Origin of the sequence: Streptomyces sp. NPDC052301, assembly GCF_044593395.1 — a bacterium.
GTDB lineage: Bacteria > Actinomycetota > Actinomycetes > Streptomycetales > Streptomycetaceae > Streptomyces.
Map to the genome: position 1 here is coordinate 658,761 of NZ_JBIUBE010000005.1, position 49,569 is coordinate 708,329.

Below are 49,569 nucleotides of genomic sequence, written 5' to 3' on the forward strand. Positions count from 1 at the left end.
GGCACCCGCAGGACGGTGGCAGCGCTGTTCCTGCTGCCCGCCCTGGTCCTGCTCGGCGCGCTCGTGGTCTACCCGATCGGGTACTCGCTGGTCCGCAGCTTCTACAACGCCTCCGGTGACGGCTTCGCCGGGGTCGACAACTACAAGACGCTCTTCACCGACGACGGCATCCGTACGGCGCTGAAGAACAACGTCATCTGGGTGGTGTTCGCGCCGACGGTCTCCACCGCGCTCGGCCTGATCTTCGCGGTGCTGACCGAACGGGTGCGCTGGGGAACGGCGTTCAAGCTGGTCGTCTTCATGCCGATGGCGATCTCGATGCTGGCGGCCGGGATCATCTTCCGGCTGGTGTACGACCAGGACCCGGACAAGGGGGTCGCGAACGCGGTGTGGGTGGGCGTGCACGACACGTTCGCGCAGTCGTCGGCGTTCCCGAAGGCCCACCCCGGCCGCGAGTCGCCGCTCGCGGCCGAGGGCGGCGGCTTTGTCACCGAGGGCACCGTGCACGCGGGGCAGCCGGTCGCGCTGCCCCTGGTCGGGGTCGCCCCCGACCAGATGCCGGACGGTGCGAAGAAGGCCGTGGCCGCACAGCCGGAGCCGGGGAAGATCACCGGCACCACCTGGCAGGACTTCACACGCGGCAAAGGTGTGGGCAGGCTGGGCGCGCCCGACCCGTCCGAGCTGGGCTATGCCGGGATGCGGATCGAGGCGGTGAAGGACGGCACGGTGGTCGCCTCCACCGAGGCGGCCGGCGACGGCACCTTCACCCTGCCCGCGTCCGCCGACGGGGCACGGCTGCGGCTTCCGGCGAGCAACTTCAAGGAGCCGTACAACGGGCTCGAGTGGCTCGGCCCGGCGCTGGTCACCCCGGCGGTCATCGGGGCGTACGTGTGGATGTGGGCGGGGTTCGCGATGGTGCTGATCGCGGCCGGGCTCGCGGGCGTGCCGAGGGAGCTGCTGGAGGCGGCGCGGGTGGACGGCGCCAACGAGTGGCAGGTGTTCCGCAAGGTGACCGTGCCGCTGCTCGCGCCGGTCCTCGCGGTCGTCGTGGTCACCCTGATGATCAACGTGCTCAAGGTGTTCGACCTCGTCTACATCATCGCCCCCGGCTCGTCCCAGGACGACGCGAACGTGCTCGCCCTGGAGCTGTACCGCAAGGGCTTCGCGGAGAGCCAGCCGGGCGTCGCGAGCGCGATCGCGGTGCTGCTGCTGGTGCTGGTGATCCCGGTGATGCTCTTCAATGTGCGTCGGCTCAGGCGGGAGGTGCGGCGATGACGGCGGCAGCCGGAAGTGTCACGAAGGCCGGCCCGGTCCGGACGGTGAAGGCCCGGCAGTCGCTCGGTGCGACGATCGCAGAGCGGCTGAGCGGCGGACTGGTCCGCTTCTTCCTCGTCGTCGTGGGCCTGTTCTGGCTGGTGCCGACCGTCGGCCTGCTCATCTCCTCGCTGCGCCCGCCCGAGGACATGAGCGCGAGCGGCTGGTGGACGGTGTTCAGCAAGCCGTCCCAGCTCACCTTCGACAGCTACGAGAAGCTGCTGGAGAACGGCGACATCACCCACTCCCTGCTGAACACCGTGCTGATCACGGTCCCGGCGACGCTCCTGGTCGTCGTGGTCGGCGCGCTCGCGGGCTACGCGTTCGCGTGGATGGAGTTCCCGGGCCGGGACTGGTGGTTCCTGGGCGTGGTGAGCCTGCTGGTGGTGCCGGTACAGGTGGCACTGATCCCGATCGCCGAACTCTTCGGCAAGATCGGCCTGTTCGGCACGATCCTCGGTGTGATCCTGTTCCACACGGGCTTCGGTCTGCCGTTCGCGGTGTTCCTGCTGCGCAACTTCTTCGCGGAGATCCCGCGGGAGCTGCTGGAGGCGGCCCGCCTCGACGGCGCCGGTGAACTGCGGCTGTTCGCACGGGTGGTGCTGCCGCTCGGCGGGCCGGCGATCGCGAGCCTCGGCATCTTCCAGTTCCTGTGGGTGTGGAACGACATGCTGGTCGCGCTGGTGTTCACCAAGTCGGGCACCCAGCCGATCACGGTCGCGCTGCAGACACAGGTACGGCAGTTCGGCAACAACATCGACGTGCTGGCGCCGGGCGCGTTCATCTCGATGGTGATCCCGCTGGCCGTGTTCTTCGCGTTCCAGCGGCAGTTCGTGTCCGGGGTGATGGCAGGCGCGGTCAAATAGCCGCAGACGGGACACTCTTGGAGGGGCGGGTCTTCAACGGCCCGCCCCTTCGCGTTCATCCGTTGTCCCCCACAAGAGGTACGGGGCCGTAACCAATTCACTCCATCGGCCGTTCCCGGGCAGAAGGCCCGCGCCGACCGACCCATGGATGTCCCTTGCCCAGGTTCAGCGTCATCGTCCCCGCGTACAAGGTCCAGGCGTACCTCTCCGAGTGCCTGGACTCGGTGCTCTCGCAGTCGTATCCCGATCTCGAACTGATCGCCGTGGACGACTGCTCCCCGGACGCCTGCGGCGCGATCATCGACGAGTACGCGGCCCGGGACACCCGGGTGCGGGCCGTACACCTGGCGGAGAACCAGGGGCTGGGCCGGGCCCGGAACGCGGGGATGGCCGAGGCGACCGGGGACTACCTGGTGTTCCTGGACAGCGACGACACCCTCACCCCGGACGCGCTGCTGGCGGTCGCCGACCGGATCAAGGAGACCGGCGAGCCGGACGTCCTGGTCCTCGACTACGCGCGCACGTACTGGGACGGCCGCACGGTCCGCAACCAGCTCTCCGGTCAGCTCACCCACCAGGGCCCCGCCCCGTTCCGGCTGTCGGACCGGCCGGGGCTGCTCAGGGTGCTGATGGTGGCCTGGAACAAGGTGTGCCGGCGGGAGTTCGTCGCAGCGCACGGCTTCACCTTCCCGCCGGGCTACTACGAGGACACCCCCTGGACCTTCCCGGTGCTGATGGCGGCGGAGTCGATCGCCACCCTGGACCGGGTGTGCGTGCACTACCGGCAGCGCCGGCAGGGCAGCATCCTCGGCACCACGAGCCGCAAGCACTTCGACCTGTTCGAGCAGTACGACCGGGTGTTCGCGTACGTCGAGGAGCGCCCCGAACTCGCGGTGTGGCGGCCTGAGTTGTTCCGGCGGATGATCGACCACTACGCGACGGTGTTCACCCGGCGGGGCCGGCTGCCGCGCGGCAGTCACGGCGAGTTCCTGCGCCGGGCCCGCGCCCACTACCGCCGCCACCGGGTGCCCGGAGCGCGCCTCCCGCTGCGGCACGCGCTGGTCCGCTACGGCCTGCACCGCACGTTCCGGGCGCTCCAGCTGGCCTCGGCCGTCCGCCGGCGCGCCGGGAAGTCCGCGGTGAAGCTGGCCCGCGCCGCGCGCTGCGGGGTGCTCCAGCTGCACTACCGGATCCAGCTGCGACTGCCGTTGCGCTCCGACCGGGCCGTGTTCGCCGCCTCCTCGGGGCGCTCGGACCCGGGGGCGCTGGAGGAGGCGTTCCGTACGCACGCCCCGCACATCCGCACCGCGTGGATCGCCCGACCCGAACAGGAGCCCGCGCTCCCGCCGGGCCCGCGCCGGCTCCGCCCCGGCACGGCCGCGTACTGGACGGCGCTGGCCCGCTCCCGGTACCTGGTCACGAACACGCAGCTCGAGCGGCGGATGCGCAAGCGGCGCGGGCAGGTGCTCGTGCAGACCCAGCAGGGCACGCCCCTGAAGCACATGGGCCTCGATCTGCGGGAGCACCCGGCGGCGGCCGGGGACACGGACTTCGGGGAGCTGCTGCGGGACGTCGACCGGTGGGACCACGTCCTGTCCGGCAACCGGCACGCGACCGTGACCTGGGAGCGGGTCTTCCCGGGCGGCTACACCACCCTGGAGTACGGCGCCCCGCGCAACGACGTCCTGCTGCGGGCGACCTCCGTGGACGTGTCCCGGCTGCGCGAGTCGCTGGGCATCCCCGAGGGCGCGGTCGCGATCCTGTACGCGCCCACCTACCGCGACCACCGGCGCACCCAGCTCCCGCTGCTGGACCTGGAGCGGATCGCGCGCCGCCTCGGCCCGCGCTTCGTGATCCTGGCCCGCCCCCATCCCGTGCACGGCGGACCGCTCGGCGAGGGCACCCGGATCATCGACGTCGGCGGGCATCCGAGTGTGGAGTCCCTCTGTCTGGCCTCGGACGTGCTGGTCACCGACTATGCGTCGCTCATGTTCGACTACGCCGTTCTGGACCGGCCGATCGTGGTGCACACCGAGGACTGGGAGGCGTACGACGCGGCCCGCGGCACCTACTTCGACCTGCGCGCCTTCCCGCCGGGCGCGGTGGCGCGCAGCGAGGACGAGCTGATCGACATCTTCGCGACCGGCCACTGGCGCGGCTCGCGCTCGGCCCAGCTGCGGGCGGCGTTCCGGGAGCGGTTCTGCCCGTGGGACGACGGACGCGCCGCCGAACGGGTCGTACGGCACGTGGTGCTGGGCGAGACGGAGCTGCCGCCGGTGGTTCCGCTCGCGGACCGCAAGCCGGTGCCGTCGGCCTGTGCGCGTTCACCGCTGGCCACCGTGCCGCAGCCTTCCGGTCGGCTCCCCGTCACCGAGAGCCACTGAACACCGTTGGTCCTACCGGGAGTTCCCATGCCCCTCGGTTCGACGCGGCCCACCCCGAGCCGGCCGTCCACCTGGCGTCCTGCGGGGCGGCCCGGCCGCGTCCGCAAGACAACAGAAAGCGGACACGGTGGTGCTGTACACGCCGACCCGCCGGGACTACCGCAGGGGCGGACACGTGGACCGGCTCGACCTGGCGCGGTTCGCGGCGGACCTGGGCGCGGGACACACCCTCGTGGTCCGGCTGCATCCGTCCCTGGCGGACGGCCCCGCGCGGGGCTTGGGCCTCGCCGAGCTGGCCCGGCGCGGGATCGTGGTCGACGCGACCGGCGAGCCGCGCGTCGAGGACGCCCTGCTCGCGGCGGACGTGCTGGTCACGGACTACTCGGCCGGGATGTTCGACTACGCCAACGTGGACCGGCCGATCGTGGTGTTCGCCGACGACTGGCCCGCGTACACCGCGAGCCGGGGCACGTACGTCGACATCACCGCCGAACCGCCCGGCCATGTCGCGCGCTCCTACCGGGAGCTGGCCCGGCTGTTCACGTCGGGCTCGTGGCGGGACGAGGAGTCGGCGCGGCTGCGGGCGGGCTTCCGGGCCCGGTTCTGCGAGTACGACGACGGGCGTGCCGCCGAGCGGGTGGTACGGACCCTGCTGCTGGGCGCGCCGATGACCGGGCCCGGCGCGGTGCGGTGCGGATCCCGGGGCAGGCCGTCGGGCACGACGCGCTGAGGTCGGCGTGGAGGGGGTGACCGGGGTGCCGGCCGCCGCTCAGGGCCGGCACCCCGGTGTTCGTGGGCCTACTCGATGACGAGGTCGACCTCGATGTTGCCGCGGGTGGCGTTGGAGTAGGGGCAGACCTGGTGGGCGGTCTCGACCAGCTTGCGGCCGGTCTCCTGGTCCACGGTGTCGGGCAGCTCCACGCGGAGGATCACCTTCAGCCCGAAGCCCTCGCCCTGCTTGCCGATGCCGACCTCGGCGGTCACCGCCGCCTCGCTGACGTCGACCTTCGCCTGCCGGCCGACGAGGCCGAGGGCGCTGCCGAAGCAGGCGGCGTAACCGGCGGCGAAGAGCTGCTCCGGGTTGGTGCCCTCGCCGTTGCCGCCCAGCTCCACCGGCGGGGCCAGCTTGAGGTCGATCTTGCCGTCGGAGGAGACGGCACGGCCTTCACGGCCGTGGGTGGCGGTGGCGACAGCGGTGTACAGCGCGTCCATGAGAACCATCCCTGGTGAAATCGGGTCCGGCGGCCCCTGTCCTGACCGCCTCACGACCACAAGTAGAGCACACAATTCAGTTGTGCACAACTAAATGGCTCGTAAGAGCTACCCTGGAGGCATGACCGACACGGAGTGGCTGCGCCTGGACCGCCAGATCTGTTTCTCGCTGCAGGCGGCGTCCCGCGCCTTCAACGGGGTGTACCGGGTGGTCCTCAAGGACCTCGGGCTCACCTACCCCCAGTACCTGGTGATGCTGGTGCTGTGGGAGCAGGGCGATCTGCCCGTCAAGAAGCTCGGCGAGCAGCTGAGGCTCGACTCCGGCACGCTGTCGCCGCTGGTCAAGCGGTTGGAGGGGGCCGGTCTCGTGCGGCGCGAGCGCAGCGTCGAGGACGAGCGGTCGGTGTGGGTGCGGCTCACCGAGGAGGGCACGGCCCTGCGCGAGCGGGCCCTGGAGGTACCGCGCCGGATCGGCCGGGCGACCGGGTTCGACCTGGCGGAGATCGCCGAGCTGCGCGATCGGCTCGACCGGCTCACGACCGCGCTGGACGCGGCGGCGCTGTCGGAGGCGGAGTACGCGGACCAGTCCGGCCGTCCGGCGCACTCCGACTGATCCGGCGCACGTAGAGCCGTACGACCGTGCCGTCCCGGACGAACTGGGCGCGCGGCACGAAGTCCTGGGCCAGCACGGCGAGTTCGGCCCGCTCGGTGGGGCTGCGCGGCGCCCACCGGCCGGCGAACAGATTGCGGTCCCCCACGACCCACACCCGCGTCAACCGCCCCACCCTCCGCCGCACCTCCCCGGGCCCGGCCTCGATCCCGTACAGGGTCCCCGACTCGGCCGCCCCCGCCCCGAGGGCCACGTCCCGCGTCTTCCGGAAGGCCCCGGGATAGCCGAGAGCCACGTTGCGCGCACTGACGGGCAGGTACAGCACCGCGTCCCCGGCTTCCGTCTCCCGCGCGACCACGCGGGACACGGCCCCGAGATCATCGGCGCGGCTCGCGGGGGTCCGGTCGGCGCGCAGGAGGGGGAGCTGGTGGAGGAAGGCCAGGGTGACGGCCAGAACACCGACGAGGGTGACGAGAGCGGACCGCGACGGAGGGTGCGATCCCCGCCGGCGGGCGGCCCACAGCAGTCCCACCGCCCCCGCCACCCACTCGGCCCCCGCCGCCACCACCAAGGGCGCCCCGCTCAGCGCGTACAGCACATACCTGTCGACGTAGAGCGGCGACACCTGGGACACCAGCATCAGCACCCCCGGCGGCACCAGGGCCAACGACACCCCCACTCCCGCGCAGGTGAGTTCCCCCCGCCGTCCCGCCACCCCCACGACCGCCACCCCCACCAGCACCAGGCAGACCGGGAACACCACCTCGCCCGGCCCCACGAACGCCCGCAGCAACCCCTCCGCCACACCCGCCGTGGGCCGCCGCAGCCAGGCCACCTGAGCCGCCTGCGACCGCGAGACCCACACCATCGGCAGCAGTGACACCACCACCGCCCCGGCCGCGCACCCCCACCCCCGCCACACCCGCGCCCCCGCGCGGGCCAGCGCCAGCGACACCGCGTGGGCGAGCAGCAGCAGGACCGCGAACTCGTGCAGCCAGCACGTCAGGCCGAGGACGGCGCCGTACGCCGGCCAGGAACCGCCCTGCACGGCCCGCACGAACAGCAGCGTCGCCAACGTGGCCCCGGCGGCCACCAGGGCGTACGAGCGGCCCTCCTGCGCGTAGTGACCGGCCATCGGCGAGACGGCGTACAGCAGCCCAGCCCACAGCCCCACCCGCGGCCGGACCAGCCGGGCGCCGAGCGCGGCCACCAGCCCCGCCGTGACGGCCGCCGCGCACACCGACGGCAGCCGCAGCACGACCTCGTCGGCACGGACCGCGAGGACGGCGTGCATGAGGAGGTAGTACAGGCCGTGCACCGCGTCCACACCGTGCAGCAGCCGCCAGATCTGCGGCACCGTACGGCGCGCGACCTGGAGGCTGACGGCCTCGTCCCGCCACATCCCGCCGCGGTCGAGCCCCCAGAGCCCGACGGCGAGCATGACCAGCGCCGGCACGCCCACGACGGCTCCGCGAGCGACCCGCGCCCGGAGTCCACGCGGCGCGCGCCCCGCCGTACCGGTCGCCGCGCGGACCGGCGTCGCACCCGCCCCGCGCGGCTGCGGTCCCACAGGAAGCCCGACGTTCACCACGGCCCGATCTTTTGCGATTAACCAATCTTTTTCCGGTATTGACGGCGTATCAGCGCAGATACACCATGCATACCGCTTAGGCTCCCATGTGATGAACCGTCTCCGTGTCACCCCCGGCCCGGTCCTCGCGCTCACCGCCCTCTGGGCCGCCACGCGCGGCCTGATGCTGTGGGTGCTGGTCCACGACGGCGCCCCGCTGCTGGGCCGGGGTTCGGTGGCCCGGGAGGTGCGGCGGCTGTACTTCCACTGGTACGGAGTTCTCGCGCACGGCGCCTTCCCGGCGCACGACACGCTGTGGCAGTACCCGCCGGGCGCGGGCGCGGTACTGCTCGCTCCGGGCCTGCTGCCGTGGTTGACGTACTTTCAGGCGTTCGTGGTACTGACCCTGGCCGCGGACGCGCTGGTGGCCGCGGTGCTGGTCCGCACGGGCAGGCGCCCCGGGCGCAGCCTGCTCGGCGCGGCGGTGTGGACGGGCGGGCTACCGCTGCTGCTGCATCTGCCGCTCGCCCGGTACGACGTCGAGGTCACCGCCCTGGCCGTGCTCTCCCTGCTGGCGTTGCCGCGCTCCCCGCGCGCGTGCGGCGTGTTCGGGGCGCTGGGGGCGCTGGTGAAGGTGTGGCCGGCGCTGGTGCTGCTGGGCACGCCCCGGGAGCGGGTGACGCGTACGGCGTGGGGGTGGGCGGGGGCCGCCGGGGGCGCGTTGCTGGGCCTGCTCGCCGTGTTGTTCGACAACCCGCTCTCCTTCCTGCGGCAGCAGGGCGGTCGCGGGGTGCAGATCGAGTCGCTGGGCGGCACGGCGCTCGATCTCGCGCGGCACGCCGGCTGGTCCGGCCGGACCCGCTACCAGTACGGCGCCGTCGAGCTGGTCGGCCCGCACGTGCGCGCCGTCGCCGCCACCTCCCTCGTGCTGACGGCCGTCGCCCTCGGACTGCTGGTGCTGTGGCGGACGCGGGCGCGGCGGTGGACCGAGGCCACACCGTACGACGCGGCGCTGAGCGCGGTGCTGCTGTTCACGGTCACCAGCCGGGTGATCAGCCCGCAGTACATGATCTGGCTGGTGGGCCTGGCGGCCGTGTGCCTGACCTCGCGGCACACCAGCCAGCGTCCGGTGGCCGTGCTGATCCTGACGGCGGCCGCGCTGAGCACGGTGGTGTTCCCGATGTTCTACCGCGAGGTCGTCGCCGGCTCCTGGGCCGGCTGTCTGCTGCTGCTCGCCCGGAACGGGGCGCTGACGGCCGCCGCCGTGCTGTCCTTCGTCCGGCTGTGGCGGGACGCGCGGCCTCCGTTTGGAAAGAGCGGGCAAACAACGGAACCCCGACCCGATTCCGACCGTCTTCCGGAACGAGCTCTAAGCATCTCTTAACAGGGTATTACTGAACATTTCTACGCTCCCGGCCTGTGGACGTCATGCACCGAGATCTGCCAGACCCGCACGACCCCGCCGAGCCCGCGTGCGCGGCGCAGGTCGCTGTGGTCGTCATCGGCTACGACGACCGCGCCCACGTGGGCGACGCGGTGCGCTCGGCCCTCGCCCAGGGGGACGCGGTGGCCGAGGTCGTCGCCGTGGACGACTGCTCCACGGACGGCAGCGCCGAGCTGCTGGAGCGGCTGGCCGCCGACGAGCCCCGGCTGCGAGTGGTGCGCCGGGCCACGAACAGCGGCGGCTGCGGCAGCCCGCGCAACACCGGGATCGACGCGGTGACGGCGCCTTACGTGATGTTCCTGGACAGCGACGACGTGCTGCCGCCCGGCGCGGTGGACGCGCTGCTGACGGCGGCGGCGCAGGCGCGGGCGGAGGTGGCGAGCGGCCTGTGCGTGCGCCGGGAGCTGCCCGCCGGGCGCGACCAGCCCTGGCAGGCGTCCCTCTACACGGCGCACACCGTCCTCACACACCCCTCCCAGCGCCCCCGCCTGGTCCACGACACCCTGTGCGTCAACAAGCTGTACCGCACCGACTTCCTGCGCGAGCACGGCATCCGCTTCCCCGAGGGCCGCTTCCTCTACGAGGACATCGTCTTCACCGCGCGCGTGCTGGCCGCGAGCCCGCGGATCGCGCTCGTCCCGGACAGGGTCTACGTCTGGCACGTGCGCCGGTCGGCCGAGCAGCTGTCACTGTCGCTGGACCGGGAGCGCATCGGCAACTGGAAGGCGCGGGTCGAGGCCTGCGCGCTGGCGTACGACATCCTGCTCGGCGGCGGGCAGAAGGAGCTGGCGCGGGCGGCGCGGGCCAAGTTCCTCGACCACGAGGTGCGCATGTACGCGCGCGAGCTCGGGTTGCGTGACGTGGAGTACCGGCGCGCGTGGTGGGCGCGGACCCAGGAGTACCTCGCGCGCTACGACGCCGCCGACTGGGAGCTGAACCCGGCCGCGCCCGGCCGGCTGCTCGGGCGGGTCGTGCTGGAGTCGCCCGAGCCCCGTGACCTGCCCCGGCTGCGCGAGCTCGCCGCCCGGCCGGCGCGGCTGCTGCCGCCGTACGCCCGCACGCCCGACGGCGTCCCCGTCTGGTCCACGGACCTGCCCCGGGTCACGCTGATCCCGCTGCTCACCCACCCCGTACCGCTGCTGCCGCTCGCGGTGGACGCGGAACTGTCCCCGCGCGCGCGTGCCGCACGGCTGCACCTCAGGCTGCACGAGCTCTACGGCAGGGTGGCCGAGGCGGGTCCGTGCGAGGTGGACGTCGCGTGGCACGCCCGCGACGACGACCGCACGGCGTGGCGCGCGACGACCGCCCTCACCCCGTCCGGCCCGGACACCTGGTCGGCCGAGCTGCCCGTCGACCTGGCGGCGCTCGGATCGGGCACCTGGGACCTGCGCCTGACCGTGCGCTTCTCGGACGGCGCACAGCGCGATGTCACGGCGCACGCTCTGACGGGCGCCGGCCGACTGCGCCGACGCGCCGTGCCGAGCGCCCGGTACGGCGTGCTCCTGGTGCAGCCGTACGCCACGCATTCCGGCACGCTGGCGCTGCGCGTGGCGACGGGGGTGCGCGGGGTCTGGCAGGTGGCCCGCGGCAGGCTCCGCCGCCTGCTTCACTGAGACCGACCGGCCGCGACAGGCCACAGGATGAGGGGACGGCCCATGACCTGGCTGATCACCGGCGGCGCCGGCTACATCGGGGCGCACGTCGTACGCGCGATGACCGAGGCGGGCGAGCGCACGGTCGTCTACGACGACCTGTCCACGGGCGTCGCCGAGCGCGTGCCGGCGGAGGTCCCGCTGGTGCGCGGCTCCGTCCTGGACGCGGACCGGGTGGCCCGCGTCCTCGCCGAGCACGCCGTCACCGGGGTCGTGCATCTGGCTGCGAAGAAGCAGGTGGGCGAGTCGGTGGACCGCCCGCTGCACTACTACCGGGAGAACGTGGAGGGCCTGCGCGTCCTCCTGGAGGCCGTGACGGCGGCGCGGATCCCGTCCTTCCTCCTCTCCTCCTCGGCGGCGGTCTACGGCATGCCGGACGTGGATCTGGTCACGGAGGAGACCCCCTGCCGCCCCCTGTCCCCCTACGGCGAGACGAAGCTGGCCGGCGAATGGCTGGTGCGGGCCACCGGCCGCGCGACCGGTCTCGCGACCGCCTCCCTGCGCTACTTCAACGTGGCGGGCGCCGCCACCCCCGAACTCGCCGACACCGGCGTGTTCAACCTGATCCCGATGGTCTTCGAGAAGCTCACCGAGGGCGCGCCGCCGCGCGTCTTCGGCGACGACTACCCCACCCCCGACGGCACCTGTGTCCGCGACTACATCCACGTGGTCGACCTGGCCGAGGCGCATGTGACGGTGGCCCGCGCCCTGCGCTCCTCCCCCGGCGCCGACCTCACCTTCAACATCGGCCGCGGCGAGGGCGTGTCCGTCCGCGAGATGATCGACCGCATCAACGCGGTCACCGGTTACGACCGTCCCCCGACCGTCACCCCGCGCCGCCCCGGGGACCCCGCGCGCGTGGTGGCCTCCGCCGACCGCATCGGCACGGAACTGGGCTGGCAGGCCAAGTACGACGTGCAGGACATGATCACCTCGGCGTGGGAGGGCTGGGTCCGGCTCCACCCGGAGGCGGCGCGGTCGTAGGCTGTGCGGGTGACCGGCCCGGCCGATGCCCTGCTCGTGGAACGCGCCGTGGGCGCCGTGGTCGGATCGGCCGTCGGCGACGCCCTGGGCGCGCCGTTCGAGTTCGGCCCCGAGGGCGCCTTCTCCGCTCGCTTCCCGCGCCCCGGACACGGCGGCGAGATGTGCGGCGGCGGGGGCTGGGACCCGGGCGAGGCGACCGACGACACGCAGCTGGCGGTGCTCACCGGGGAGTCACTGCTGGAGCGCGGCGGCCTGGACCTGCCGGACGTCTTCCGCCGCTTCCGGCGCTGGGCGGCGTCCGACCCCAAGGACGTCGGCCTCCAGACGGAAGCGGTCCTGACCGGCGGCGACCCGTGGGACACCGCGGCGGCCCGGCACTTCGAGACGAACCAGCGGGCGGCCGGAAACGGCGCCCTGATGCGGGCAGCACCCTCGGCGGTGCACTTCGCCCGCTCCGGCCGCGAGGCCACCCTGGACGCCGCCCGCCGCCTCTCCGCGCTCACCCACGGCGACCCCGCGGCCTGGGAGGGCACGGCGGTTGTGCACGAGCTGATCCGTCTCGCCCTGTTCGGAGAGGACCCGCTCACGGCCGTGCCGGAGACCCTGGCCGCCCTCCGCCCCGGCCACCGCGACCGGTACGCCGTCGTCCTCGCCCCGGACTGGCACCCCGACCTGGCCACGGAGTTCAACGGCGCGGTGTGGCCCTGTCTCGGCTCGGCGGTGTGGGCTCTGCGGACCACGGCGTCGTACGAGGAGGCGGTGCGCGCGGCGATAGACCTGGGCGGCGACACGGACACGGTGGCGGCGGTCACCGGGGCGCTGGCGGGCGCGGTGTACGGGGCCGGCGCGATCCCGCGACGCTGGCTGGAGCCCCTGCACGTGCCGCTGCCGGGGTTCGGCGGGCGGGTGCTGCGGGCGCCGGAGCTGAGGGCCCTGGCGGAGCGGCTGTCCGGCCTCACAACGCCTTGAGCGCCCCCGCCGTGGCCCGGGCCAGCTTCTCCAGGTACCCCTTCGGCAGCTTCGGGGAGCGGATCACCACCGCCCTCCAGTACAGCGGCCCGGAGATCAGGTCCAGCGCCAGGTCGGCGTCCACACCGGCCCGCACCTCCCCCCTCTCCTCCGCGGCCGCCACGATCTTGCTGGCCACACCCTCCTGACCGTCCCGCAGCGCCTTCTGGAAGGCCTCCGCGAGGTCGGGGTTGCGGGCCGCCTCCGCCTGGAGGTCGGGGATGATCTGCGAGGCGACCGGGTGGCGCAGCGCACGGGAGGTGACCTCGTACAGCAGGCGCAGGTCGCCCTCCAGAGAGCCCGTGTCCGGGACGGGGAATCCCAGCACCGCCATCGCGGAGACCACGTCCAGCACCAGGTGCAGCTTGGAACGCCAGCGCCGGTACACCGCCGTCTTGCCGACCCCCGCCCGCCGCGCGATCCCCTCGATGGACATGCGCGCGTACCCGACCGCCGCCAGCTCCTCGAAGACGGCCGCCCGGATGGCCTCGGTCACGTCCTCCCGGAGCACGGCGGCCCCGGCGGGGGACCGGCGGCGCGGACGCTTCGGGGCCTCGTCGGCGTTCGTCGTCATGTCGCACAGCATAGGGCGTTACGACGAAACGGTTGCGTTCCGACGTCGGTTGGTTCTACGCTCACGTTGCGACGATACGGTCCCGTCCCGACGTAAGAGAACGTGAAGAGAAACGTAAGGAAACGCCGGACGGCGACACAGACCGGCGCAGCCGGACGCACCCCCCTCCCCCGAGCGAAAGCAGCGGATGTGAGCCAGGTCCTCCACACACCGCCCCCGACCCAGGCGCCCGCCGACGATGACCTCACGGCACTCGCCGCCCGGCACGGCCTCACGGTCAGCGGCGCCCGCCCCTCCCTGCCGGAGTACGTCCGCCAGCTGTGGGCCCGGCGCCACTTCATCACCGCCTTCGCCACCGCCAAGCTCACCGCGCAGTACAGCCAGGCGAAGCTCGGCCAGATCTGGCAGGTCATGAACCCGCTGCTGAACGCGGCGGTCTACTACTTCATCTTCGGCGTGCTGCTCGGCACCAGCAAGGGCGTGCCGGACTACATCCCGTTCCTGGTGACGGGCGTGTTCATCTGGACGTTCACGCAGAGCTCGATCATGGCGGGCACCCGCGCGATCTCCGGCAACCTCGGCCTGGTCCGCGCCCTGCACTTCCCGCGCGCCTCCCTGCCGATCTCCTTCTGCCTCCAGCAGCTCCAGCAGCTGCTGTTCTCGATGACCGCGCTCGTCGTGATCATCCTGTCCTTCGGCATCCCGATCACCCCGCGCTGGCTGCTCGCGATCCCCGCGCTGGTCCTGCAGTCCGTCTTCAACGCGGGCGTTTCGATGATCATGGCCCGGTGGGGCGCCAAGACCCCGGACATCGCCCAGCTGATGCCGTTCGTGCTGCGCACCTGGATGTACGTGTCCGGCGTGATGTGGAGCATCAGCAAGCTCACCAAGAAGGACCACCTGCCGCACATCGTCACGGTGCTGCTGGAGACCAACCCGGCCGCGGTCTACATCGACCTCATGCGGTACGCGCTGATCCACAGCTTCCACGGCTCGCAGCTGCCCCCGCACGTGTGGGTGGCGGCCACCGGCTGGGCCCTGGCCGCGGGCATCGGCGGCTTCATCTACTTCTGGAAGGCTGAGGAGACGTACGGCCGTGGCTGAGCACACCGAAGCGAAGATCCCCACCGTCATCGCCGACAGCGTCGACATCGTCTACCGCGTCAACGGCACCGGCGCGGGCCGCGGCACCGCCACCGCCGCCCTCAACCGCATCATGCGCCGCAAGCAGACCGAGAAGGCGGCGGGCGTGCGCCGGGTCCACGCGGTGAAGAAGGTGTCGTTCGTCACCTACAAGGGCGAGGCCGTCGGCCTGATCGGCACCAACGGATCCGGCAAGTCCACCCTGCTCAAGGCGGTCGCCGGGCTGCTCCCGGTGGAGAACGGCCACATCTACACCGACGGCCAGCCCTCCCTGCTGGGCGTCAACGCGGCCCTGATGAACGACCTCACCGGCGAACGCAACGTCCATCTCGGCGGGCTCGCCATGGGCATGTCCCGGGAGCAGGTCAAGGAGCGGTATCAGGACATCGTCGAGTTCTCCGGGATCAACGAGAAGGGCGACTTCATCACCCTTCCGATGCGCACCTACTCCTCCGGCATGGCGGCCCGGCTCCGGTTCTCCATCGCCGCCGCCAAGGACCACGACGTCCTGCTGATCGACGAGGCCCTGGCCACCGGTGACCGCAAGTTCCAGGTGCGCTCCGAGCAGCGGATCCGCGAGCTGCGCGAGCGCGCGGGCACGGTGTTCCTGGTCAGCCACAACAACAAGTCGATCCGCGACACCTGCGAGCGGGTCCTGTGGCTGGAGCGCGGCGAGCTGCGCATGGACGGGCCGACGGAGGAGGTCATGAAGGAGTACGAGGCCTTCACCGGCGACAAGAGCGACAAGACGGCGAAGAAGCCGGCCGCCAAGAAGGCGGCGTGACCGGTCCGGCGGCCTGAAGGGAAAGACGGCGCAAAAGGCAGCGTGACCAAGAAGGCGGCGTGAAAGTTACCGGAACAGAAACCCGGGGACGCGGAACGCCGTCTTCCTGCCTGAGCCGGCTCTCACCCTCGCCACGGTTATCCCTTTCATCCGCTTAGTGACAGTATGTTATGAAGGGTCGACCGAGCCACCGTACCGAAGGAGTCCACTGCGATGCCCCAACTCAGCGTCATCGTCTACGGACCGAACGCACAGGGGCACCTGACAGAACTGTTGGACTCCTTGGAGGCCCGCCCCCTGCCGGACGCCGAGGTGATCGTCGCCGCGGTCGGCGACTGGGCCCGGGAGACGGCCGAGGGCCATGCCCCCGAGACGGTCGTCGTCCCGCTGCCCGAGGGCACCGGTGACGCGGCGGCCCGGGCCGCCGGTGCCGCCCGCGCGTCCGGCCGCTGGCTGCACTTCGTGCACGCCAAGGACGGCCTGCCGGCCGGCGCGTCCCGCCTGGTCGCCGAGCGGACCGCCGAACTGGACGCCACCGGCACCCCGGTCGACGTACTGCTGTTCGACCACGTCACCACCACGTGGCAGACCGCCGCCACCCCCTCCCGAGACGGCCGCTTCCTCGCCGCCGTCGGCCGCGACAGCCTCCCCCTCGACGAGGCCGCCGACCTGCTGCGTCTCACCCCGCTGCTCGGCAACCGCGCCCTGCGCGCCGCGTACTGGCGGGCGCACGAGCCGCAGTTCACCACCGACGACGAGCGGCGCGCCGCACACACGGCCCTGCTGCACGCCGGCCGGGTCGCCTGCCTGAACCAGGCGGCGTACGACAACCGTGAACTGCGCCCCGAGAGCCTGCCGCCGCTCGCCCCCGAGGACCGGTTCGCCCTCATCGAGCGCTACGAGTCGCTGCTGCCGCTCACCCGAGACCGCCGCGCCGCCCGCGCGGTGCTGTACGACCTGATGATGCGCGACCTGGTGCGCACCTTCGCCGGTGAGAACCTGCCCGACGCGGTGGCCCGCGAGTTCTTCCGCCGCGCCTCCCTCGCGGCCGTCCGCTGGCGCCCCGAGAACCACGAACGCCCGGCAGGCGTCGAGGGCGTGCGGCACGCGCTGCTGGAGGAGGGCGCGTACACCAAGTACCGCGCGTTCCAGGCCGCCAACCGCGCCCGCCGCGCCGCCAAGAAGACCGTACGGACCCGTAAGCGCCAGGTCGGCGCCAAGCTCCGCGACCAGCAGTACCGCCGTGCCCTGAACCGCCCGGTCGACCCCGACCTGGCCGTGTTCGCGGCCTACTGGGAGCGCGGTGTGTCCTGCAACCCGGCCGCGATCGCCGCGAAGCTCGCCGAACTCGCCCCGCACATCCGCCGGGTGTGGGTGGTGTCGAAGGAGAACGCGGCCCTGCTGCCGCCCGGCACGGACCACGTGGTCCCCGGCACCCGTCGCTACTGGGAGACCCTGGCCACCGCCAAGTACCTGGTCAACAACGTCAACTTCCCTAACGCGGTGGTCAAGCGGCCCGACGCGGTCCATCTGCAGACCCATCACGGCACCCCGCTCAAGCGCATGGGCCTGGACCAGATGGAGCACCCGGCCGCCGCCAAGGGCCTGGACTTCGCCGCCCTGTTGGGCCGCATCGACAAGTGGGACTACAGCGTCAGCGCCAACAGCCACTCGACCCGCATGTGGGAGCGCGCCTACCCGGCCCGCTACACCTCCCTGGACCACGGCTACCCGCGCAACGACGTCTTCTACACCGCCACGGCCGCCGACGTCCGCGCCGCCCGCGCGCGCCTCGGCATCGCCCCGGGCAGGAGGGCTGTCCTGTACGCCCCCACCCACCGCGACTACGAGGCGGGCTTCACCCCGCGCCTCGACCTGGCCGCCTTCGCCGACCGCCTCGGCGAGGACACGGTCCTCCTCGTCCGCGCCCACTACTTCTACGGCGGCGCGGCCTCGCCGCTGACCGGTCTGCGCCGCTCCGGCCGGATCATCGACGTCTCCTCCTACGACCCCGTGGAGGAGCTGTGCCTGGCCGCCGACGCGCTGGTCACGGACTACTCGTCGATCATGTTCGACTACGCCAACCTGGACCGCCCGATCGTCGTCTACGCCGACGACTGGGAGACGTACCGGACCACCCGGGGCGTCTACTTCGACCTGATGGCGGAACACCCCGGCCGGGTCGCGCGCACCCAGGAGGAGCTGGCAGAGATCTTCGCCTCCGGCGCCTGGCGCGACGAGAGCGCGGTGAAGGCCCGGGCCGCGTTCCGCCGCCGGTTCTGCGAGTACGACGACGGACGCGCCGCCGAGCGGGTCGTACGACGGGTGTTCCTGGGCGAGCCGGAGGAGTCTCTGCCCCCGGTGATCCCGCTCGAGGAACGCACCCCCGCCCCGACCCCCGAGGAGGCCTCGGCATGACCACCCCCGACGTGACGGTGACGGTCATCGTCTTCAACGACGCCGCCCGCCTCCCCCGGGCGGTCGCGTCCCTGCGCGCGCAGACGCACGCGAACATCGAGATCATCATCAGCGACGACCACTCCACGGACGAGACGCCCACGGTGGCGCGCCGGTTGGAGGCGCAGGACGACCGGATCCGCTACCTCCGCCTGCCGGAGAACAGCGGCGGCTGCAGCGCCCCGCGCAACCGGGCCATCGAGATCGCCCGGGCGCCGTACCTGATGTTCCTCGACAGCGACGACGAACTCCCGCCCCGCGCGGTCGAGTCGCTGCTCGCCGCCCACCGGGAGCGCGCGGTGGACTTCACCATGGGCGCGGTACGGCGGGTCCGTGTGGACAACGGCCACCGTACGACGTGGATGCCGCACCTGGTCACGGAGCGCCGCACGGTGGAAGGCATCGAGGCGGACCCGCGTCTGCTCTTCGAGCACCTGTCCACGAGCAAGATGTACGCCCGCTCCTTCCTGGACCGCCACGACCTCCGCTTCCCCGAGGGCATCCACTACGAGGACCAGTTGTTCTCGGCACGGGCGTACTGCCTGGCGAAGGCGTTCACGATCGTCCCGGAGCCGGTGTACACCTGGTACATCGACCCGTTCGCCGCGGCGGACTCGGCGTCCATCTCCAACCAGCGGCACAAGGTCACGAACGTCCGCGACCGGGTCCATGTCCAGCGCCTGATCGACGACTTCCTGGTGGAGAGCGGGCACGCGGGGCTGCGGGAGGACAAGGACTTCAAGTTCCTCAAGCACGACTTCCGCATGTACGCGGGCGACCTGCCGTACCGGGACACCGAGTGGCTGGAGTCCTTCGCCGAGATCATGAACCCGTACCTGGAGACCCTGTCCCCCGGTGCGTACGCCCGGCTGCCGCGTGCGGAGCGGGTGGTGCTGGAGCTGCTGCGGGCGGGCCGCCTGGCCGACACCCGGCTGGCGGCGCGCGGACTGGGGCAGGGGGTGGCACCCCGCGAGGTCACGACCGACGAGGCGGGGGTGCCGTACTGGGGCGACAGCGTCCCCGACTCCGAGCGGGGACGCCGCGAACTGGACCTGTCCGACCTGGAGCTGGACACGCGCCCGTTCCCGACCGCCCAGTTCCGCCACGAGATCACCGAGCTGACCCGCGGGAGCGGGGCCTGTGTGACCCTGGCGATCCGCACGTACGACCCCGGTCTGCGCCTTCCGGTCGGCCCTCAGCGCGCCGGCCTGCTGCTGGCCCCCGGCGGCCGCCGGATGACGGTCCCCTTCCGCCTGGACCCGGTCCGCCCCGGAGTCTTCGAGGGCACCGTCCGCCTGGATCTCGCCGCCGCCTCGATCCCCCTCCAGGGCTTCCAGGGGATCCGTCACCCCCTGGTCCGCCTGAACCAGCAGGGCCTGTCGAACTCCGGCCTGCTGCTGGCCCCCCTCGACTTCCCCAGGGCCACGGCCCGCATCGACTACCACTCCGGCGCGACCCCGCACGAGGTCACCATCGAGCCGGAGAACCGCAACCCCGGCCGCCTCCAGATCCGCTGGCGCCCGGTGGGCGTGACGGCACGGGTGATCCGCCCGGCGATCAAGAAGATCGCCCGCCCCCGGGTCCGCAGGGCGGCGAAGCTGGCGGCGAGTCTGCTGAGGTGAGGGGGCGCGCCCGGGCGTCGTCGAGCCGCAGGTGAGGGGGCGTACGCGGGTCCGCTGCGGCGGGTCGTACGGTGCCCCGCGCGGGCAGTCGTGCCGCTGGGGCGGCACGGGTGGGCGCTGGGGGTGCCCCCTCCGGGAGAGGCACCCTGTCGGCGCGGGTGGGCGACCCCCGCCGCGGCCCCCGGCAGCTCAGGGCACCACTCGGTACAGGACCTGCCCGCCCGGACCGGCGGTCACCTTCCGCAGGCCGGGGCCGGCCAAACCCCCCGGTCCCACGACCCACCGCGCCCCGTACTCCCGCAGGATCCCCCGCCGCTCGTCGGAAGGCGTCCCCGCCGCGAAGTACCGCGTCACCGCGGCCTCTCTCCGCGGCGCGTCCGGCAGGAACACGTCCGGGTATCCCGGCGCCACCGTGTACGGCCCGTACGCCGGAATCTGCCGCGCCGGGAACGTCCGCGCCATCACCACGTCCCCGTACTTCACCCACGGCGTGATCCACTGGTAACCGACCCACGGCGTCCGGTACTTCGCCGCCACCGCCCCCGGCAGCGCGTCCCGCCCGGCCACGTACCCGAGCGTCCCGACCTGCGTCCACGCCCCCACGGCCAGCGCGGCGCCCAGCACGCACGCCCACGCGCCCCGCACCGCCCGCCGCCCGGCCGACACGACCTCCAGCGCGGCGGCGAGCTGGGCCGGGATCAGCGCGGCGGGCAGGGCCCGGCCCCAGGAGTAGTGCCCGCTCAGGCCGCCCGCCGCGAACACCACCGCACCGAGCGCGAAGAACAGCACCAGAGGATCCCGGCGGTCCCGCCGCCACCGCAGCACCAGCGCCGCCACCCCCAGCAGCACCAGCCCGAACCGCCCGGCGAGGTCCTCGTACAGCGGCCGGTGGATCGCCTCCAGATCCGCGCCCGCGGAGAACAGCGAGAAGAAGTCGTAGTACGGCCACAGCCACAGCAGCACCGCCCCGAGCCCCAGCCCGGCACCGAGCCGCACCAGCCCCGCCCGGCCCGGCCGCACGGCGATCACCGCGGCCAGCCCGCCCAGCGACGCCACGACCCCCGTGAACTGGTGACACAGCAGGATCAGCGCCCACAGCACCCCGAGCCCCAGCCACACCCCCCACGCGGCCTCCCCGCGCAGCGCCCGCGTCAGCCACGCCCAGAAGTGGAAGGCGAGCCCGAGCGCGAGGACGCTCGGGTACGACACCGTCAGCGCCAGGGAGTTCAGGCCCAGGAAGCCGCTCCAGTTGAACAGCGTCGGCCCCCACAGGAGGAGCAGGCTCAGCAGCGCCAGCGCCGGTGCCGCACGGTGGGCGCTCAGCGTGCGCACGTACCGCCACACCCCGGTGACCAGCAGCCCGAGCCCGACCAGCGCGCCGATCCGCAGCACGACGAACACCGACAGACCGGTCAGCCTGGCGACGCAGCCCAGCACCAGCATCCACGGCGAGTAGTACGGGCTCGGCGTGTCCGTGTCGACCAGCGGGTTGCCGGGATCCAGCAGGCTGTGCCGCAGCCGCTGGATCGTGGCCGCGTGCATACCGAGGTCGCCCGCCCAGGGCAGCCGGACGACGACCAGGAGGAGCAGGACGAGGACGAGCGCGGCGGCGGCCTGCGGCAGGGCCCGGCCGGCCCGCGCGGCAGCGGTCGGCGGTGCCGGGCGGCTCACCCGTTCGATGTCAGAGGTGGCGTGCATCCTGCTGGAACACCCAGGTGCGGTAGACGAGGAATCGGAACGCGGAGGCGAGCACGATCGACAGCGCTTTCGCCATGTTCGATTCCAGCACGCTGTGCAGACCGAGACCGTGGTAGCCGACCCAGAACAGGCCGATTTCCATGACGACACCGAGGCCGCTGAAGACGAAGAACAGGATGATCTGGCTGCGGGTGCGCGAGGCGCGGTCGCGATAGGCGAAATAGCGGAAGCCGAGGTAATTGGTCGCCATCGCGATACAGCTGGCCAGGACGGTCGCGGTCATCGCCTGCCAACGCAGGCCGTGCAGCAACAGGTTGAAGACCAGGAAATTGACCAGGACACCGCTGCCGCCGACGATCCCGAATTTCACGACCTCCAGCACGACGCGCGTGACCGGCCGGGCCGGAGTCGGCGCGAGGGGCGCCGCCGGACGGGTCTCGGTGAGGTTCACTGTCACACCGCAGACCCTATCCGAAACACACCGATAAGCAGGAAACGGTAAATTCGCCGCACGTTTTTCGCTAAGGACCGGCAAGAAACGGAACGCCCCGGGCCGATCCCACGTCGGCCCGGGGCGTTCTCACCGTCGTACGGCTACGAGTGCGTGCGCAGCAGCGTCCGCATCGTCCGCATCGCCACCGACAGGTTGGCGAGGTCGAAGGAGTCCGAGCTGCGGATCTCCTCCAGGGTGGTGCGCGCCCGGCTCAGGATGGGGGCGTTCTTCTGCTCCCACGCCTTGAACCGCTGCTCCGGCGTCGAGGTGCCGTTGCCGACCGAGAGGATGTCCGCGGTGAGCGCCGCGTGGGCCGCGTACAGGTCCTCGCGGATGGAGGCGCGGGCCATGGACTGCCAACGGTCGTTGCGGGGCAGCTCGCTGATGCGGTCCATCAGCTGCGTGATGTCGAGCCGGTCGGCGAGGTCGTAGTACACCTCGGCGACGTCCAGCGGCTCCTTGCCGGTACGGTCGGCCACCGACACGATGTCGAGCGCCGGGAAGGCGGAGGAGAACCCGGCCACGCGGGTGGCGACCTCGTCCGGGACGCCGGCCTCGGACAGCTCGTCGTACACGTGCTGGTACCACTCCAGGTCCGTGCCCTTGAGCAGCTTCGGCAGCTCCTGCCAGACCCGCTCGACCCGCTCGGCGAAGAACTCGACCGTCTCCGCGAGCTGGAGCGGCTGCGGCCGGTTGTTCAGCAGCCAGCGGGTGCCGCGCTCGACGAGCCGGCGGGAGTGCAGCCGGATCCGGGTCTGGACGTCCGCGTCGACCCGGTTGTCCAGTGCCTCCACCGCGTCCCACACCGGCGCCGAGCGGAAGATCGCGCGGGCCGCGGTCTGCGCCCGGACGATCTCCTCCAGGGAGGCGCCGGTCTCCTCGCGCAGCCGGTGCAGATACGTCGTACCGCCCGTGTTCACCGTGTCGTTGACCAGCACCGTCGTGGTGATCTCGCGGCGCAGCGGGTGGCTGTCGATCGCGTCGGCGAACCGCTCGCGCAGCGCCGTCGGGAAGTAGGCGTGCAGCAGGCCGCGCAGGTACGGGTCGTCCGGCAGGGAGGTGGCCAGCAGCTCCTCGGCGACCGTGATCTTCGTGTACGCCAGGACGACGGCGGTCTCCGGGCTGGTCAGGCCGTGCCCCTGGCCGAGGCGCTCGCGGATCTGGCGGTCGGTGGGCAGGAACTCCAGCGCCCGGTCCAGGTGGCCCTCGCGCACCAGGTGGCGCAGGAAGCGCTGCTGGGCGTGGAGCATGTCCTTGGCCTGGAACAGGGCGTTGGCCAGGGCGGTGTTCTGCGCGTAGTTGTTGCGCAGGACCAGCGCGCCGACCTCGTCGGTCATCTCGGCGAGCAGCTTGTTGCGCTGCTTGACGGTCATGTCGCCGTCCGCGACCAGGCCGTTCAGCAGGATCTTGATGTTCACCTCGTGGTCGGAGGTGTCCACGCCGGCGCTGTTGTCGATCGCGTCGGTGTTGATCTTGCCGCCGTGCGTGGCGAACTCGATCCGGCCGAGCTGGGTCAGGCCCAGGTTGCCGCCCTCGCCGACCACCTTGACCCGGAGGTCATTGCCGTCGACCCGGATGGCGTCGTTGGCCTTGTCGCCGACGTCCGTGTTCGACTCGACGGACGACTTCACGTACGTGCCGATGCCGCCGTTCCACAGGAGGTCGACCGGCGACTGCAGGATCGCCTTCATCAGGTCGGCCGGGGTCATCTTGGTGACCTTGTCGGCGATGCCCAGGGCCTCACGGATGTGGGCGTTGATCGGGATCGACTTGGCGCTGCGCGGGAAGATCCCGCCACCCGCCGACAGCAGCTCGGTGTTGTAGTCGGCCCAGCTGGAGCGGGGCAGCTCGAACAGGCGGCGGCGCTCGGCGTACGACGTCTCCGCGACCGGGGTCGGGTCGATGAAGATGTGCCGGTGGTCGAAGGCCGCGACCAGACGGATGCGCTCGGAGAGCAGCATGCCGTTGCCGAACACGTCACCGGACATGTCACCGATGCCGACGACCGTGAAGTCCTCGGTCTGCGTGTCCACGCCCAGCTCACGGAAGTGCCGCTTGACGGACTCCCAGGCGCCGCGCGCGGTGATGCCCATGCCCTTGTGGTCGTAGCCCGCGCTGCCGCCGGAGGCGAAGGCGTCGCCGAGCCAGAAGTTGTACTGCTCGGCGACCCCGTTGGCGATGTCGGAGAAGGTCGCGGTGCCCTTGTCGGCGGCGACGACGAGGTAGGTGTCGTCCTCGTCGTGCCGGACCACGTCGGCCGGCGGCACGACCTCGCCCGCGACCATGTTGTCGGTGATGTCGAGCAGCGCCGAGATGAACGTCTTGTAGCTGGCGATGCCCTCGGCCAGCCAGGCGTCGCGGTCCACGCCGGGGTCCGGCAGCTGCTTGGCGACGAAGCCGCCCTTGGCGCCGACCGGCACGATGACGGTGTTCTTCACCATCTGCGCCTTGACCAGGCCGAGGATCTCGGTACGGAAGTCCTCACGCCGGTCGGACCAGCGCAGGCCACCACGCGCGACCTTGCCGAAGCGCAGGTGCACGCCCTCGACCCGCGGCGAGTACACCCAGATCTCGTACGCCGGGCGCGGCGCGGGCAGGTCCGGGATGGCCTGCGGGTCGAACTTCATGGAGACGTAGTCGTGCGGCTTGCCGCCGACCGCGTGCTGGAAGAAGTTCGTGCGCAGGGTCGCCTTGATGACGGTCAGGAAGGACCTGAGGATCCGGTCCTCGTCCAGGCTCGCCACCTGGTCCAGCGCCGCGTCGACCTCCTCGAGGAGGGCGTCGATCAGTTCCAGGCCGGCCTTCTGCCGGTCCGGGGACATCCGCGCCTCGAACAGGGACACGAGGAGGCGGGTGGTGTGGACGTTGTTACGGAGGGTGTCCTCCATGTAGTCCTGCGAGAACGTCGAACCGGCCTGCCGCAGGTACTTGGCGTAGGCGCGCAGCACCATCGCCTGCCGCCAGGTCAGCCCGGCGCTCAGCACCAGCGCGTTGAAGCCGTCGTTCTCCGCCTTGCCGGTCCACGTCGCGGCGAAGGCCTCCTGGAAGCGCTCGCGGGCGTCGTCGCCGAGGTAGTCACCGCCGGCCGCCTTCGGCATCCGCAGACCGAAGTCGTAGATCCAGGCGGTCGTGCGGTCCACGCAGCGCAGCTCGTACGGCCGCTCGTCGGTGACCTCGACGCCGAGGCGGCTGAGCACCGGCAGCACCTTCGAGAGGGAGACGGTGCCGCCCTTCTGGTAGATCTTGAACCGGCGCTCCTCGGGACCGGCGCCCACCGGCTCGTACAGGCTCAGGCTGAACGTCTTGTCCTCGCTCAGCTGCTCCAGATGGACCAGGTCGGCGACCGCGGCACGCGGGGTGTGGTCGGCCTTGTAGCCCTCGGGGAAGGCGTTGTTGTAGCGGCGCAGCACCTCGGCCGCGCGCTCCTCGCCGCACTCGGCGGTCAGCGCCTCGGCGAACGCGTCGGCCCAGGAACGGGCGGCCTCGACCAGGCGGGCCTCGATGCGCTCCTTGTCGGAGTCGGACAGCTCGGGCAGCTCGGTGCCCTGCGGGACCCGGACGACGAAGTGCAGCCGGGAGAGGATCGACTCCGTGTTCCAGGCGGTGAAGTCGACGCTGATGCCGCCGAGCTCCTCCTTCAGGATGTCGATGATCCGCAGCCGGACACCGGTGGTGTAGCGGTCGCGCGGGAGGTAGACCAGCGCCGAGTAGTAGCGCCCGTACTCGTCCTGGCGCAGGTAGAGCCTGAGCCGACGGCGCTCCTGCAGGTACAGCACGGACGTGACGATGGACTGCAGCTCGGCGGCGGGCGTCTGGAACAGCTCGTCGCGCGGGTAGGTCTCCATGATCTGCAGCAGGTCACGGCCGTCGTGGCTGTGGGGCGAGAACCCGGCGAGAGCCAGCACCTCGTCGACCTTGCGGCGGATGACGGGGACGCGACGGACGGACTCGGTGTACGCGGCCGACGAGAACAGACCGAGGAAGCGCCGCTCACCGACGACGTTGCCGTCCGCGTCGAACTTCTTGACGCCGATGTAGTCCAGGTACGACGGCCGGTGGACGGTGGCGCGGCTGTTGGCCTTGGTCAGCACGAGCAGCTTGTGCTCGCGGGCCTTGGCGCGGGCGTCGGCCGGGAGCCGCTCGAAGGAGGGGCTGACCGGGTGGGCGTCGTCCTTGGCGTGGTGCGGGTCCGAGCGCAGTATGCCGAGACCGGTGCCGGGCACGGCGGCGAGCGTGTCGTCGTCGCGCAGCTGGTACTCGCGGAAGCCGAGGAAGGTGAAGTGGTCGTCGGCGAGCCAGCGCAGCAGCTCACGGGCCTCGTCGACCTCGGGCTTCGCCAGGTCGCCCGGGACGGGCTCGCTCTGCAGGTCGTCGGCGATCCGGGCCGCCGCGTCCCGCATCTTCTCCCAGTCCTCGACGGCCTCACGGACGTCGGACAGGACGCGCAGCAGGTCGACGGAGATCTGCTTGAGGTCGGCGCGGTCCGTCTCCCGGTCGATCTCGACGTGGATCCAGGACTCGAAGTGCGCGTCGTGCGGGAGGTCGCCGCCGGGCGGGATCGGCAGGACCTCGATCAGCTTGCCGGTGAGATCGCGGCGGACGACGAACTGCGGGTGGACGACGACGTGGATGCCGCGTCCCTGCCGCGTCAGCTCATTGGTGACCGAGTCGACCAGGAAGGGCATGTCGTCGGTGACGACCTCCACGACGCTGTGACTGCAGGTCCATCCGTTCTCTTCCACGGTCGGGGTGTGCACCCTGACGTTCGCGGTGCCCTGCGGGCGGGTCTCGGCGAGACGGTAGTGCGAGACCGCGGCGCCGAAGACGTCGACCGGGTCGCGGTCGGCGAGGTCTTCCGGGGCGGTGTGCAGGTAGTAACGCTGGAGGAACGCGAGCACGGATTCGCTGTCCGGGGTGCCGGGAGTGCCCTCGCTCGTCGTCCCGGTCGGTAGGTGCCCCCCGACCGGGCTGTTCTCAGCTACCCGTGCGGCCCTCTCGAGCAGCTCGGCCTTGGCTTCGTCCAGCTTGGTCTGCATTGTCCTCTGGCTCCTGTCGCGCGCCGTTGCGTGACGTAGAAGGAAGTACGGTCTCTTCCCCTCCGACGTAACGCCACGGCCCGGGGTGTCCGGTCCGTTCCGACGCTATGCCGCGAGGTGAGATGAGCGGGGGGAATTCGGCCATTCTCGGCACGCCCGTCGCATGTGACGCCGCTCTCGTCGGCGCCCCGATCCGGGTCGTCCTCGGCGTCCAGGGGGCATCGGCGCCCCCGTCCCGCCCGCGAAGACCAGCGACCGCCGCCCGGTCACGGAGGTGTTCCGTGCAACCCGGGCGCAGGGCAGGAGCAGGAGCGCCCCCGCGAACTATCGCGCTGATCACGCCACAAGGCTATCGCTCCTCACCCCGCACACGTCATGAGCCGTATGTGTACAAAAGAGGGGTGGGAACTTTGACGTTCTGCACAGGGGCCGGGTGGGGGCGGGTGGCGTATCGGGCCAAACCGCCCATGCCACTGCGGACCGGGGAGAGCACCTCCCGGCCGCCCGCAGCACCGGGCACGCTCACGGCGCGGCCCGCGCAGCCGGGCCCCTCAGGCCACCAGACGCTCCGCCTCGACCACGGCCTCGGCCAGCGTGTCCACCACCGGCACACCCGCACCCTCGAGGCTGGCCCGGCTGTGCGACCCCCCGGTGTACAGGACGGCCCGCGCCCCCACACTCCCGGCGGCGACCGCATCGTCCGCCGCGTCCCCGATCACCACGGTCCGCGAGGGCGACACGGCCGCCCCCAGCGCCTGGAGATGCCGCACCATGTGCTCGGCCTTGCTCCCCCCGGACGGCCCCGTCCGCCCGTCGACCCGTATGAAGTGCGTCTCGATGCCGAAGCCCCGCACGAGCGGCACCAGCTCCTCGTGCCCGTACATGCTCAGCAGCGACTGGCTGCGCCCCGCCGACCGCCACCCCGCGAGCAGCTCCGCCGCCCCCTCGGTCAGCCCGCACCGCACCCGGTGGTCGGCGTAGTGCCGATGGAACACCCCGTCCATCAGCTCCCACTCGGCATCGGTCGGCAGCCGGCCCAGCAGCCGCTCGTAGAACTTCGGCACCGGCACGCAGTACAGCCTCCGGTACTGCTCCAGCGTGATCGGCGCGAGCCCCAGCTCGGCGAAGGCCGCGTTCGTCGCCCCGATGATCGCGTCATTGTCGTGGAACAGCGTGCCGTTCCAGTCCCAGACGATGTGCGCGCTTACCTGCATCCCCATGTCCAAGACGGTACCCGCCCCCACTGACAGCCCGGCCGGCGGACCACGTGAGACCAGGTCAGCAGGGGCTCAGGCCGGCCCGACCAGGTTGGGGATCTCCTGCGTGGCGTACCAGAGCAGCTCATGGTCGTCCGCGCCGTCCACCAACGCCTGCGCATCGTCGTCCCCGCCGTCCGCCGCCTCCAGCGCCTGCGCCGCCGCGGCCACGTCCCGCTCCGCGTCGTCGGCGTCGACGTGCACCGCCGCCGCCTTCGCGAGCGGAACCGTGATCGTCACGCCGACCTCGCCGGGCGCGGCCGGCTCGGAGCTCGCGGCCCCGTCCGGCACGTCGACGGCCACCACGACCCGGCGCCGTGCCGCACCGGGGTCCGCCGCGAGCAGCCGCAGCGAGGCCAGCGCCGCCCGGCCGAGCGCCGCGTACTCCAGCTCCTCGATGTCGTCGGAGACGTACCACTCGCGCAACGCGGGCGTGACGGCGTACGCCACGAAGGGGCCGCTCCCCAGCTCACCCGTCCTGTGTGCCTCGGCGAGACCGGGGAGGGTCAGGGGGACGTAGACGCGCATTCTGGCCGCTCTTTCCTGCTCAAAAGCTCCGCTCGGACCCGGGGAGAGCGGCTGGCGCGTCTCCCGGAGGGCCTTCAGGATACGTGCGCCCGTCCCCTTTCGAGTTCCTGCCCGGGCCCGGAACGGCGTCCACTACAGGCCACGGATTCACCCGCCACCACCGCTCAACCCCGGGCTCTCCACCCTCAACCACCCCCCGGATAGGTGAACTTCCGGGCTCCTCCCGACGCGCCCCGCCGTCCTTGCCACGCCCTCGCCCGCCCCGTACAAGATCCCCACCAGCTAGTTACCGCCCGGTATCCCGGGCCCGTCGAACGGGGATCCCATGAACAAGGTCATGAGCCGCACCGCGCCGCAGGGCCTGAGCCGCACCGCCCAGCCCCGCCCGCGCCACCGCCCGCCGACCCGCCACGACACCCGCCGCCCCGGCGGCGCCCCGCCCCGCATCCCGGCCAGGCGCACCACGGCCGGCCCCCAGCCGACCGGCCCCACCCCGGCCCCCGAAGCGCCCGTCACGCCCCCGCAGACGGACCGTGCGACGCCCCGGACGGCCCCAGGGCAGCCCCGTCGGCCACGCCCCACCGATCTCTTCGCCGACCGCCTGCTGGCCGTCCTGAGCGGCCAACGCCCCGTCCACTGGATGCTCCGCCACACCGCCGGCCGCGCCTACGACGACCTGGTCCGCCTCGCCGCCCGGGTCCCGCTGCGCACCCGCGGCCCCCGCCCGGTCGTCCGGGACATCGGCTACTACGTCGCCGCCACGGGCGCCGTCGAGGCCTTCGCCCGCATCGCCGCAGGAGACCAGCTCCGGGCCCTGGCCTTCCGCCTGGAACGAGGCGCGGACCTCCGCTGGCGCTGCACAGCGGTGGAGACCGCGTAACGGGAGATGCAGCAGGGCCGGGCTCCCGAAGGAACCCGGCCCCACTCAACGGTCAATCACCGCAGGTCACTTCTTGCGACGCCGCCCGCCCTTGGCCTGCCGACGCCGCTCCGCCCGCGTCAGTCCGTCGGCCTCGGACCGCACCGGCTCGTCGTCCTCGAGGTCGCGCTCCAGGATGCCGCCCTCACCGTCCACGGTGGGCGCGGAGAAGTGCAGATCCCGCCGCTGCGGGACGTCCAGTCCCTTCGCCCGGATCTCCGGACGCGCACCGGCCTGCGCCGGAACCGTGTCCTGGACACCCTCGCCGACCGGCTCCGCGGCCTCGACCGGGACCTCCTCGACCTGCTGCTCGACCTGGACCTCCAGGTTGAACAGGTAGCCGACGGACTCCTCCTTGATGCCCTCCATCATCGCGGTGAACATGTCGAAGCCCTCGCGCTGGTACTCGACCAGCGGGTCCTTCTGCGCCATCGCGCGCAGGCCGATGCCCTCCTGGAGGTAGTCCATCTCGTAGAGGTGCTCACGCCACTTGCGGTCGAGGACCGAGAGCACGACCCGGCGCTCCAGCTCACGCATGATCTCGGAGCCGAGCTGCGCCTCACGGGACTCGTACTGCTCGTGGATGTCCTCCTTGATGGACTCGGAGATGAACTCGGCCGTCAGACCGGCGCGGTCACCGGCGGCCTCCTCCAGCTCCTCGATGGTGACCTTCACCGGGTAGAGCTGCTTGAACGCGCCCCACAGCCGGTCCAGGTCCCAGTCCTCGGGGAAGCCCTCGGCGGTCTCCGCGGCGACGTACGCGTCGATCGTGTCGTCCATGAAGTGCTGCACCTGCTCGTGCAGGTCCTCGCCCTCCAGGACACGCCGGCGCTCGCCGTAGATGACCTCGCGCTGCCGGTTGAGCACCTCGTCGTACTTCAGAACGTTCTTACGGGTCTCGAAGTTCTGCTGCTCGACCTGCGACTGCGCGGACGCGATCGCGCGCGTGACCATCTTGTTCTCGATCGGCACGTCGTCCGGCACGTTGGCCATCGACATCACGCGCTCGACCATCTGGGCCTTGAACAGCCGCATCAGGTCGTCGCCCAGCGACAGGTAGAAGCGGGACTCGCCCGGGTCGCCCTGACGGCCGGAACGACCGCGCAGCTGGTTGTCGATGCGCCGCGACTCGTGCCGCTCGGTCCCGAGGACGTAGAGGCCGCCGAGCTCCTCGACCTCTTCCTTCTCGGCCTTCACGGCCTGCTCGGCCTTCTCCAGCGCGGCGGGCAGGGCCTGAGCCCACTCCTCGATGTGCTCCTCCGGGTCGAGGCCACGCTGACGCAGCTCCGCCTCGGCGAGGTCCTCGGGGTTGCCGCCGAGCTTGATGTCGGTACCACGGCCGGCCATGTTGGTGGCCACCGTGACCGCGCCCCTGCGACCGGCCTGCGCGACGATCGACGCCTCGCGCTCGTGGTGCTTGGCGTTCAGCACCTCGTGCTGGATGCCGCGCTTGGAGAGCTGCTGCGACAGGTACTCCGACTTCTCGACGGAGGTCGTGCCGACGAGGATCGGCTGGCCCTTCTCGTGCTTCTCCGCGATGTCGTCGACGACCGCCTCGAACTTGGCGACCTCGGTGCGGTAGATCAGGTCCGACTGGTCCTTGCGGATCATCGGCTTGTTCGTCGGGATCGGAACCACGCCGAGCTTGTAGATCTGGTGGAACTCGGCGGCCTCGGTCATCGCCGTACCGGTCATGCCGGAGAGCTTCGAGTAGAGGCGGAAGAAGTTCTGCAGGGTGATCGTGGCGAGCGTCTGGTTCTCGTCCTTGATGTCCACCCCTTCCTTCGCCTCGATCGCCTGGTGCATGCCCTCGTTGTAGCGGCGGCCGGCGAGGATACGGCCGGTGTGCTCGTCGACGATCATGACTTCGCCGTCGATGACGACGTAGTCCTTGTCGCGCTTGAAGAGCTCCTTGGCCTTGATGGCGTTGTTCAGGTAGCCCACGAGCGGGGTGTTCACCGACTCGTAGAGGTTGTCGATGCCCAGCCAGTCCTCGACCTTGCTGACGCCGGACTCGTGGATGGCGACCGTGCGCTTCTTCTCGTCGACGTCGTAGTCGCCGGTCTCCTCGAGACCCTTGAGCGGGTTGCCCGCCTCGCCCCTCTTGAGGCGCAGGACCAGCTTGGCGAAGTCGCCGTACCACTTGGTGGCCTGATCGGCCGGGCCGGAGATGATCAGCGGCGTACGGGCCTCGTCGACCAGGATGGAGTCGACCTCGTCGACGATGGCGAAGTTGTGGCCGCGCTGCACCAGCTCGTCCTTCGACCACGCCATGTTGTCGCGCAGGTAGTCGAAGCCGAACTCGTTGTTCGTGCCGTAGGTGATGTCGCACGCGTACTGCTCGCGGCGCTGGGCCGGCGTCATGTTCGCGAGGATGCAGCCGACCTCGAGGCCCAGGAACTTGTGGACCCGGCCCATCATCTCGGAGTCGCGCTCGGCCAGGTAGTCGTTGACCGTGATGAGGTGGACGCCGTCTCCGGAGAGGGCGTTCAGGTACGCGGGCAGGGTGCCGACGAGGGTCTTGCCCTCACCGGTCTTCATCTCGGCCACGTAGCCGAGGTGGAGCGCGGCACCGCCCATCAGCTGCACGTCGTAGTGACGCTGGCCGAGGACGCGCTTGGCGGCCTCGCGGACGGTGGCGAATGCCTCGGGGAGCAGGTCGTCCAGGCTCTCACCATCGGCGTACCGCTGCTTGTACTCCTCGGTGAGCGCCCGCAGCTCGGCGTCGGAGAGGTTCACGAAGTCCTCTTCGATGGAGTTGACCTGGTCCGCGATGCGGTGCAGCTTGCGCAGGATCTTGCCTTCGCCTGCACGCATGATCTTCGAGAGGACGGACACGGGGGCTGGTCTCCTTGCCGGTCGGGCCTGGGACGGTCGGTTTTCCTTCTGACGTACTGAGCAACGGCCATCGTATGCGAGGACCCGGCTGCGCCGGGAGGCCTGGCGGCCCGACGGCTGCTTCACCCTGGACAACGGCCGGGGCACACGGATAGTGCCGCATCCGGTCGAGGAATTGCGCGAAATGTGCTCACCCGCTCACACACAGCGAAAAGGACGGTCCACGCGCGGGTGGCCCAGCACAATCGGGCGATGGAACCCGTCACCCTCACCACGGACCGTCTCGTGCTGCGCACCGTCGGTCCGGACGACAGCGACGCGGTGTACGAGGCCGTCCAGGACCCCGACATCCAGCGCTGGACCACCATCCCCTCCCCCTATCTGCCGGAGCACGCCCTGAGCTTCACGGAGCAGCTCGTGCCCGACGGCTGGGCGCAGGCTTCGATGTTCACCTTCGGCGTCTTCCTCACCGGCGGGGACCTGGCCGGCATGCTCGGCCTCACCATGCGCTCCCTGGGCACGGCCGAGGTCGGCTACTGGGCGGCCGTGGGACACCGCGGCCGGGGCTATGTCACCGAGGCGACGCTCACCGCCTGCCGGTGGATCTTCACCACGGTCGGTGTCGACCGCGTCGAGTGGCGCGCCGAGGTCGGCAACGCCGCCTCCCGCGCGGTGGCCGAACGAGCGGGCTTCACCATCGAGGGCACCCTGCGCTCGGCCATCAACAACAAGGGAGTACGACGGGACTGCTGGGTCGGCTCCCTGCTCCCCTCGGACCTGGGCCTGCCGTCCACGGCGCCGTACCTGCCCGCGCGGGCCCGGTGAAGCAGCAGCTCAGCCGGGACTGTCAGTGGCAGCCTCTATCGTCCGACACATGACGACCCTTCCGCGCCCGACCACCACGCTCACCGCGGACGACGCCCGCCGTATCGCCCTGCGGGCCCAGGGATTCCTCGGCGCGCCCGACCGGCGGGCCGGTGTCCGCGGGGTGCTGCGCCACCTCGGCGCGGTCCAGCTCGACACGATCTCGGTGCTCGCCCGCTCCCACGAGCTGGTGCCGTACGCCCGCCTGGGCGCCGTCGACCGCAGGACCGTCGAGGCGGCCTACTGGAAGGACACGCACGCCTTCGAGTACTGGTCCCACGCGGCGTGCATCCTGCCCGTGGAGGAGTGGCCGCACTTCGCCTTCCGCCGCCGTGCCTACCGTGACCGCCCGCACTGGAACCACGAACTCCCCGAGGGCACCTACGACCAGGTGATCAAGCAGCTGCGGGCCGAGGGCCCGCTGACCTCCACGGAGCTGGGCGGGGCGAAGAAGACCAGCGAGTGGTGGGACTGGTCGGGCACCAAGGTCGCCGTGGAGCGCGCGCTGATGTACGGCGAGGTGGTGTGTGTGGAGCGGCGCGGCTGGAAGCGGGTGTACGACCTCGCCGAGCGCGCGATCCCGGACGCGCTGCTGCACGACGAGCTGGACGACGCCGAGTGCCTGCGCCGCCTGGTCCGGCTGGCCGGAGAGTCCCTCGGCGTGGGCACGCGCGCGGACATCGCCGACTATCACCGCCTCAAGGGCGAGCAGGTCGACGCGGTGATCGCCGACTCGGGTCTGCTGCCGGTCGAGGTCGAGGGCTGGGGCAAGCCCGCCTGGGCGGACCCGGCGGCGCTGGCGACGCCGCCGCGCGGCCGTCACCGCACCACCCTGTTGTCGCCGTTCGACTCGCTGATCTGGGAGCGGGCCCGCACGGAGCGGATATTCGGATTCACCCACCGCCTGGAGGCCTACGTGCCCAGGCCGAAGCGGGTGTACGGCTACTTCGCGATGCCGGTGCTCGCCGGCGGCCGGCTGGTCGGGCGGGTCGACCCGGCCCGCGAGGGCCGCACGCTGGTCGCCAAGCAGGTCACCCTGGACGGCCCCAAGGCGGTCCCGGCGGTCGCCCAGGCCCTCGTCGAGGCGGCGGGCTGGGTGAACTGCACGGACGTCCGCGTGGAGCGCGTGGACGCGCCGGGCCTGCGCGAGGCGCTGACGCGGGAGCTCGCCCTCGCCCTGGGCTAGCGGATCTCGAGGATCTTCTCCCGCATCGCGTAGACCACGGCCTCCATCCTGGAGTGCAGCTGCAGCTTCTCCAGGATGTTGCGGACGTGGTTCTTCACGGTGTTCTCCGAGATGAACAGCTCCTTGGCGATGTCCCGGTTGTTCATCCCGGTGGCGACGAGCTTGAGGACCTCCAGCTCCCGGTCCGTCAGTCGTGGCGCGGGCACCAGCCGGCGCTCGTCGGTGCGCTGGATCATCGACTTGAACTCGGTGAGCAGCTTCGACGCCATGGACGGGCTGATCTGCGACTGTCCGTCGGCCACGGCACGGATGGCGGTGGCCACCTCGTCCGTGGAGATCTCCTTCAGGAGGTATCCGGTCGCACCCGCCTTGATGGCTTCGTAGAGGTCGGCCTCCTCGTCGCTGATCGTCAGCATGATGATCTTCGCGCTGGGGGCGACCTCCTTGATGGAGGTGCAGGCCTCGATCCCGCCGCGCTTGGGCATGCGGACGTCCATCAGCACGATGTCGGGGAGCAGGTCGGCGGCCTTGTCGACGGCCTCGGCGCCGTCACCCGCCTCGCCGACGACCTGGATGTCCTCCTCGGCGGCGAGCACGATCTCCAGGCCGCGCCGGAAGAGGGCGTGGTCGTCCACGACCAGGACTCTGATCGGCTCCTTGCGCGCCGAGCCCGCGTCCTGTCCCATGCCGATGACACCGTCGTCGGCATCCTCGTCCCGCATCGGTCCGAAGGTGTCCGCCATCGTTCCTCCCCCTGAAGGCTGTGGCCTGTGGTCCTGTGCCATCGCCAACCCAAGGCAGCGGCCCACCGGTTGGGCCGGTCCGACCATGATTTCATGCCCGGGCGGCGCCGAGGTGACGTGCGAGGCGCGAAGTGGTCGCACACCGGTGCCCCTGGGGGCGCACACACGCTCCAGGGGCACCGACTCGGCTTCATCCCGGTGGATCAGCCGCCCAGCGTGCCACCCGCCGCGGGGGGCTGCGCCTCGGCGACCATCGGGTCCGTGCTGAGGTGGATCACGCCGTAGTCGTAGGCGTGTCGCCGGTAGACGACGCTCGGTTCCTTCGTCTCGACGTCGACGAACAAGTAGAAGTCGTGGCCGACCAGTTCCATCTCGTAGAGAGCCTGGTCGAGGCTCATCGGAGAGGCGACGTGGGTCTTCTCGCGGACGATGAGGGGGCCCTCACCCTTGACCTCCAGGGAGCCGATCTTCTTCGTCGGCACACCGTCGGTCTCTTCCTCGTGGACGGGCAGGCCGTTCCCGTTGAGCGTCGCCGCGCCCGGGACGTGGTCGGGGACCTCGGCCGCCGAGATCCGCCGCGCGCCGCGGCGCGAGAAACGCTTGTCGTGCTGCTTGCGCAGCCGGGCACCCAGCTTTTCCGCCGCCATGTCGAGCGCCGCGTACGGATCGCTGGCCGCTGCCTCCGCCCGGATCACCGGACCGCGGGAGCGGAGCGTGATCTCCACTCGGTCACAGCGGTCGGCCTGTCGGGGGTTGGGCTCCTTGGACACCTCGACGTCGAGGCTGATCACCTTGGCATCGAGCTTCTGGATCTTTTCGAGATTCAGCTTCTCGGCCACGTGCTTGCGGAACCGCTCGGGCACCTCGGTCTTGCGGCCTTTGACGACGATGTCCACGCAGAACTCCGTTCCCGGATCGCTCCGCTGCTTCGGCGGAGCATCTCCCTTTTGCACCAGGTCCGGTGAGCACCGGACCTCGGACTCGGTGACTTACACCTCCTCCTCCCCCGTGGGCGCGATCTCCACCCCGCCGCACGGGTGATTGCGAAAACCCGCGGCACGGCATTCGGATATGAGAGGTGTGGCCTGCGCCTTTCCTCACAACCGAACATATCTCGCCCGGACGGATGTCGTCACCCTCTACTGCGGCGTACCTCCGTTCAGGTGAATTGATGCTCTCGCCACCTGCAACGATGCAGGTCGACGGTCAGTTCCTGTTTATTTCGAAAGAATCCCTGGGAGCGGCGACCACGGCCGCGTGCAGCACCCTCCCGGGGGCGTTCACCGCCGCCTTTTCCGATGCACCGTGCACCCACTTCCCCCTCTCCGGCCGTGCCCCGATCCCTCGTTCCCCCCTACCTTCCCGAGTTACGGCCCCGTACACGACTGTTCTCACCGCATTTCCCGTCCCGTCACACCTCTCCCGGTGTGCTCCGGCCGCCTCGCGCAGGGCCCTGGCCGCCTCCGCGAGCGTGGCACCTGTCGTGATCAGGTCGTCCACGAGGACGATGCGGCCCGTATCGAGCAGCCGAGCGGCGCCGGCCGTCACCTCGAGCGCACCCGCGAGGTTGGCAAGACGCCGCCGTGCGTCCAGCCCGGCCTGGTCCGCCACGCGCCGCCGCTGGCGCAGCACGGCCGCCACCCGGGCGGGCGTGCCGGTGCGCCGTAGCTCCCCGGCCGCCGCGAGCGCCATCCGCCGCACCGGATCGTGCCCCCGTGCCCGCACGGCCCACCGGGCGGAGGGCACGGGGACGAGCAGCACCGCCCCGCTGGCCCGGCCCGCAACCGGCCCACCACCGGCACCACCCCGCCCGTCACCGGTACCGAGACCGCCCTGTCCGCCCCTGGTACCGGCCCCGGTGCAGGCGCCCGCCGCGCTGCCGCCCAGTGCTGCCCGCACGGCCCGCGCCAGAGCCGTTCCGAGCACTCCCGCGAGCATCAGCGCGCCGCGCTCCTTGTGCGCGAGCAGGACGGACCGCACCTGCTCCGCGTACGGCGCCGCCGCATGGACCCCCGGCAGCCCGGCCGGCTCCGGAACCGGCCGCACCCGCCGCGGCGCGGTTCCGTCCAGCACGGCCCGGCACCGCGGGCACAGCGCCGTACGAGGTGCCCCGCAGCCCGCGCACTCGGCCGGCAGCACCAGGTCGGTGAGGTCCTGCCACCACCCCCGCATGACGTCCACTGTGCCGATGCCGAGGACGAGCGGCCACCCCTGTGGACAACGCCCTGTGGACAAGCGGGGACTTCCGGCACCCGCCGTCCACCCACACGGGTGACAGGCGTGCGCACGCCCGGCGCGGGATCCCGAGGAGCCCCGCACCGGGGCCGGCGCCGGCAGGCGCTCAGCCCGGATAGACCGGCGCCGTGCCGTCCTTGTCGACCTTCTGCCACTGCGCCCCGGACGGCAGCCGCACGATCCCGTCGTCCGAGTAGGCCACCAGCGGCACCCGCTCGTCCTCCGACGCGGCGATCGCCTTCACGCCGGGCAGCGCCCCGGGCGCCGGACCGTCCAGCGTGGAGCCGTCGACCTGGACGTACCTCATCTGCTGCACGCCGCCCTGCTCCTGGCCGACGGTGAGCAGCCTGCTGTCCCCGGCCCAGGAGATGGCGCTGACCTGCTCCAGGTCGGGTGCCGCCGACCGCAGTCCGTCCACCGAGATGCCCTGCCCGGTGCCGTCGTCATGCTGGACCCGCCCGATCAGCAGGGACTGCTTGCCGTCCTTCTTCTCCACGACCAGCGCGATCCGCACGCCGTCCGCGGACACGCGCGCGTCCTTGATCTGACCGGACAGGTCCGGGACGGCGACCTCCTCCGGCTTGGCGACGCCCTGCTCCAGGACGTACAGCTTCGGACGGTGCGGATCGCGGTCGGCCACCCACAGGTCGCCGCGGGCGTCCCAGCTCGGTGTCGTCAGCCGCTCGGCCGGGGTCGCGCCCTGGCTGGTCACGAGCGGGTCCCCGAGCGAGCCGCCCGACGCCAGCGAGGTCACGTACAGCGACCTGCCCTCGTCGCCGACGCCGGCCGCGCTGTGCTCGTCCCGCGACACCGCCACCGACTGCAGTCCCTTGTCGCCCTCACCCAGCGGCCCCGGCACCTGAAGCGCGCCGGTGCCGGTGGAGCCGGTCGGGATCCGCACCAGACGGTGCTTGCCGTCGAGGAAGTACAGGTACTCCGGGCGCTTGGACGTACCGTGCCACGCCGCGGACTCGGCGCCCTCCTCGGTCAGATCGCACAGCCGGTGCCCGCCGACCCCCTGCAGCTCGACGGACTCGAGCGTCGGCGCCAGGTTGCGCAGCGTGAACAGCATCTGCGTGGCCATCTCGCTGCACTTGCTCGCCGCGACCTGCGACGCCTTCAGGTTCAGCGGCACCGTCAGCTTGTTCTGGTCGTCCGGGGCCAGCCCGGCGACGTCCTTCTGCAGGGCCGTTCCGGTCGGGAAATCGGACCTGGCCACCACGCCGAGCCAGCTGCTGGGTCCGCTCAGCAGCGAGCGGACCACCTGCGTCATCGGGTCGACCTTGCTGCGCACGAACACCGGATCGGCGACCGCCACCGGCTGCCCGGTCGCCCCGACCGCCATGTTGGACGCGAAGTAGTACTTGTCGACCGACGTGTAGTTGCGCTGGAAGTCCGACTTGCCCATGACGACGCCGTCGGGCAGGCGGTCGATGCGCCACTGCCCGTTCTTGGCGTCCCGCGTGAGGTGCACCTTCCCGCGGTAGGAACCACCGGCGGGCTGATACGCCTGCTGCGCGTCCACGGACGCGACCCGGCTGCCCGCCAGGACACAGGTGACGCTGTCGGTCGCCTCGGGACCACCCGCCCGGCAGTCCGGCCCGATACTCACCCCGTTCGCGAGGACCGTCGTCGACCGCTCCGGCCGCCAGGCGCTCGCCGCGTCGGCCGTCAGATACTTGCGGGCCGTGTCGTACTGCGGGTCGTCGCTGGTCAGCGCCTCCAGGAAGCCCTGCATGATCTCGCCCGGGCCGGCTCCGTCGGCCGGCGGCATGGCGAACACCCGCACACCCGTGTCCTGCCGCGGAGTGGACTCCACGTTCCGCAGATCCCCGCTGTCGGGCATCGAGGCACACCCGGTCAGCAGAACGACCCCCAGGGCCGCGTAGCCCACCGCACGCACCGGCCGCCGCCGGGCGCCCCCCTCGCGGTCAGCGCCCACGAAATTCCTCCCCTGGCTCGGTCGGGTCCTGCGGCCCGGCCTCCTCCGGCCGGACTCTGCTCGCATCGGGTGCCGGACCCGCGGCCGATCCGTCGTCCGGACGCCGCGCACCACCGGCGGGCCGGGGCACCACGCGCGCGCCGTTGCCATGGCCGGGCAGGGCGGTCGGGTCGACGGCGGCCGTCAGAGCGGCCAGCCGCGGAGCGATCGGGGAGCGCGGCGGCAGTCCGGGCCCCTGGGCACCGCCCTGCTGCACCGGCACGGTCGCCCGCTTCTCCTCGCCCCCACGGGGCAGTCCGGCGTCGTCGAGGCCGCGGTTGCGGCGCGAGTCCTTGGGTTCCAGCGGTATCGGCGATCCCCGCAGCGGCTCGTCGGCGGTCCTGGGCAGCGTCAGCCGGAACTGGGAGCCGCCGCCCGGCTCGCCCCAGGCCTGCAGCCAGCCGCCGTGCAGCCGCGCGTCCTCCAGGGCGATCGACAGCCCCAGTCCCGTACCACCCGTGGTACGCGCGCGTGCCGGGTCGGCCCGCCAGAAGCGGCTGAACACACGGGTCGCCTCACCCGGCTTGAGTCCCACGCCGTAGTCGCGCACCGCGACGGCGACCGCGCCGCCCGCGGCGGCGAGCTTGACGACGACGTCCTTGCCGTCGCCGTGCTCGACGGCGTTGACGACCAGGTTGCGCAGGACGCGCTCCACCCGGCGGGCGTCCGCCTCGGCGACGACGGGCTGCTGGTCGCCGACCACGCGTATGTGCGTGCCCTTGCGCTCGGCGAGCGGCTCGGCACCGCTCACCACGCGCCGGACGACCTCCCTGAGATCGATCGGCTCGGCCTCCAGCGCCGCCGCGCCGGCATCGAAGCGGCTGATCTCCAGCAGGTCCGCCAGCAGCGACTCGAACCGGTCCAGCTGGTCGGCGAGCAGCTCGGCCGACCGCGCGGTGACCGGGTCGAAGTCCTCACGCGCCTCGTGGATGACGTCGGCGGCCATGCGCACCGTCGTCAGCGGGGTGCGCAGTTCGTGCGAGACGTCCGACACGAACCGGCGCTGCATCCGTGACAGGTCCTCCAGCTGGTTGATCTTCTGCTGAAGGTTCTGGGCCATCTTGTTGAAGGCCTCGCCGAGCCGCGCGATGTCATCCTCGCCGGTGACCTTCATCCGCTCCTGCAGCCGCCCGGCCGACAGCCGCTCCGCGATCCCGGCCGCCATCCGCACCGGCGTGACGACCTGCCGCACCACCAGCCAGGCGATGGCGCCGAGCAGGACGACGACGAACAGCCCGGCGGTCGCCAGAGTGCCCTTGACCAGGCTCAGCGACTTCTCCTCCTGCGTGAGCGGGAAGAGGTAGTACAACTCGTACGAGCGCCCGTTGGGGTCGTTGACCTGCTTGCCGATGACCAGCGCCGGCTGGGACTCCTTGCCGTTGTAGTAGACGATCCGCGTGTAACTCTGCGCGGCCGTCGTACCGCTGTTGACCCGCTCGCGCAGGTCGGCGGGCACGCTGGACGTCGGGTCGACGTTCCCGGAACCACGCGGGCTGCGTCCGCCGCCGCTGTCGTCACCGACGGGCAGCGTCACCACGTCGAAGGCGCCCGCACCACCGCTGGACAGCGACTCCACGAGGTCGCTCATCCACTGGATCACGTTCTGCGACTGCCGCCCGTCCGCGGTGGACGCACCGTCGGCCGTGCCCGGCCCTGTGCCGGTGCCGGTCCCGCCGACCGCCTCGTCGGCCCGCTGCTTGGCCACCGCGAACCCGCCCGTGGCCTGACTCTGCGAGGCCTTCACCTTCGCGTCCAGCAGGCCGTTGCGCACCTGCCCGATCACGACGAAGCCGAGCAGCAGGACGACCCCCAGCGACATCACCAGCGTCGTGGCGACGACCCTGAGCTGGATGTTGCGCCGCCACAACCGCATCACCGGAAGCAGCGGCCGACGCACCCAGCGCAGGAACAGCCGGACAACCGGACTTCCCTGGACACCACCCTGCAGCAGGCCGCCCTCGAAGAGACGCCTGAAACGCGCACCCGCCGCCGTCCGGCCGACAGGCCGCCCCGGACGGGCCCCGGACCCGCCGGGAGCCGAAGCGGCACTGTCCCCGGACATGTCAGCTCGGCCCGGCCTTGTAACCGACGCCACGGACGGTCACCACGATCTCCGGCCGCTCCGGGTCCTTCTCGACCTTGGAGCGCAGCCGCTGGACGTGGACGTTCACCAGCCGCGTGTCGGCGGCGTGCCGGTAGCCCCACACCTGCTCGAGCAGCACCTCACGCGTGAACACCTGCCACGGCTTGCGCGCGAGCGCGACCAGCAGGTCGAACTCCAGCGGGGTCAGCGCGATCGACTGCCCGTCCCGCTTCACGGAGTGCCCGGCCACATCGATGACCAGGTCACCGATGGTCAGCTGCTCCGGTGCCGGCTCCTCCGACCGTCGCAGCCGCGCCCGGATCCGGGCCACCAGCTCCTTCGGCTTGAACGGCTTGACGATGTAGTCGTCGGCGCCCGACTCCAGGCCCACGACCACGTCGACGGTGTCGCTCTTGGCCGTGAGCATCACGATCGGCACCCCGGACTCCGCCCGGATCAGCCGGCACACCTCGATGCCGTCCCGCCCGGGCAGCATCAGGTCCAGCAGCACCAGGTCGGGCTTGGTCTCCCGGAAAGCGGCCAGCGCCTTGTCGCCGTCGGCTACGAAAGACGGCTCAAAACCTTCACCACGCAGCACGATCCCGAGCATCTCGGCCAGTGCGGTGTCGTCGTCGACGACAAGGACTCGTCCCTTCATAAACGACATCATCCCATTCTCGTAACGACGACAGAGGTGCAGGTGAGCGAGGTCACTGGCCGGTGACGATAGTCGTATGGGGCCGTCACTGTCTGCCCCCGGACTCGTCCGACGGCTCGAAGGCCACTACTTTCGTGCGAAAGTCGCCCCGGCCGTCACGTGACGCACGTGTCCCGCGGACCGGGAGCGGTACGGCTGCGGGGTGGCCGGCCGACAGCGCGCCTCACGCGCCCCTCCGTCCACGCAGCGCCGCGGACGAAGGGGCCGTACCCGTCTCAGCCCGCCGTCACCGACGCGCCCCGGCACACAGCTGCGCAAGGGCCTCGGCGGTCACGGGGGAGACGACTCCTTCCTCCGTGATGATCGCCGTCACCAGCTCGGGCGGTGTCACGTCGAACGCCGGGTTGTACGCCTGCGTCCCCAGGGGCGCCACCGGAATCCCGCCCCCCGCTCCCGTCACCGGCACCTGAGGTGCCATCACCTCTGTCACCTCGAAGCCGGGACGCTGCTCCACCTCGATGGACGCCCCGTCGGGGGTGTTCGGGTCGACCGTCGTCACCGGCGCCACCACGATGAAGGGCACATGGTGGTACCGGGCGAGCACCGCGAGCGGGTAGCTCCCCACCTTGTTCGCCACCGAACCGTCGGCCGCGATCCGGTCCGCCCCGATCAGCACCGCGTCCACCTCGCCCGCCGCGAACAGGGAACCCGCCGCGTTGTCGGTGAGCAAGGTGTACGCCATGCCGGTGCGAGCCGCCTCGTACGCCGTCAGACGAGCTCCTTGCAGCAACGGACGCGTCTCGTCCACCCACAGCCGCCGCAGCCGCCCCTCCCGGTGAGCCGCGAGGGCCACCGCGAAGGCCGTGCCCTCCCCACCCGACACCAGCGACCCGCTGTTGCAATGGGTGAGGATCCGGTGCCCACCGCCGGGCAGCAACTCGTCCAGCAGCGCCACCCCGTGGGCCGCCATCCGCGCGCTGGCCTCCGCGTCCTCCCGGTGCAGCGCCCGGGCCGCAGCCAGCGCCGCCTCGGCCGCCACCGTGGGATCGCCGGTCCCGGCCCACGCGGCCTCGTGCGCCGCCTGGGCCCGCCGCACGCCGACGGACAGGTTCACCGCGGTGGGCCGGGCCTCCTCGAGCGCCCGTGCCGCCTCCGCCACGTCGAAGCCGCGCGCGGCGGCGAGCGCGACGCCGTACGCCCCGGCGATCCCGAGCAGCGGCGCCCCACGCACCGCCAGCGCACGGATCGCCTCCACCAACGCCGGTGCGTCCGTGCACACCAGCTCGACCTCTTCGATCGGAAGCCTCGTCTGATCGAGAAGGACCAGTACGGGACCTTCGGGTGGTTCCTCCCATCGGATCGCCGGTATCTCGGTCGGCCGCTTGCCCTCACCGGTTCGCGCCTGCTGATCAGCCATGCGGTCAGTCTGCCCCGGATGGGGCGGACCATTGAAGACGCCCAGCCCCTACCGCGGCAGATCCCAAGATGACCACCCCATGGCACGATGGCTGCCAACCTGCCGCCGCGACCGCGGACGGGCACCGAGAAGGAGCTTCGATGACAGACACTCCGGGCTGGGCCTCGCCCGGATCCGCCCCGTCGTCCGAGGGGCGGGAACCCGGCGCGCCCGGCCCCGCCGAGCCCGTCGACCGCCCCGGCCCCGCCGAATCCGCGCCGCAGCCGGGCGCCGACCCGCAGGGCCCAGGCGTGAAGTGGTCCAAGGAGCAGCCGCCGGCCGCGCAGTGGTCCGCGCCCACCGGCGTCCCCGGCCCGGGCCAGACCCCTCCGCCCCCACCTCCCGGTCCCGGCTGGGGCGGTCAGCAGCCCGGCGGTCACGGTCCGAGCGGGTACGGTCCGGGCGGGTACGGGGGCGGCTACGGCGGCCCTCCCGGCGGTTACGGCGCCCCCGGCGGTTACGGAGCCTGGGGCGGCGGCTGGGGTGGTCCCCCGCCCGCGGCCAAGCCCGGCGTGATCCCGCTGCGCCCGCTCGGCGTCGGCGAGATCCTCGACGGCGCCGTCTCCACCATGCGCACCCACTGGCGCACGGTCCTCGGTATCTCGCTGACGGTCGCCCTGCTCGTGCAGCTCGCTTCGGTCCTCCTCCAGGGCCTCGTCCTGAACGACACCGTCGCCCAGGAGTCCCTCACCGACCCGAGCACCACCCCCGACCACCTGTTCCGCACCATGGGCGAGGCCTTCATAGGCTCCGGCATCGTCGTCACGATCGCCATCGTCGGCACGATCATCGCGACCGCCCTGCTGACGACCGTCACCAGCCGCGCCGTCCTCGGCAAGCCGGTCAGCGCCCGCGAGGCCTGGCGCGACGCCCGCCCGCAGATCCCCAAGCTGTTCGGCCTGCTCCTCCTGCTCGGTCTCATCGGTGTCGGCGTGATGCTCGCCGGCACCCTGCCCGGCATCCTCCTGCTCGTCTCGGGCAGCGACAACGCCGGCATCGCGCTGCTCGCCCTGGGCATCATCGGGGCGGCCGTCGTCCTGACCTGGCTGATGGTCCGCTTCTGCCTGGCCTCGCCCGCTCTGATGCTGGAACGGCAGAGCATCGTGAAGTCGATGGGCCGCTCCGCGAAGCTGGTGCGCGGCTCCTGGTGGCGTGTCTTCGGCATCCAGCTGCTCGCCGGGCTCATCGCCGACATCGTCTCGTCGCTCGTCGTGATCCCCTTCGCCCTGGTCGGCGCAGCCCTGAGTGACGGCGGCCTGACCAGCATGTTCGGCGCCGGCGGCGGGCACATCAGCTGGACCTACCTGATAATCAGCGGGATCGGCTCGGTGATCGGCGCCACGGTCACCCTCCCGATCAACGCGGGCGTCACCGTGCTCCTCTACGTCGACCTGCGCATCCGCCGCGAGGCCCTCGACCTCGAACTGGCCCGCGCCGCCGGCGTCCAGGGCTACGGCGCCAACGCCCCTGCCTCTGCCCCCGGCCCCGTCCCGGGGAGCTGATGCGGTGAGCATCACGGGGGGAGTTGTCACGGCGGCGGCCTCACCCGCCGCCACCACGCTCGTACGGGGGCTGCTGCGCGCGGCGGAGACGCTCGCGGGGACAGCCGGCGGTTCGGGAGACCAGCCGCCGGTGACCCTCCCGCGCGATCCCGCGCGGGAGGCAGCCCGGCGCGAGCTGTCCAAGCGGATGTACCACGAGAACGACCCCGGCCTGATCCAGCGCGCCCTGAACGCGCTCTGGAACTGGCTGGACCGGCTGTTCAGCTCGGCCGCCTCGGCGACCCCCGGCGGCCCCGTCGGCCTGTTCGTCGTCGTCCTGTTCGTCATCGCCGTCCTGGCCGCCCTGTGGTGGCGCCTCGGCACCCCGCGCCGCCGGCCCGCCTCCACCGCCGTCCTGTTCGACGACCGCCCCCGCAGCGCAGCCGAGCACCGCGCCACCAGCGAGGCACACGCGGCCCAGGGCCACTGGAACCAGGCCGTCCAGGAACGCATGCGCGCCATCGTCCGCTCCCTGGAGGAGCGGGCCCTGCTGGACACCCGCCCCGGCCGCACCGCCGACGAAGCGGCCGCCGAGGCCGGCCGCAGCCTCCCCGCGCACACGGACCGGCTGCGCGCAGCGGCCCGCGAGTTCGACGACGTGACATACGGCGGACGCAGGGCCACCGAGCAGGCGTACCACCGCATGGCCGAACTCGACCGCGACCTCGAACGCACCAGGCCCACCCTCGTCGACAGCGCCACCAGCACCGCCCACAGCAGCCGCCAGGGGGCCGCCGAGTGACCACCGAGGCCACGCTGTCGACGACGACCTCCACCGCACCCGGCGTCCGCCGGCTCTGGACCCGCGCGCGCGGCATCACACTCGCCGTCGTCCTGATCCTGGCGGCGGCCGTCGCCATGGCCGCCGTACGCTCCACCGTCCGCCACGGCGAGCTGGACCCGCGCTCCCCCGACCCCTACGGCAGCCGCGCCGTCGCCCAACTCCTCGCCGACCGGGGCGTGTCCACGCGCGTGGTCACCACGCTCGGCGCGGCCCGCGCCGCCACCGGCCCCGACACGACCCTCCTGGTCGCCGAACCCGACCTGCTGACCGACCGTCAGCAGACCCGGCTGCAGAAGGCGACCGCCGCCTCCGGCGCACGCACCGTCCTCGTCGCCCCCGGCAGCCCCTCCGTCGAACGGCTCGCCCCCGGGGTCACCGCGGACCCCGCCAACAGCATCCATTCCACACTCGCCCCCGACTGCACCCTGCCCGAGGCCCGGCGCGCGGGCAGCGCCGACACCGGTGGCATCCGCTACACCACCACCCACCTCGACGCCGACTCCTGCTACCCCAGCGAACGCCTCGCCACCCTGCTGCGCATCCCCGCGGCCTCCGGGGGCGGCGACACCGTCGTACTCGGCGCGCCCGACATCCTCCACAACGACCGCCTCGACAAGCAGGGCAACGCCTCGCTCGCCCTCCAACTCCTCGGCTCCCGCCCCCATCTGGTCTGGTACTTCCCCTCGCTCTCCGACACCTCGGCCACCACGAGCGACCACAAGAGCTTCTTCGACCTGCTCCCCTCGGGCTGGCTCTGGGGCACCTTGCAGCTCTTCATCGCCGCAGCCCTCGCCGCCTTCTGGCGGGCACGCCGCTTCGGCCCCCTCGTGCCCGAGAGGCTCCCCGTCGCGATCCGCGCCTCCGAGACCGACGAAGGCCGCGCCCGCCTCTACCGCAAGGCCAACGCACGCGACCGCGCCGCCACCGCTCTTCGCGCCGCCACCCGCACGCGCCTCGCCCCCCTCGTCGGCGTCCCCGTCGCCCAGGCGCACACGCCCGAGACCCTGCTCCCCGCCCTGTCCGCCCACACCGACACCGTCGGCGGACAGGCCCTGCACCCCCTTCTCTTCGGACCGCCGCCCGGCGACGACGCGGCCCTGATCGCCCTCACCGACCAACTCGACGCCCTCGAAAGAGAGGTACGCCGTTCATGATGGACCCGACCACTGACAACGCCGCGCGGACCGGGGACGCGGACACCGCCCGCGCCTCCCTGGAAGCCCTGCGCGCCGAGATCGCGAAAGCCGTGGTCGGCCAGGACCCCGCCGTGACCGGCCTCGTCGTCGCTCTCCTGTGCCGCGGACACGTTCTCCTCGAAGGAGTCCCCGGAGTCGCCAAGACACTGCTCGTCCGCGCGCTCGCATCCGCGCTCGAACTCGACACCAAGCGCGTCCAGTTCACCCCGGACCTGATGCCGAGCGACGTCACCGGATCCCTCGTCTACGACACCCGCACCGCCGAGTTCTCCTTCCAGGAGGGCCCGGTCTTCACCAACCTCCTCCTCGCCGACGAGATCAACCGCACCCCGCCGAAGACCCAGTCCTCCCTCCTGGAGGCCATGGAGGAACGGCAGGTCACGGTCGACGGCACGCCCCGCCCGCTCCCCGAGCCGTTCCTGGTCGCCGCGACCCAGAACCCGGTCGAGTACGAGGGGACCTATCCCCTCCCCGAGGCCCAACTGGACCGGTTCCTCCTCAAACTGACGATCCCTCTGCCCTCCCGGCAGGACGAGATCGACGTCCTCACCCGCCACGCCTCGGGCTTCAACCCGCGCGACCTGCACGCCGCCGGCGTCCGCCCCGTCGCCGGCCCCGCCGACCTGGAGGCCGCCCGCGCCTCCGTCGCCAAGACGACCGTGTCCCCCGAGATCACCGCCTACGTCGTGGACATCTGCCGCGCCACCCGCGAGTCGCCCTCCCTCACTCTGGGCGTCTCCCCGCGCGGTGCCACCGCCCTCCTCGCCACCGCGCGCGCCTGGGCATGGCTGACCGGCCGCGACTACGTGATCCCCGACGACGTGAAGGCCCTGGCCCTGCCCACGCTGCGCCACCGCGTCCAGCTGCGGCCCGAAGCCGAGATGGAGGGCGTGACGGCCGACTCCGTCATCAACGCCATCCTCACCCACGTCCCGGTCCCCCGCTGATGGCACTCACCGGACGCGCCGCCCTGCTCGCGGCCCTCGGTTCGATCCCCGTCGGCATCCTGGAACCGAGCTGGACGGGCATCCTCGCGGTCAACGGCTCCCTGGCTCTGGCCTGCGCCTGCGACTACGCGCTCGCCGCGCCCGTGCGCCGCCTCAAGCTGAGCCGCTCCGGCGACACCTCCGCCCGCCTGGGCGAGACCGCCGACGTCACGCTCACCCTCACCAACCCGTCCCGTCGGCTCCTGAGGGCCCAGCTGAGGGACGCCTGGCCGCCCAGCAGCTGGGAGCCCGGCACCGAGGTCACGGCCTCACGCCACCGCCTGACCGTCCCCACGGGCGAACGCAGGCGCGTGACGACCAGGCTCCGCCCCACCCGCCGCGGCGACCGCCAAGCCGACCGCGTCACGATCCGCTCGTACGGACCCCTCGGCCTGTTCGCCCGTCAAGGCACCCACAAGGTCCCCTGGACCGTACGCGTCCTGCCCCCGTTCACCAGCCGCAAGCACCTCCCGTCCAAACTCGCCCGACTGCGTGAACTCGACGGCCGCACCAGCGTGCTGACCCGCGGAGAGGGCACGGAGTTCGACAGCCTGCGCGAATACGTCCCCGGAGACGACACCCGCTCGATCGACTGGCGCGCCACCGCCCGGCAGACCACCGTCGCCGTCCGCACCTGGCGCCCGGAACGCGACCGGCACATCCTCCTGATCCTGGACACCGGCCGGACCTCGGCCGGCCGCGTGGGCGACACCCCTCGGCTGGACGCCTCCCTGGACGCGGCCCTGCTCCTCGCGGCGCTCGCCTCCCGCGCCGGCGACCGTGTGGACCTCATGGCCTACGACCGTCGGGTACGGGCCCTGGTCCAGGGCCGCTCCGCAGGAGACGTGCTGCCGTCCTTGGTCAACGCGATGGCCACTCTCGAACCGGAACTCCTCGAGACCGACGCCCGCGGCCTCACCGCCACGGCACTACGGGCAGCACCCCGCCGCTCTCTGATCGTGCTGTTCACGACGCTCGACGCGGCACCGGTGGAACAGGGCCTGCTGCCCGTGCTGCCGCAGCTCACTCAGCGCCACACCGTGCTCGTCGCCTCGGTCGCGGACCCGCACATCGCGCGCATGGCGCAGGCTCGGGGCGACGTGGAGGCGGTCTACGAAGCCGCGGCGGCAGCTCAGGCACGGAGCGAGCGCGAACGCACCGCCGAACAGCTCCGTCGTCATGGAGTGACGGTCGTGGACGCGATCCCGGAGGATCTGGCGCCGGCCCTGGCGGACGCGTATCTGGCGCTCAAGACGGCCGGGCGGCTCTGAGCCACCCGGGCCGGCCTTTCCCTTCGGGGAATCTCCGTGGAAACCCCTAAATGCAGAAAACCCCCGCATCTTTCGATGCGGGGGTTTTCCCAAAGATTGTTCGGCGGCGTCCTACTCTCCCACAGGGTCCCCCCTGCAGTACCATCGGCGCTGTGAGGCTTAGCTTCCGGGTTCGGAATGTAACCGGGCGTTT

The 49,569-nt window shown here is 71.9% G+C and carries 37 protein-coding genes and 1 rRNA gene (1 of these 38 cut by a window edge); 21 read left to right on the top strand and 17 right to left on the bottom strand.

What is annotated here, in order from left to right; translation table 11 throughout:
- From ACIHEJ_RS17500 to ACIHEJ_RS17515, 4 genes are all read left to right on the top strand, one after another.
- Window positions 1–1,275, top strand: the 3' portion of a protein-coding gene (locus tag ACIHEJ_RS17500; protein ID WP_400136004.1) for a carbohydrate ABC transporter permease. It extends 6 nt beyond the left edge of the window; the window shows 1,275 of its 1,281 coding nt (coding positions 7–1,281); its start codon lies beyond the left edge, outside the window; its stop codon occupies window positions 1,273–1,275.
- Complete coding sequence (locus ACIHEJ_RS17505) at window positions 1,272–2,180, top strand: carbohydrate ABC transporter permease (RefSeq protein WP_400136007.1); 909 nt, start codon at window positions 1,272–1,274, stop codon at window positions 2,178–2,180. Before ACIHEJ_RS17500 ends, ACIHEJ_RS17505 begins: the two co-directional genes overlap by 4 nt.
- A gap of 155 nt (window positions 2,181–2,335) precedes the next feature.
- Entirely contained in the window at window positions 2,336–4,564 is a 2,229-nt protein-coding gene (locus tag ACIHEJ_RS17510; protein ID WP_400136009.1) for a CDP-glycerol glycerophosphotransferase family protein, read from the top strand.
- Between the two features lie 130 nt (window positions 4,565–4,694).
- Window positions 4,695–5,294 (top strand): CDP-glycerol glycerophosphotransferase family protein, encoded by a 600-nt coding sequence (locus tag ACIHEJ_RS17515; protein WP_400136010.1) that lies wholly within the window; start codon window positions 4,695–4,697, stop codon window positions 5,292–5,294.
- Between the two features lie 68 nt (window positions 5,295–5,362).
- Here the strand turns inward: ACIHEJ_RS17515 and ACIHEJ_RS17520 are convergent, their stop codons facing one another.
- Window positions 5,363–5,776 carry an organic hydroperoxide resistance protein gene (locus tag ACIHEJ_RS17520; RefSeq protein WP_400136013.1) on the bottom strand — a complete coding sequence of 138 codons (414 nt, stop codon included), beginning with the start codon at window positions 5,774–5,776 and terminating at the stop codon, window positions 5,363–5,365.
- A 94-nt stretch (window positions 5,777–5,870) separates the two neighbouring features.
- On the opposite strand from ACIHEJ_RS17520, the gene ACIHEJ_RS17525 reads away from it, so the two are divergent.
- The gene (locus ACIHEJ_RS17525; RefSeq protein WP_400136016.1) at window positions 5,871–6,389 is read left to right on the top strand and encodes a MarR family winged helix-turn-helix transcriptional regulator; all 519 of its coding nucleotides are present in this window, start codon (window positions 5,871–5,873) and stop codon (window positions 6,387–6,389) included.
- Here ACIHEJ_RS17525 and ACIHEJ_RS17530 read toward each other — a convergent pair.
- Window positions 6,310–7,848, bottom strand: a complete 1,539-nt coding sequence (locus ACIHEJ_RS17530; RefSeq protein ID WP_400136018.1) for a glycosyltransferase family 39 protein — start codon at window positions 7,846–7,848, stop codon at window positions 6,310–6,312. The genes ACIHEJ_RS17525 and ACIHEJ_RS17530 overlap by 80 nt on opposite strands.
- 220 nt (window positions 7,849–8,068) lie before the next feature.
- On the opposite strand from ACIHEJ_RS17530, the gene ACIHEJ_RS17535 reads away from it, so the two are divergent.
- Genes ACIHEJ_RS17535 through ACIHEJ_RS17550 form a run of 4 tightly spaced genes read left to right on the top strand, consistent with a single transcriptional unit; the run spans window position 8,069 to window position 13,005 of the window.
- Window positions 8,069–9,340: a glycosyltransferase 87 family protein gene (locus tag ACIHEJ_RS17535; protein WP_400136021.1), complete on the top strand. Its 1,272-nt coding sequence runs from the start codon at window positions 8,069–8,071 to the stop codon at window positions 9,338–9,340.
- A 44-nt stretch (window positions 9,341–9,384) separates the two neighbouring features.
- Window positions 9,385–11,013, top strand: a complete 1,629-nt coding sequence (locus ACIHEJ_RS17540; RefSeq protein ID WP_400136147.1) for a glycosyltransferase — start codon at window positions 9,385–9,387, stop codon at window positions 11,011–11,013.
- A gap of 42 nt (window positions 11,014–11,055) precedes the next feature.
- Window positions 11,056–12,036 (top strand): UDP-glucose 4-epimerase GalE, encoded by a 981-nt coding sequence (gene galE, locus ACIHEJ_RS17545; RefSeq protein ID WP_400136024.1) that lies wholly within the window; start codon window positions 11,056–11,058, stop codon window positions 12,034–12,036.
- 9 nt (window positions 12,037–12,045) lie between these two features.
- Window positions 12,046–13,005, top strand: a complete 960-nt coding sequence (locus ACIHEJ_RS17550) for an ADP-ribosylglycohydrolase family protein (protein WP_400136026.1) — start codon at window positions 12,046–12,048, stop codon at window positions 13,003–13,005.
- On the opposite strand, the gene ACIHEJ_RS17555 is transcribed toward ACIHEJ_RS17550, so the two are convergent.
- Window positions 12,992–13,618: a TetR/AcrR family transcriptional regulator gene (locus ACIHEJ_RS17555; protein ID WP_400136029.1), complete on the bottom strand. Its 627-nt coding sequence runs from the start codon at window positions 13,616–13,618 to the stop codon at window positions 12,992–12,994. The two genes, ACIHEJ_RS17550 and ACIHEJ_RS17555, sit on opposite strands and share 14 nt — an antisense overlap.
- Before the next feature lie 189 nt (window positions 13,619–13,807).
- Here ACIHEJ_RS17555 and ACIHEJ_RS17560 point away from each other — a divergent pair, with 189 nt between their 5' ends.
- The 4 genes from ACIHEJ_RS17560 to ACIHEJ_RS17575 all read left to right on the top strand — a co-directional run bounded on the left by ACIHEJ_RS17560 (window position 13,808) and on the right by ACIHEJ_RS17575 (window position 19,624).
- Entirely contained in the window at window positions 13,808–14,722 is a 915-nt protein-coding gene (locus ACIHEJ_RS17560) for an ABC transporter permease (RefSeq protein ID WP_400136032.1), read from the top strand.
- Window positions 14,715–15,545: an ABC transporter ATP-binding protein gene (locus ACIHEJ_RS17565; RefSeq protein ID WP_400136035.1), complete on the top strand. Its 831-nt coding sequence runs from the start codon at window positions 14,715–14,717 to the stop codon at window positions 15,543–15,545. The genes ACIHEJ_RS17560 and ACIHEJ_RS17565 overlap by 8 nt, the downstream gene beginning before the upstream one ends.
- Before the next feature lie 213 nt (window positions 15,546–15,758).
- Window positions 15,759–17,963, top strand: a complete 2,205-nt coding sequence (locus ACIHEJ_RS17570; protein ID WP_400136037.1) for a CDP-glycerol glycerophosphotransferase family protein — start codon at window positions 15,759–15,761, stop codon at window positions 17,961–17,963.
- Window positions 17,960–19,624: a glycosyltransferase family 2 protein gene (locus ACIHEJ_RS17575; RefSeq protein WP_400136040.1), complete on the top strand. Its 1,665-nt coding sequence runs from the start codon at window positions 17,960–17,962 to the stop codon at window positions 19,622–19,624. Before ACIHEJ_RS17570 ends, ACIHEJ_RS17575 begins: the two co-directional genes overlap by 4 nt.
- A gap of 189 nt (window positions 19,625–19,813) precedes the next feature.
- Here ACIHEJ_RS17575 and ACIHEJ_RS17580 read toward each other — a convergent pair whose 3' ends face one another.
- The 5 genes from ACIHEJ_RS17580 to ACIHEJ_RS17600 form a co-directional block, all read right to left on the bottom strand.
- Window positions 19,814–21,322: a hypothetical protein gene (locus ACIHEJ_RS17580; RefSeq protein ID WP_400136042.1), complete on the bottom strand. Its 1,509-nt coding sequence runs from the start codon at window positions 21,320–21,322 to the stop codon at window positions 19,814–19,816.
- On the bottom strand, window positions 21,306–21,773 hold the full coding sequence (locus ACIHEJ_RS17585) for a GtrA family protein (RefSeq protein ID WP_400136045.1): 468 nt from the start codon (window positions 21,771–21,773) through the stop codon (window positions 21,306–21,308). The genes ACIHEJ_RS17580 and ACIHEJ_RS17585 overlap by 17 nt, the downstream gene beginning before the upstream one ends.
- 143 nt (window positions 21,774–21,916) lie before the next feature.
- A complete protein-coding gene (locus tag ACIHEJ_RS17590; RefSeq protein WP_400136048.1) occupies window positions 21,917–26,851 on the bottom strand; it encodes an NAD-glutamate dehydrogenase in 4,935 nt (1,644 codons plus the stop codon).
- A 551-nt stretch (window positions 26,852–27,402) separates the two neighbouring features.
- On the bottom strand, window positions 27,403–28,071 hold the full coding sequence (locus ACIHEJ_RS17595; RefSeq protein WP_400136051.1) for an HAD family hydrolase: 669 nt from the start codon (window positions 28,069–28,071) through the stop codon (window positions 27,403–27,405).
- Window positions 28,072–28,140: 69 nt separating this feature from the next.
- Complete coding sequence (locus tag ACIHEJ_RS17600) at window positions 28,141–28,635, bottom strand: DUF6912 family protein (RefSeq protein ID WP_400136054.1); 495 nt, start codon at window positions 28,633–28,635, stop codon at window positions 28,141–28,143.
- Between the two features lie 325 nt (window positions 28,636–28,960).
- On the opposite strand from ACIHEJ_RS17600, the gene ACIHEJ_RS17605 reads away from it, so the two are divergent.
- Window positions 28,961–29,515 (top strand): Rv3235 family protein, encoded by a 555-nt coding sequence (locus ACIHEJ_RS17605; protein ID WP_400136057.1) that lies wholly within the window; start codon window positions 28,961–28,963, stop codon window positions 29,513–29,515.
- 66 nt (window positions 29,516–29,581) lie between these two features.
- Here the strand turns inward: ACIHEJ_RS17605 and secA are convergent, their stop codons facing one another.
- The gene (secA, locus tag ACIHEJ_RS17610) at window positions 29,582–32,392 is read right to left on the bottom strand and encodes a preprotein translocase subunit SecA (RefSeq protein WP_400136060.1); all 2,811 of its coding nucleotides are present in this window, start codon (window positions 32,390–32,392) and stop codon (window positions 29,582–29,584) included.
- Window positions 32,393–32,644: 252 nt separating this feature from the next.
- Between secA and ACIHEJ_RS17615 the strand changes: the two genes are divergently transcribed.
- Complete coding sequence (locus tag ACIHEJ_RS17615; protein WP_400136063.1) at window positions 32,645–33,217, top strand: GNAT family N-acetyltransferase; 573 nt, start codon at window positions 32,645–32,647, stop codon at window positions 33,215–33,217.
- A gap of 49 nt (window positions 33,218–33,266) precedes the next feature.
- Window positions 33,267–34,442 carry a winged helix-turn-helix domain-containing protein gene (locus ACIHEJ_RS17620; RefSeq protein ID WP_400136065.1) on the top strand — a complete coding sequence of 392 codons (1,176 nt, stop codon included), beginning with the start codon at window positions 33,267–33,269 and terminating at the stop codon, window positions 34,440–34,442.
- Here the strand turns inward: ACIHEJ_RS17620 and ACIHEJ_RS17625 are convergent.
- The 7 genes from ACIHEJ_RS17625 to mtnA form a co-directional block, all read right to left on the bottom strand.
- Complete coding sequence (locus tag ACIHEJ_RS17625) at window positions 34,439–35,185, bottom strand: response regulator (protein WP_400136068.1); 747 nt, start codon at window positions 35,183–35,185, stop codon at window positions 34,439–34,441. The two genes, ACIHEJ_RS17620 and ACIHEJ_RS17625, sit on opposite strands and share 4 nt — an antisense overlap.
- A gap of 203 nt (window positions 35,186–35,388) precedes the next feature.
- Window positions 35,389–36,081, bottom strand: coding sequence for a ribosome hibernation-promoting factor, HPF/YfiA family (hpf, locus tag ACIHEJ_RS17630; protein ID WP_400136071.1), 693 nt, complete (start codon window positions 36,079–36,081; stop codon window positions 35,389–35,391).
- Between the two features lie 310 nt (window positions 36,082–36,391).
- On the bottom strand, window positions 36,392–37,357 hold the full coding sequence (locus tag ACIHEJ_RS17635; RefSeq protein WP_400136074.1) for a ComF family protein: 966 nt from the start codon (window positions 37,355–37,357) through the stop codon (window positions 36,392–36,394).
- Between the two features lie 169 nt (window positions 37,358–37,526).
- Complete coding sequence (locus ACIHEJ_RS17640; RefSeq protein WP_400136076.1) at window positions 37,527–39,362, bottom strand: LpqB family beta-propeller domain-containing protein; 1,836 nt, start codon at window positions 39,360–39,362, stop codon at window positions 37,527–37,529.
- Window positions 39,352–41,463: an MtrAB system histidine kinase MtrB gene (mtrB, locus tag ACIHEJ_RS17645; RefSeq protein WP_400136079.1), complete on the bottom strand. Its 2,112-nt coding sequence runs from the start codon at window positions 41,461–41,463 to the stop codon at window positions 39,352–39,354. The genes ACIHEJ_RS17640 and mtrB overlap by 11 nt, the downstream gene beginning before the upstream one ends.
- Before the next feature lies 1 nt (window position 41,464).
- Window positions 41,465–42,154, bottom strand: coding sequence for a two-component system response regulator MtrA (mtrA, locus tag ACIHEJ_RS17650; protein ID WP_191870552.1), 690 nt, complete (start codon window positions 42,152–42,154; stop codon window positions 41,465–41,467).
- A 274-nt stretch (window positions 42,155–42,428) separates the two neighbouring features.
- Complete coding sequence (gene mtnA, locus ACIHEJ_RS17655) at window positions 42,429–43,559, bottom strand: S-methyl-5-thioribose-1-phosphate isomerase (RefSeq protein WP_400136082.1); 1,131 nt, start codon at window positions 43,557–43,559, stop codon at window positions 42,429–42,431.
- Between the two features lie 140 nt (window positions 43,560–43,699).
- Between mtnA and ACIHEJ_RS17660 the strand changes: the two genes are divergently transcribed.
- Genes ACIHEJ_RS17660 through ACIHEJ_RS17680 form a run of 5 tightly spaced genes read left to right on the top strand, consistent with a single transcriptional unit; the run spans window position 43,700 to window position 49,376 of the window.
- Entirely contained in the window at window positions 43,700–45,100 is a 1,401-nt protein-coding gene (locus ACIHEJ_RS17660) for a hypothetical protein (protein WP_400136085.1), read from the top strand.
- Window positions 45,101–45,104: 4 nt separating this feature from the next.
- Window positions 45,105–45,881: a DUF4129 domain-containing protein gene (locus tag ACIHEJ_RS17665; RefSeq protein ID WP_400136087.1), complete on the top strand. Its 777-nt coding sequence runs from the start codon at window positions 45,105–45,107 to the stop codon at window positions 45,879–45,881.
- Window positions 45,878–47,077, top strand: a complete 1,200-nt coding sequence (locus tag ACIHEJ_RS17670) for a DUF4350 domain-containing protein (protein ID WP_400136089.1) — start codon at window positions 45,878–45,880, stop codon at window positions 47,075–47,077. Before ACIHEJ_RS17665 ends, ACIHEJ_RS17670 begins: the two co-directional genes overlap by 4 nt.
- Window positions 47,077–48,066 carry an AAA family ATPase gene (locus ACIHEJ_RS17675; protein WP_400136092.1) on the top strand — a complete coding sequence of 330 codons (990 nt, stop codon included), beginning with the start codon at window positions 47,077–47,079 and terminating at the stop codon, window positions 48,064–48,066. The genes ACIHEJ_RS17670 and ACIHEJ_RS17675 overlap by 1 nt, the downstream gene beginning before the upstream one ends.
- Window positions 48,066–49,376, top strand: a complete 1,311-nt coding sequence (locus ACIHEJ_RS17680; RefSeq protein ID WP_400136095.1) for a DUF58 domain-containing protein — start codon at window positions 48,066–48,068, stop codon at window positions 49,374–49,376. Before ACIHEJ_RS17675 ends, ACIHEJ_RS17680 begins: the two co-directional genes overlap by 1 nt.
- 98 nt (window positions 49,377–49,474) lie before the next feature.
- Here the strand turns inward: ACIHEJ_RS17680 and rrf are convergent.
- Window positions 49,475–49,569, bottom strand: a 5S ribosomal RNA gene (rrf, locus tag ACIHEJ_RS17685); the annotation flags it as partial.

Excerpts from the sequence above, each read along its gene's own strand:
- ACIHEJ_RS17505 (WP_400136007.1), top strand. The coding sequence starts at position 1,272 with ATGACGGCGGCAGCCGGAAGTGTCACGAAGGCCGGCCCGGTCCGGACG.
- ACIHEJ_RS17520 (WP_400136013.1), bottom strand. The coding sequence starts at position 5,776 with ATGGACGCGCTGTACACCGCTGTCGCCACCGCCACCCACGGCCGTGAA.
- ACIHEJ_RS17525 (WP_400136016.1), top strand. The coding sequence starts at position 5,871 with ATGGCTCGTAAGAGCTACCCTGGAGGCATGACCGACACGGAGTGGCTG.
- ACIHEJ_RS17535 (WP_400136021.1), top strand. The coding sequence starts at position 8,069 with ATGAACCGTCTCCGTGTCACCCCCGGCCCGGTCCTCGCGCTCACCGCC.
- ACIHEJ_RS17540 (WP_400136147.1), top strand. The coding sequence starts at position 9,385 with ATGCACCGAGATCTGCCAGACCCGCACGACCCCGCCGAGCCCGCGTGC.
- galE (WP_400136024.1), top strand. The coding sequence starts at position 11,056 with ATGACCTGGCTGATCACCGGCGGCGCCGGCTACATCGGGGCGCACGTC.
- ACIHEJ_RS17555 (WP_400136029.1), bottom strand. The coding sequence starts at position 13,618 with ATGACGACGAACGCCGACGAGGCCCCGAAGCGTCCGCGCCGCCGGTCC.
- ACIHEJ_RS17570 (WP_400136037.1), top strand. The coding sequence starts at position 15,759 with ATGCCCCAACTCAGCGTCATCGTCTACGGACCGAACGCACAGGGGCAC.
- ACIHEJ_RS17575 (WP_400136040.1), top strand. The coding sequence starts at position 17,960 with ATGACCACCCCCGACGTGACGGTGACGGTCATCGTCTTCAACGACGCC.
- ACIHEJ_RS17580 (WP_400136042.1), bottom strand. The coding sequence starts at position 21,322 with ATGCACGCCACCTCTGACATCGAACGGGTGAGCCGCCCGGCACCGCCG.
- ACIHEJ_RS17590 (WP_400136048.1), bottom strand. The coding sequence starts at position 26,851 with ATGCAGACCAAGCTGGACGAAGCCAAGGCCGAGCTGCTCGAGAGGGCC.
- ACIHEJ_RS17595 (WP_400136051.1), bottom strand. The coding sequence starts at position 28,071 with ATGGGGATGCAGGTAAGCGCGCACATCGTCTGGGACTGGAACGGCACG.
- ACIHEJ_RS17600 (WP_400136054.1), bottom strand. The coding sequence starts at position 28,635 with ATGCGCGTCTACGTCCCCCTGACCCTCCCCGGTCTCGCCGAGGCACAC.
- ACIHEJ_RS17605 (WP_400136057.1), top strand. The coding sequence starts at position 28,961 with ATGAACAAGGTCATGAGCCGCACCGCGCCGCAGGGCCTGAGCCGCACC.
- ACIHEJ_RS17615 (WP_400136063.1), top strand. The coding sequence starts at position 32,645 with ATGGAACCCGTCACCCTCACCACGGACCGTCTCGTGCTGCGCACCGTC.
- ACIHEJ_RS17620 (WP_400136065.1), top strand. The coding sequence starts at position 33,267 with ATGACGACCCTTCCGCGCCCGACCACCACGCTCACCGCGGACGACGCC.
- ACIHEJ_RS17625 (WP_400136068.1), bottom strand. The coding sequence starts at position 35,185 with ATGGCGGACACCTTCGGACCGATGCGGGACGAGGATGCCGACGACGGT.
- ACIHEJ_RS17635 (WP_400136074.1), bottom strand. The coding sequence starts at position 37,357 with ATGCGGGGGTGGTGGCAGGACCTCACCGACCTGGTGCTGCCGGCCGAG.
- mtrB (WP_400136079.1), bottom strand. The coding sequence starts at position 41,463 with ATGTCCGGGGACAGTGCCGCTTCGGCTCCCGGCGGGTCCGGGGCCCGT.
- mtrA (WP_191870552.1), bottom strand. The coding sequence starts at position 42,154 with ATGATGTCGTTTATGAAGGGACGAGTCCTTGTCGTCGACGACGACACC.
- mtnA (WP_400136082.1), bottom strand. The coding sequence starts at position 43,559 with ATGGCTGATCAGCAGGCGCGAACCGGTGAGGGCAAGCGGCCGACCGAG.
- ACIHEJ_RS17660 (WP_400136085.1), top strand. The coding sequence starts at position 43,700 with ATGACAGACACTCCGGGCTGGGCCTCGCCCGGATCCGCCCCGTCGTCC.
- ACIHEJ_RS17675 (WP_400136092.1), top strand. The coding sequence starts at position 47,077 with ATGGACCCGACCACTGACAACGCCGCGCGGACCGGGGACGCGGACACC.
- ACIHEJ_RS17680 (WP_400136095.1), top strand. The coding sequence starts at position 48,066 with ATGGCACTCACCGGACGCGCCGCCCTGCTCGCGGCCCTCGGTTCGATC.